A 49,518-nucleotide genomic window follows, 5' to 3' on the forward strand; every position below is an offset into this window, starting at 1 on the left:
GCAAGTCGCGTGTCCCAGACCCTTTAGTAGCGTCTTCGGCGCGTGGGCCGTCCACGTCTTCGTCCTCTGCATGTACTCCATGTTCCAGCACCACTGTGCGCACGTAACGTCCTCGACCGCCGCTCCTGGACCACCCGCGAGCAGCTACGCATCGCGATCGTGACCTGGATCGAGAGGACCTACCACCGTCGCCGTCGTCAGGCCCGCCTGGGCCGTTTGACGCCCATCGAGTTCGAGACCATCATGAACACGACCGCCGCACTGGCGGCGTGACTACAACCTGTCACCTAACCGTGCAGCAGTCCCAGTCGATATACTCGGGTCGTTATCGAAGACGGCGGTGTTGGCAGCAATAGAGTCCTTGCCATAGTCGGCGAGACGGAGGTAATGGAGGCGTCTTGGCATAGCGGAGGGCTCCTTTCCGGGAGGGCAGGGAGGAGGAACATACCGTCCTCCCCCGGCGAAGCCCAGTCCGGCAGTAGCGGCCCCAAAGCGTCCCTGGGAACCCCGACCACCCGCCTCAGCCGGAGTATCCCCGATGCGTGTTCTCCTTGATGAACGCCATCAGAGACTCGCGCGAGATGTACTTCCGGCTGCCGATCTTCGTGTGCTCAATATCCCCGCGGTTCGTCAGCTCGTAGACAGCCGAGTAGGGAATCCCCAACGCCTTGCCCGCGTCCTTGAGCGAAAGCAGCATCGGCCCGGACTCCGACAGCAGGTTCGGTCGGATCACCGTTGTCTGTTCGGCTTCGACCACTTCGACTTCCGATGCCACGTCCTTCCAGGAGCCGAAGTAGCCATACGGACGGCTGAACTCCTCCTGCACCTTCTTCGCCGCGTCCTCTTCGTCAGTCGCCCGCACCCACCGCTCGGCGACCTGCACGCGTGTCACCACGACCTTGTACCTCATGTACGTCTCCTGCTTCTGCACCTGCCGGGTGCGCGGCTTCTGCGATGATTTCCCAGACCCTGTGCGCTGAACGCGACGCATCGCACGCACTGTCGCCCCAACGTGCTCCTCGTCAGCAGCAACGACAGCAGGGGGCTTCGGTGCTCGAGCCGACCGCTCTAGAGCTTCGTCCTCTTCGGTCGGCTCCGGCCACACACGGCCTCGTTCCGTCGGCTCGGCCCGCCACGACGCTCCATGCCCGCTGATGCGCACCAGGCCCCGGCTGGCAAGCGCTCGCGCCGTGATCCGGTGCGTGTACGAGTCGTTCGGATAGACACCGTCAGGGCAGCCGCTCTGTATCCACTCGAGCACGGCGACCTGCGCTGGATTGAGCTTGATCGTGCTGCGAGCAGGGCGGTCAACATCGGGACTCATGGCGGCATCACCACTCCGGCAGTACGGCGTGCCAGGCGTGCCCCGGAGGCAGCCCGACGCGCTCCTCCTGCGCGAGTTCCCGGTAGCGCTCCGGGAGCAACACCGGCGCCTCCGACTCGTTGACCAGCAGCAGGTCCCAGCGATCTTCGTAGCGCTCGAACGTGGAGAGCAGCACCCGTGACCGTTCGACCGGCGCGTTCCGCTTGCCCGGTTCGATTCCGGGCTCGGTCAGCCAGTTCATGTGCTCGATCCACGCGGCGGCGGCGACGTGCGAGCGCGGCACGACGAAGTTCCGCGGCGTCAGGGTGAGATCGTGAGGAACAGCCACCATGACGTAGTACTCCCGCTCGTGCTGGCTCGGCCCTTGCGACTTCGATCCGAGCGGCCAGCTGATCGACCGCCAGGATGAGCCTCGCGCCGTCTTCACCTGGATCTCGACCATCCGGCGGTTATCCGGGTCGGCGAGCACGGCGAGGATGTCGGTGCGCTCCAGGCCGTCCCGCGTCAGCGCCGGCGCCCAGCCACGTCGGGCCAGCTCCGCCGCTACATGGTGCTCCCCGATGGTCTTCGTCTGCTTGGTATCCGCCACAGCTTTGAGGCTACCGAGCAGGACGGACAGCAGAATGGACGTATGGCGATGCCCGAGACCGACCTGCTGCGCATCGGCCGCTGGTGCCGTGAACGCGTGCCCGAGCACCTGTGGGATCAGGTAAGGGTAGAAGCCGAGATTGCCGACCGGCACGTCACGATCATTGAGGCGAGGCCGCCGTGGGACGGGCAGGGAGACTGGACGCGGTTCCCGGTCGCGCGCCTCCGCTACACCGTCAAGACCGGGCAGTGGAGCATCTACTGGCGCGATCGGTACATGAAGTTCCACGAGTACACCCGCAAGCGTCCGACGAAGAACGTCCAGTCACTGCTCGACTACATCGGCAGCCACCAGGATCCAATCTTCTGGGGGTGAGAGCCCAAGCGGGTCATGTCACCAAGCACCGGGACTCTTCCAACGCAACGTCAACGGCGGCATCTTGTGGGTAGGCGGCCTCTACCTGCGTGACCCACGGTAGCGACGACGAACGCAAGCTCCTCGAAGCCCAGAAAGACAAGCTCAAAGCAGAACGACTCAAGCTCGTCCAGGCCCACTACGCCGACGCGATCCCTCTGGACCTGCTCAAGAGCGAGCAGGAACGCATCCGCACCAGCCTCGACCAGATCACCAGACGCCTCGACACCATGACGGCCACCTATACCGGCGCCCGGGACGGTCTCGGCGAGCTCCTTGACCTGCTTACCGACCTCGGCGATCTCTACAACCGATGCGAACCCGCTGAACGCCGCATGCTAAACCGAGCCCTGTTCGACCGCATCATCATCGACGAGGACGAGAACATCAGCGTCGTCTCTGCCGAGCCCGCGGCCAGCGTCCTCGCCCACGTCAACACCGATGTCCCCGAGCCGGTGACCGCAAAAACAAACCTGCCCCGCACTCAGGCGGGGCAGGTTTCGATTTTCTCAACTTATGTGGAGCTAAGGGGACTCGAACCCCTGACCCCCACACTGCCAGTGTGGTGCGCTACCAGCTGCGCCATAGCCCCGTATTCAGTTCTGCAACTCTCAACGAGTGCGTTAGCTAACCTACCGTATGCCGATCAAGGCGGCCAAATCGGCTGGTCAGGCTACTTCCCGGTGGTCGGCTGCAGGACCGGCTCGAGCCAGTGCGAGCCGCTGATCTTCTCCACCAGTTCACCGTCGCGAAGCACGGTGGGCGTCTGCGCCCGGCCGCGGTGCACGTTGCTGAGCTGTTCCTGGCTCGCGTCGGCCCGCGCCCGCGCCTCGTCGACCTTCTCCCCGGCCGCGATGCACGCCCGGGCCGCCTCGCTCGCCCCGGCCTGCTCGGCGAGTCCGGCCAGCGCAGCATCGTCGGGATCCGCGTCGGACTGGGCGAAGATCGAACCGTGCAGCGTCGCCAGCACCCGGTCGTCCTCGCCGGCGGCGCAGAGCATCGCACCGGACCCGCGGGAGGAGAAGCTGCCCGACGACGACTCACCGTCCAGGAAGTGCAGCATGTGATAGCGCACCTGCGCCTGACCGGCCTGCGCCGCCGCCAGCAGCGCATCGTCGGACTCGGCGGCGAAGGTCTTGCAGTGCGGGCAGTGGAAGTCCTCGAAGACGTCGAGCACCACCGGCGCGTTCTCCGGCCCCAGGGTGAAGGTGGCGTTCTCGGCCAGCACCTGCTGATCGGCCGGCGGGTAGTCGCGGTTGTTCAGCCACACCACCACCCCGATCACCGCGGCGATCACCACCACTGCGATCCCGCCCAGGATGTACGTCGCCCGGCTCGAGGTGGCGCGGGGCGTGTAGTCGGGGTTCTCGCGGGGCGCAGCGGTGGATTTCTTACTCACCTGCACGACTCTAGCGATCGGCCCCGCGCGGCCGTGTGCGTCGAATGACTGACGAGCGCTCCCCTTTCCCGCCGCGCGGGCGTAGCTTGGCGCGAAGATCACCGAGCCGAGAGGACACCGCCGTGACCGTTCCCCGTTCGCTGCCCTGGTCGCCGTGGACGCTCGGCAGCGTCGAGACGGTGGCCCGGCGGATGGCCGCCTTCGGTTCCGCCGCCGCAGCCGCTGGCGTCGACGATCTGGTGTGCTGCACCTCCGGCGAGCTGCGGACCGACGACGGCGGCGGGAACTGGGTGCGGCTGGCCCGCGACGGCGACAGCGTGACCGTTCTGTCCTGGGATCGCGACGACGACGAGCTGCCCCCGGATCTGGTGCGCGCGGCCGTCTCGTCCTGGCGCCCACGGGTGCGTACCGACGAGCCGGTCACATTCGTCGGCGTCGCCACTCTGAGCGGCCCGCAGGCCTGGCATCTGGTCGATCACGGTCTCGGGGAGGCCATGTCGGCGTTCCTGTCCGACGACGCCTCCACCCTGGAGATGGACGACTTCCTGTCCCAGCGCAGCGACGACGAGGGTATCGACTTCTCCACCATGCGCCCGCTGGTGCGCGAGCTGATCCGCCGTCCCTTCGGCGACGGCTCACCGCTGGCCGGGATCGCCGGCCAGTTCGGCCCCGAAGGGGTGGCCGCCGCCCGGCGCAAGCTCGCCGAGCTGGCCCAGTGGTGGCCCAGCACCACAGGCTGAACCGCCCTCGTCGCCTCCCGGCCGGCTCAGCCGAGGACCCCGTCCACCAGCTCCTGCGCCGCGGACTGCACCTGTGCCAGATGCTCGGGTCCGCGGAACGATTCGGCGTAGATCTTGTACTTGTCCTCGGTGCCCGACGGGCGCGCCGCGAACCAGGCGTTCTCGGTGGTCACCTTGAGCCCGCCGATCGGCTGGCCGTCGCCGGGCGCGGCGGTGAGCACCGCGGTGATCGGCTCGCCGGCCAGCGCGTCGGCGGTCACCTGATCGGCGCTCAGCGCCGCCAGCCGGGCCTTCTGCTCCCGGTCGGCCGGCGCATCGATCCGGGCGTAGGCACTCGAGCCGTACGTCTGAGCGAGCTCGGCGTAGCGCTGCGACGGCGTCTTCCCGGTCACCGCGAGGATCTCCGCAGCGAGCAGATCCATGATCAGCCCGTCCTTGTCGGTCGACCAGGTGCCGCCGGCCCTGGTCAGGAACGACGCCCCCGCGCTCTCCTCGCCGCCGAAGCCGAGCGAGCCGTCGAGCAGGCCGTCGACGAAGTACTTGAAGCCCACCGGCACTTCGAACAGCCGCCGGCCGATCCCGGCCACCACCCGGTCGATGAGCGACGACGACACCAGGGTCTTGCCCACCGCGGTACCGGCCGCCCAGTCCGGCCGGTGCGTGAACAGATAGTCGATCGCCACCGCCAGATAGTGATTCGGGTTCATCAGGCCGGCGTCGGCGGTGACGATGCCGTGCCGGTCGGCGTCGGCATCGTTGCCGGTGCCGATGTCGTACTTCTCGCGCGCCGCGATCAGCGAGGCCATCGCATGCGGCGACGAGCAGTCCATCCGCACCGCACCGTCGGTGTCGAGGGTCATGAAGCCGAACTGCGGATCGACCACCGGATTGACCACGGTCAGCCCGTCGAGCCGGTAGTGCTCCTTGATCGCGCCCCAGTACGCCACCGACGCCCCGCCCATCGGGTCGGCGCCGATGCGCAGACCGGAAGCGGCGATCGCCGGCATGTCCACCACCTGGTCGAGCGCCGACACGTAGGCGTCGATGAACGAGTAGTCGTGCACACTCGGCCCCGTCCGGGCCCGCTCGAAACTCACCCGGTCGATGCGCTCGAGGCCGTCGGCGAGCAGTTCGTTGGCGCGCGCCGCGATCGCCGAGGTGATCGACGAGTCGGCCGGCCCGCCGCTGGGCGGGTTGTATTTGAAGCCGCCGTCGGCCGGCGGATTGTGCGACGGCGTCACCACGATGCCGTCGGCCTGCACGCCCGGGTTGGCGGCGTTGAACTCCAGGATCGCCCGGCTCACCGCCGGCGTGGGAGTGTACTGGTCGTCGGTGGCGGTGAAGGTGGGAACGTCGTGCGCGGCAAGCACTTCCAGCGCAGTCCGCCACGCCGGCACGGACAGCAGGTGGGTGTCGAAACCGATGAACAGCGGCCCGGCGATGCCCGCGGCCGCCCGGTGTTCGACGATCGCCTGGGTCATCGCCGCGACATGGGTCTGCGTGAACGCGCCCGTCAAACTGCTGCCCCGATGCCCCGACGTGCCGAAGACCACCCGCTGATCGGGGTCGGCCGGATCGGGCACCAGCCGGTAGTACGCGCGCTCGACCGCGTCGACGTCGATCAGGTCCTGCTGCTGCGCCGGCGTACCGGCCCGGGGGTGCACCATGACAACGATTCTGCCACCGCTCGCTACCCTGGCGGTCATGTCGCTGCCCACGCTGTCGCTGCCGAAGCCGCCGCTGCTCACCCCGTCGTCGCCCGCAGTGGCGGTCCTGGTGCTGCCCGGCGGCACCGACTTCAGCTATCAGCCGTTCTCCCGGTGGCAGCCGTCGGCGCTGCGCATGTATCCGTTCACCGCCTCCATCCAGGCGCGTTTCGGGGCGTCGGTGCGCGTGCACCAGGCCGGCTACCGGGTCCGCGGCTGGAACGGCGGTCAGGCCAGCCCGCTCCCGTACGCCCGCCACGCACTCGACCGGCTCACCCGGCGCTACCCGGACACCCCGGTGGTCCTCGTCGGCCATTCCATGGGCGGCCGGCTGGTCGCCCAGCTCGGCGACGACGAGCGGGTCACCGACATCCTCGCGCTGGCCCCCTGGTGGCAGTTCGCGGACTGGCGCCGAATCCACGACGGCGCCCGGGTGCTCGCGATCCACGGTGAGGGCGACACCGTCACCCGGCCGGCCCGCACCGCCAAGGGCATCGCCGAACTGGCCGCCCGCGGACTGCAGGCCGAGTACGTCGCCGTCCCGGGCGGCGGGCACGCCATGCTCGATCACGTCGGCCTGTGGCAGGGCGCCGCCCTGCGCTTCGTCGGGCAGGCCCTCGACCGGCGCCGCTGACCCGTCCGGACCGGGCCGGCACCGCTGCGGCTCAGCTGACGAGCATGCCGCCGTCCACCGGCAGCGTCACCCCGGTCACGTAGCTGCTCGCCTCACTGGCCAGGAACAGCAGCGCCGGATTGAGTTCCCCCTGCTCGCCCAGCCGGCCGAAGAGGGTGCGCGGCACCACATACCGCGACATCGCGTCGTCGCCCATCTCGTCGGTCATCTCCGAGACGAAGTAGCCGGGCGCGATCGCGTTGACGCGGATCCCCTTGCGCGGCGTCCACTGCTGCGCCAGATCCTTGGTCAGCGCGATCACCGCGGCCTTGGAGGCGCTGTAGGCGGCCTGCGGCATCAGGACGCTGGTGAGGCCGAGCACGCTGGCGATGTTGACGATGGTGCTGCCCGGCGTCATCACGCGGGCGCAGGCCTGCGCCATCCACATGGTGCCGTTGAGGTTCACGTCCACCACCCGGCGAAACTCGTCGGGCTCCTCGCGCAGCGCGGGCACCGCCGAACCGATGCCGGCGTTGTTGACCAGCACGTCCACCCGGCCGAACTCCTCCATCGCCCGGGCCACCGCATCGGTGCACGCCTGCGGGTCGACGACGTCGCCGCTGACCGCCAGTGCCCGGCGCCCGAGCGCCTCGACGGCGGCGGCGGTCTCGGCGAGCCGGTCGGCGCGCCGGGCGACGAGGACCACGTCGGCGCCGGCTTCGGCGAGCGCCGTGGCGAATCCGACACCGAGCCCGCTCGAGGCGCCGGTCACCACGGCCACCTTCCCGTCGAGGCGGAAACTGTCCAGAATCGTCATCGTCGCTCTTTCTTCAGCAGCCGGATGGCGCGCACTGCGCCCCGCCGAGCACGATAGTTGAGATAATGGCCTCAGTTGAGATAATGGCCTCGCTCACATCGACCCCGGTGTGAGCTGCGTACCACCGCGCCGAAGGAGCCAAGAAGCAATGATCCAATCCACCATGCAGACCGGGCCGCTCACCATCTCGAGTCTCGTCGAACACAGCCGACGGGTGTTCCCGGAGGCACGGGTACGGACCTGGACCGGCTCCGGGCTTCGGGACCAGAGCTTCAGCGAGATCGGCGACACCGGCGCCCGTATCGCCCACGCACTGGCCAAACTCGGCATCGGGATCGGCGACCGCGTCGCGACCTTCATGTGGAACAACAACGAACACCAGGCGATCTACGCCGGCGTCCCGGCGATGGGAGCGGTGCTGCACACCCTGAACCTGCGCCTGTCCCCCGAGCAGGCCACGTTCATCATCAACCACGCCGACGACCAGGTGATCTTCGTCGACGCCACCGTGGCCCCGATGCTCAGCCAGTACCTGCAGGGCACCCCCGGCGTGAAGCACGTGGTGGTGGTCAACGGCCCCGTCGACTCGCTGACCGCCCCCGAAGGCATCACGGTGCACGCCTTCGACGAGCTGATCGCCGGCGAGCCCACCGAGTACGACTGGCCCGAACTGGACGAGACCGCCGCCGCGGTGATGTGCTACACCTCCGGCACCACCGGAGACCCCAAGGGCGTGGTGTATTCGCACCGCAGCATCTACCTGCACTCGCTGCTGGGCACCTCCACCATGGGCCTGGCCCTGTCCAACCAGGACAGTGTGCTGGCCATCGTGCCGATGTTCCACGTCATGAGCTGGGGCCTGCCGTACGCCGCGATGATGGCCGGGGCCACCATCATCAACCCGGACCGCTTCCTGCAGCCCGAGCCGCTGCTGGCCATGCTCGCCGAGGCCCGCTGCACCCTCGCCGCCGCCGTGCCCACCATCTGGGCCGGGGTGGCCGCGCAGCTCGACGCCGCCCCGCAGGACATCAGTCATCTGCGCGAGGTGATCGTCGGCGGCGCCGCGGTGCCGCCGGCCATGATCGAGAAGTTCGACGACTTCGGCGCTCCCATCACCCACGCCTGGGGCATGACCGAGACCTCGCCGCTGGGCAGCATCGCCCGCGTCCCCGCCGGCGTCACCGATCCGGAGGAGGCCTTCGGCTACCGGGTCACCCAGGGACGATTCCCCGCCCCGGTGCACGCCCGCATCATCGGCGACGACGACAAGCCGCTGCCCTGGGACAACGAGGCGGTCGGCGAGCTCGAGGTGTCGGGGCCGTGGATCACCGGCGCCTACTACGACCCTGCCGGCAACGTCTCCGATCCGGCCAAGTTCCACGACGGCTGGCTGCGCACCGGTGACGTCGCCAAGATCAGCCCCGACGGCTACATGACGATCGTCGACCGGGCCAAGGACCTGATCAAGACCGGCGGCGAGTGGATCTCGTCGGTGGAACTGGAGAACGTCATCGCCGCCCACCCGAACGTGGTGGAGGCCACCGTGGTGGGCGTCCCCGACGCCAAGTGGGATGAGCGTCCGTTCGTGCTGGTGGTGCTCGACGACGAGGGTGCCGCCGACGTCGAGACGATGCGCTCCTTCCTGGCCGAACGGCTGCCCAAGTGGCAGATCCCGGAGCGCTGGTCGTTCGTCACCGAGGTGCCGAAGACCTCGGTGGGCAAGTTCGACAAGAAGCGCGTGCGTCAGGCCTACGCCGACGGGGTCTACGAGGTGCTCAGCGCTCTCGACAACGTGTGATCGGCGAAGACCGGGTACAGTAGTGGTCGACCGAACGTACTACCCACGATGGAGGCCTGCGTGTTCGATCAGATTCTCTGGACCGCGATCCAGGACAACGACGCCGTACTCAATGCTCTGCTGCACGTCTTCTCGGGCGTGAAGTAGCACATCTCCACTCGGCCCCCGCACCGGTCAGGTGCGGGGGCCGAGTGCATCCCGGTACCGAGTTGACGATTCCGCTTGGTGCGACGCGCCCCGAGGGGCAAGATTCTTAACCATGCCGGACAACAACGCATCCGCCATCATCGAGAGCGTGGGCGGCGCCGGGAACGTCGCCAGCCTCACCCACTGCGCCACCCGTCTGCGATTCGAGTTACGCGACGGATCGCTGGCCAGCAAGGAGGCCGCCGAGGCGGTGCCCGGGGTGCTCGGTGCGGTCGCTCAGGGCGACAACCACTTTCAGGTGGTGATCGGCGGTGCGGTCCAGGACGTGTACTCGAAGATCATGGCGCTGCCCGAGATGGCCGCGCAGGGCGGTGACGCCGACGCGGTGAAGGCGGCGGCCCGGGCCAAGGGCCCGCGCGGCAAGAGCGCCTGGCTCGACTCGCTGTTCGAGTTCCTGTCCGACTCGTTCCGGCCGATCCTCGGCGCCCTGCTCGGCGCCTCCCTGTTCATCACCTTCATGTCGCTGATGGCGACGCTGGACGTGATTCCGCAGTGGAACAACCCGGACCCCAACGCCCCGCAGCTGAGCCCGTCCTGGCAGTTCATCAACCTGGCCTGGCAGTGCATCTTCGTCTTCCTGCCGCTGATGATCGCCTACAACGCGTCGAAGAAGGTCGGCGCCGATCCGTGGGTGGGCTTCGGCATCATGGCGGTGCTGATGCTGCCCGGCTACATGGACCTCAGTGAGGCCGACGGCGTGACGAGTCACTCGATCGCCGGTTTCGACGTCAAGACCATCGACATCTTCGGCATCCCGTTGACCCTCAACGACTACAGTTCGCAGGTCTTCCCGCCGCTGCTGATGGCCGCGCTGCTCGGCCCGCTGTACAAGGGCCTGAAGAAGATCATCCCGCCGTCGGTGCACCTGGTCTTCGTGCCCTTCTTCGCCATGCTGGTCATGATCCCGGTGACCGCCTTCCTGATCGGTCCGATCGGTGTGTACGCCGGCGCCGGTCTGGGCGATCTACTCAAGTCGATCAACGACTTCTCGCCGTTCATCTTCGCCATCGTCATCCCGCTGGCCTACCCGTTCATGGTGCCGCTGGGCCTGCACTGGCCGATCAACGCGATCATGCTGCTCAACATCCAGACCCTCGGCTACGACTTCATCCAGGGGCCGATGGGCGCCTGGAACTTCGCCTGCTTCGGTGCGACGGCGGGTGTGCTGCTGCTGGCCTGGCGGCAACGCGACTCCCAGATGCGGCAGACGGCCACCGGCGCTCTGGCCGCAGGCCTGTTCGGCGGCATCTCCGAACCCTCGCTCTACGGCATCCATCTGCGTTTCCGGCGGATCTATCCGCGGATGCTGGTGGGCTGCTTCGTCGGCGGCCTGATCATCGGTATCGGCGGCGGCGTGAAGACCAACGCCTTCGTCTTCACCTCGCTGCTGACCATCCCGGCGTTCGACAGCGTGGTGCTGTACGCGATCGCCGTGGCGGCCGCCTTCTTCACCGCGATGTTCCTGGTGGCCATCAGCGGCTTCCGCACCCCCGAGCAGCAGGCCGAGTTCGAGGCCGCCCGCGACGCCGCGGAAGCCGCTGCGGCCGCGGAGGCGGCGGACGAGCCGGCCGGCGCCGACGACGCCGGTTCCGGCGCGGCGCTCTCCGGCGGGGCCGGCGACGGCGACGGCGCGACGAGTGCCGCCGCCCCGGCCGCGGCCACCGCCGTCCTCGACAAGCCCGCCGAGGCCATCGCGATCGGTGCGCCGCTGGCCGGCGAGGTGATCGCCCTGGCCGACATCCCCGATCCGGTGTTCGCCAAGGGCACCATGGGCGACGGCGTGGGGATCCTGCCCAGCGGTGACACGGTGGTGGCCCCGGGCGACGGCATGGTGGTGGCCGCGCAGGCCACCGGCCACGCCTTCGGCATGGTCCTCGACGGCGGCGTCGAACTGCTCATCCACGTCGGGATCGACACCGTCCAGATGCAGGGCGACGGCTTCGACGTGCACGTCAAGGCCGGGCAGAAGGTGACCTCCGGGATCCCGCTGGTGACCTTCGACCGGGGCAAGATCGAGGCCGCCGGCTATTCGATGGCTACCCCGGTGATCGTCATGAACACCAAGAAGTTCGCCTCCGTCGAGCAGGTCGCCGACGGCGACGTGGCGATCGGCGATCCGGTGATCGAGGTGCATCCGACATAGCCGCGAACCCGACCTCCCCCACCGCCCCGGCCGGCCCGCGGCCGCTGTGGCAGCGGTCCATGATCGTGATGGCCGCCATCGCGGTGCTGCTGATCGTGATCGAGGCGATCGACGCGGCCGGCGACTACCGTCTCGACCGGTACGGCATCGTCGCCCGCCGCGTCGACGGCCTCGACGGCATCGTGTGGGCGCCGTTCCTGCACGCCGGCTGGGAGCATCTGTTCGCCAATCTGGTGCCCGGCCTGGTGCTCGGCTTCCTGGTGCTGATGACCCGGCAGTTCCTGGTGGTGACCGCCGTGGTCTGGGTCTGTTCCGGGCTGGGCGTGTGGCTGATCGGTCCGAGCAGTGCGGTGACCGTCGGCGCCTCCGGCATCGTCTTCGGCTGGCTCACCTTCCTGCTCGTGCGCGGGGTGTTCAACCGGGCGTTCGGGCAGATCCTGCTGGGCCTGCTGGTGCTGGCCGTCTACGGTTCGGTGCTCTGGGGCGTGCTCCCGCGTGACGGCTCGGTGTCCTGGCAGGGCCACCTGTGCGGGGCGCTCGGCGGCCTGCTGGCCGCGTGGCTGCTGCGCCCGCGGCCGAAGGAGGATGCGGCCGGGCCGGCGACGCCGTCGCTGCCCTGACGGCGCGGACCGCGCTTTCGCGCCAGCCGTCCATCAGATCATGCCCGCTCCCGGGCGAGCGGCCCCGGCGCGGCGGCCTCCGCAGTAACGTCCACTCGACGGAACTATCGAAAGGCCTGCCCTGATGCGAGCGCTCCTCGCCGCCTTCCTCTCGGCGGCGGCGGTTCTGCTGGTCTGTGCGCCCGCGGCGGCCCCCGCCCGGCCGGTGACCGGCCCGACGCTCACAGCGACGCCCGCCACCGGTCTGACCACCGGCGACGAGGTGACGATCCGCGGCAGCGGATACCGCGCCCACCAGCAGCTGTACGTCTTCGAGGGCATCAAGCTCCCGGCCGTGGGCGTGCCGGTGGGGCATGTGGGCAAGAAGCGCGTGCAGACCGACGGCACCGGCGCCTTCCGCACCAGCATCACCGTGCGCCGGACGCTGCCAGGAGTCGACTGCGTCCGCACCCGCTGCTACATCAGCACCCTCGCCGCCCTGCCGAACGGGGCCGTCGACCGCAGCCAGGATGCGTCCGCGCGGCTCACCTTCACCGGCGGGTCCGGCGCGACCGATGCGGCCGCCCCGAAGCTGTCGGTGAAGCCGGCAACGCAACTGCGCCAGGGCACCGTGATGAAGGTGGCCGGCAGCGGCTTCGTCCCGCGCAGCCGGCTGCACGTGGTGCAGACCGTCGCCGAGCCGCAGAACTCGCGGCCCACCGAGCACACCGCGCCCGTGACGGTGACCGCCGACGAGCAGGGCCGGTTCGCGGCCGAACTCAAGGCCCAGCCGATCTTCCGGGACACCAACTGCCTGCAGACCCGGTGCTTCGTCGCCGCGTACAGCGAACGCCCCGAGACCGGCGGCACGGTCAATCACGCGTGGACGCCGATCGCCTTCGACCCGAGCGACCAGACCACGCTCGCCCTCGACGAGGAGAACATCGAACAGGCCGGGACCGCGGTGATCACCGTCGACGGCGCCCAGCCGCACGATCTGTACCGGGTCGCGGTGGAGGGCCCGGACTACCTGAGCGCCCAGCCCTGGGTGCGGGCCGACGCAGACGGTCACGCCCGCGTGCTGGTGATGACCGACTTCGACCAGGGGCTCGGCACCTACCGGGCACGGCTGACCACCGAACGGACCGGCGCGGTGACCGAGGTGGACTTCAACGTCGGCACCAATGCGCTGTTCAATCCGGCGCAGAACTCCGGCGAGGAGATCGCCGATCCGACCGAGATGCCGTCGCCGCCGGCCGTCGAGATCGCCGAGCCCGCTCCGCCCGCCGACGACAAGTCGTTCAACACCCTGTGGCTGCTCCCGCTGGCCGTCCTGATGATCGCCGTGATCGCCTGGTACTCCCGCGACGAGCCGGACCCGGCCCAGGCCCACCGTCCCGACGCTCACTGACCCTCCGCCGACGAGAAAGGCCCCCGACCTGACGGTCGGGGGCCTTCGCCTTGTGGAGCTGCCGGGAATTGAACCCGGGTCCTCCGTCACGGCGGCAGGGCTTCTCCGTGTGCAGTCCGCTCTGTCTCTACTCGGATCTCCCGGTCACGCGAACAAGCCGAGATGACGATCCCAGTCGCTGTTGGGTGTCCCGCCCGTCCCCGCGACCGGGGCGAACGGTAAGTCCCTTAGCTGATGCCGGCATCCGGGTTCAGGGACGAAAACCCGGGCCGACAGACTAGCCTCGCTGATCAGGCAGCGAGAGCGTAGTCGCGCTGATTGGAATCGGCGCTTAATTGGTTGCTGCGACGCTCATACGGTGGTCTCCAGCCTGCACCGACACGCTTCCCCTGCGTTGGTGGACGTAGTCGAAACCGATCAGCCCCTTGCAGGTGCCCGCTGTTTCCAGTGGACACTTAAGTTTAACCGACGACGGCGCCGGAATCATCCCGGTTTCTCCGCAGCCGCGCCAGCCGGCCCCACAGCAGATGCCACGGCGCATAGACGACGGCCATTGCCACCGCCAGCACGACCATGATCGCGACGACGTCGAGCAGATAGTGATTGGCCGTGGCCATCACCACGAAGACCGTGGTCATCGGATAGAGGATGCCGAGCACCCGCAACCAGCGGCGGCGGGCGTACAGGGCGATCATCATCCCCGCCCAGATGGCCCAGCCGCAGTGCAGCGACGGCATCGCGGCCACCTCGTTGGTGATCGACTCGGGCCCCGGAGAACCGGAGATGCCCCACCAGCCCCAGGACGAGGTGTAGCTCATGGTGTCGAGGTAGCCGTCGAACATCCGCGGCGGCGCCGTCGGGATCAGGTAGAAGCCGACCAGCGCGATGATCGTGGTCAATGCCAGCACCAGCGAGGCGCGCCGGTAGCCGGGCCGGTTGGTGCAGTACAGCCACACCGCGACGCCGATCGTCACCCACCAGTGCAGCGTGTGATAGTGCAGCGCGGCCAGATTCTCCAGCCACGGATTGTCGTGCAGCCACCGGTTCAGCGTCAGTTCGACGTCGATGTGCAGCGCCTTCTCGATGTCGAGGATGTGCTCGCCGTTGAGCATCGCCGGCGCGGTCTCCTTGCCGCCGAGGTTCCGCACATACGAGTACGCCTGGTAGATCGACCAGACCAGCAGGATCTCGATCCACCAGTGCGGCCGGGACAGGTAGCGGACGAGCCGGGCGGCGAGCGCAGAGGTGCGTTCCCGGGGACCGGCGGCCACCGCGCCGCCCGCGTCGCGCGCAGCCGTGGCCGCCGGCGGTGTCGTCGTGATCGCCGTCGCAGAACCCTCACCTGTGGTTGCGGCCATACTCACCCTTAGGGTTACATCAAAGGAACGTAGATATGTAGAATACACATCTTGGAGATGTCTCGACGAATCACGGGGGTGAGCGGTGTGGCACGACTCCCACGGGTGATGTCGACGGCGCACGGCGAGACCGCCGCCTACCTGATCTTCGGCGCCGGGGCCTTCGCACTCGCGGCCACGTCGGCGCTCGACGCGCACATCATCTGGGCCCGCTCGGCCGCTGTCGGCTATGCGGTGGCCGCCTACATCATGCTCTGCCCGCTGCCGCCCGGCAGGTTCGCGCTGCGCCGCTTCGGGCCGGCCGCACCGGCCGGACTGCCCACCGCGCTCGGCTGGTTCAGCACCGGTCTCTGCGCTCACCGCCGCACCCTGGCGGCCCGGATGGCGGCGCTGACCGGCGCCGTCGTCATCCCGTTCTTCGACCTGCTCACGGACGGATCTCAGCTGCAGAACGAGATCAACGTGGTCGCCGACTCGGGCCGTCAGTTGCTGACCACCGGAGTCCCTTACCGGCCCGGCGCCACCGACATCAACGACATCGACCCGTATCTGCCGCTCATGTCGGTGTTCGGTTTTCCCCGGGCCATCCTCGAACGGATCGGCCTGGACTCGTCGACCTTCTGGCATGTGGTCGGCGATCCGCGGATCTGGTGTGCCCTGGCCGCGGTGGTCGCCGTGGTGATCTCGCTGCGCGTGCTGGGCGCGCACACCTCCCGGGCGCAGGGCATCGTCCTGCTGCTGATCGCCTCCCCGACGGTGGCCCTGGAACTGTGCGCCAGCGGCGTCGACCTGCCGTTCGCCGGCTTCCTGCTGCTGACCCTGGTGTGCGTCTCGGTGCGCCGCATCGCGACCGGCGCCGTCTTCCTCGCGGCCGCGTTCGCCATCAAGTGGATCTCCCTGCTGGTGCTGCCGGTGGTGCTGGCCTACCTGATCGCCGTCTACGGACTCCGCTCCATCACCCGGTTCCTGATCGCGTTCACCGTCGCGGCCGCGGTCTTCACGCTGCCGGCCATGCTGGCGCTGTCCGATGCGATCTCGCAGGTCTTCCTGTTCCCCACCGGCAACGGCGACGTGCCCACCCCCGCCCGCAGCCCGATGCCCGGTGTCCTGCTGGTCGAGTCCGGCCGGGCAGGCACGCTGGTCGCCTACGGTCTGCTGGCCCTGTGCGCGCTGGTGATCGCGGCCCTGCTGGTCCGCCGGCCGCCACGCACCTTCAGCGCGCTGGCCTGCTACACCGCCGGCGGGCTGACCGTGTTCTTCCTGCTCGCCCCGGTCGGCCGGTTCGGTTACCTGCTGATCCCGATACTGCTCTTCGGCTTCGCCTACATCGCCGCCCGCGCGGTGCCGGCCGCTCAGCCGATCCGCAGCAGCGCCGAATCCGACGCGGCCAGCCGCACCGTCAGCAGGCCGTCGGCCGAGACCAGCCGGGTCCCGGTCCACACGTCGTGGGCGGGCACCGAGTCGGCCCCGGCCAGGTTGAGGGCGGCGATCGGCACACTGCGCTCGGCCTCCCCCGTGCCGCCGTTAGTGAGGGACACCAGCAGCCCCTGATCGCCGATCGCGCGGCTCCACAGATCCGGGTCGCCGTTGATGGCTGCGCCGGGCGCACGGCGGTCGTCCAGGCTCAGTTCGATGATCTCCCGATTGGCGACGTCCGCCAGGACCTCGTCGGTCATCTCGGCCACCGGACCGCTGTAGAGCAGCGGACCGGCGGCCATCAGCCGCCGGGTCACCGCCGTCCGGAAGGCTGCGGCCCGCGGCATCCGGGTCGAGACCACCTCGGTCAGCGGCCACTGCCCCTGCGCGAGGACTTCCAGGTGCAGGCCCTCGGCCGCCAGGTCCCGGCGCAGCCCGGCGTCACCGCGCAGCGCCGTCCCCGGACAGCCCAGGTACAGCGTCGTGAAGCCCAGCTCGGTCAGTCCCCGATCGACCAGCGCCGCGGCCTGCTCGCGGACCTCCTGCGCCGTGGCGCCGCACGCCTGACCGTCCCGGACCAGCCAGCCCATCACCGCCCGGTGCGCCGGGGTGGTGGGCGACGGCGGATCCGCGCAGCCGGCCAGAATCGTCAGCCCCGTCGCCGCCGTCACCGCGACGGCGAGGAGGCGGCGCCGCAGGGCTCGGCTCACATTCCCTTGACCCGCCGGCCCAGCTCCCGCTCGACCTCGCGCTTGGCGGTCCGCTCGGCGATGTCGCGGCGCTTGTCGTGCGCCTGCTTGCCGCGGGCCAGCGCCAGCTCCACCTTGACCCGGCCGTCGCTGAAGTACATCTTCAGCGGCACCAGGGTCAGGTTCCCGTCGCGCAGTTTGCCGATCAGGTTGTCGATCTCCCGGCGGTGCAGCAGCAGCTTGCGCTTGCGGCGCACCGCGTGATTGGTCCAGCTGCCGTTGCCGTATTCGGCGATGTGCACCGCGTGCAGCCACACCTCGCCGTCGTCGACGGTGGCGAAGGCGTCGACCAGCGACGCCTTGCCCTCGCGCAGCGCCTTGACCTCGGTGCCCTGCAACACGACCCCGCACTCGTAGGTGTCGAGGATCGTGTAGTCGTGCCGGGCCTTGCGGTTGGTGGCGATCACCGACTGGCCCTTCTCCTTGGGCACCTGACTACTCCTTCACTCTCGGACGTAGACGCGCAGGGTGCCGTAGGCGGTGACCCCGGCCAGCACGATGCCGGTCACCAGCAGCCACGGCGCGACGAACCACACATCGGTCGTCGTGATGCGCGCCAGAATGTTCACACCGTAGAGGTCGCCGAGCGCTTTGTCGAAGAAGAATATCTTCGACAGGAACAGGCCGCCGATAGCCAGCAGCGCACCGATCACCGCGGCGACCACCGCCTCGAGCAGGAAGGGCAGCTGCGTGTACCACCGGGTGGCGCCCACCAGCCGCATGATCGAGACCTCCGTGCGGCGGGTGTAGGCGGCCACCTGCACGGTGTTGACGATCAGCAGGATCGCGGCGATCGCCAGGACCGCGGCCACCGCGAAGGCGGCGTTACGGGCGCCGTCGAGCACGCTGAAGATCCGTTTGACCAGTTCACGCTGATCGAGCGCGCCGTCGATCCCCTCGGCGGTCCGGAACTTGTCCAGCACCGCACCGAACCGGCTCGGCTCGTCCATCCGCACGCGCAACGCCGCCTGATAGGAGTCCTCGCGGATGTACTCGGCGATCTCCGGCGAGTCCTCCGCCCAGGCCGCCTTGCCGTCCTTGTAGGCCTGGTCGCGGCTGATGAAGGTCACCGAGCCGACCCCCGGCTCGGCCTCCATCTCCTTCTTGACCGCGGCGCACGGATCCTGGGTGCAGTTGGCGTCCCGGGCCGACACGTCGTCGTTGATGAAGAACTGCATCTCCACGCGGTCCATGAAGATGTCCTGGCTCTTATCGGCCATCTGGATCACCAGCAGCCCGCCGCCGAGCATGCCCAGAGTGACGGCGGTGGTCAGGATCATCGCGACGGTCATCGTGATGTTCCGGCGGAATCCGTTGAGGACCTCGCTCAGGATGAAACTCGCTCGCACAGTACTCGCTTCCTTGTCCCGGCCGGCGTCAGCCGATGCCGTACACCCCGGTCTCGTCGTTGCGTACCAGTTTCCCGTTGTCGAATTCGAGTACCCGCCGGCGCATGGCGTCGACGATGTGCCGGTCGTGCGTGGCCATCACCACGGTGGTGCCGCGCCGGTTCACCCGGTCGAGGACCTCGACGATCTCCTCGCTGGTCTCCGGGTCCAGGTTGCCGGTCGGCTCGTCGGCGAGCAGCACCGCCGGCCGGTTGACGATGGCGCGGGCGATGGCCACACGCTGCATCTCGCCGCCGGAGAGCTCGGTGGGCATCCGGTCGGCCTTCCCGCTCAGGCCCACGTAGTCGAGCACCTCGGGCACCGTCTCGCGGATCGTCGAGATCGGTTTCCCGATCACCTCCAGCGCGAAGGCCACGTTGTCGGCCACCGACTTCTGCTGGAGCAGCCGGAAGTCCTGGAAGACACAGCCGATCGACTGCCGCAGCTTGGGCACCTCGCGCGCCTTCAGGGTGTTGACGTGGAAGTCGCCGACGAAGACGTCACCGCTGGTGGGCTTGTCCTCCTTGAGCAGCAGCCGGAAGAAGGTCGACTTGCCGGATCCGGACGGGCCGATGAGGAAGGCGAACTCGCCCCGGTCGATCTCCAGGCTCAGGTCGTTGAGCGCCGGACGGCTCGACTTGGGGTACTGCATCGTCACATCGGTCAGCGTGATCACAAGCAGTCAGTGTATCGACGGGACCTGAGAGCCTTCTGATCCGTCCTGTGGCGCGCGTGTTCCGGGCTCGTCGGTGGTGGACGTCTGATCCGGGGCGGTCCGCGGCAGATACCAGGGCGGCGTCGACGTGCTGCTCTCCGATGCATCGGGGCCGTCGCTGCCGGTCGTCGACGTCTCGCTCGGCGATTCCTCGCTGGTGCTGCTCTCCGGCGTCGAGGTCTCCTCGGTGGGCGTGGACCGGACGGTCTGCTGCTGCACCGGTGCCACGTCGGGTGCCGGATCGGAATAGCGCTGCGAGGTGTAGGAGTACAGCGGGATGCCCACGAGGAACAGGATCACCAGGATCACCGTGGTGGTGCGCACCCGGGTCTTGTAGACGTGGCTGACCCGATGCCACAGCCGCTCGATCCGCGGCTCCTGCTCCGGCGGCGCCGATTCGTGTGCCGTCTCGGTGCCGGCGTCCTCGGGTTCGGTGTCTGGGTGCTCAGCCATCGGCGTGCTCCGCTCCGGCCGGCTTCGCCGTCGCGACGGCGGCCGGCACGCTGACGAAGATCCCGCTCGAGGCCAGCCCGCGCACCACCGCCGCACGCAGCGCCCGGCTCACCTCGAACTGTTTGCCCGGCAGGGTGCGCGCCACCATCCGCATGGTCACCGCATCCAGGTTCAGTTCGGTCACCCCGAGGGAGGCCGGCCGGTCGAACAGCAGCCGGTTCCAGCGCGGGGTGTCGTAGAACTTCTCGCCCACCCGGTCGAGGACATCGGAGACCACCGACAGGTCGGTGTCCGGCGGCAGCGGCACGTCGACGACGGCCCGGGCCCACTCGCGGGACATGTTGGAGGCCTTGACCACCTGGCCGTTCGGCACGATGATCGCCTCGCCGTCGCTGGTGCGCAGCCGGGTGACCCGCAGCGTCACATCCTCGACCGTGCCCTCGGCGGTGGATCCGCCGGTGAGCGAGAGCAGCACCAGATCGCCGTAGCCGTACTGCCGTTCGGCGACGATGAAGAAACCGGCGAGCACGTCCTGAACCACCCGCTGCGCACCGAAGCCCAGCGCGGCGCCCACCACGGCGCCGGGTCCCACCAGCGAGGCGAACGGGATGTTGAAGACGGTGAGCACGTGCACCGCGACGATGATCACCACGATCGCGATGAGCGTCCAGGTGACCACGTCCACCAGTGCCCGCTTGTGTTTGGCGTCCTCGGACTGGACGATCGCGTCGGAGTCGGAGAAGCGCCGGTCCTCGCGCAGGTCGTAGCGTCCCGACAGCCAGCGGATGAAGCGGATCACCAGGAAGGCGCCGATCACCCAGAGGGCGATCTCCAGACCTTCGACGGCCAGCCACTTCTCGATGGGCCAGGTCCAGTCGGGCCAGCCCAGCCGCTCGGTCAGGTAGCGGTCGTCACTGGTCATCGTCATTCATGCGCCAGCGGATGCCGGCCTCGATGAACTGGTCCAGGTCGCCGTCGAGCACATTGCCGGGGTTGTTGTTCTCCACCCCGGTGCGCAGGTCCTTGACCATCTGGTACGGGTGCAGCACGTACGAACGCATCTGATTGCCCCAGCTGGCGCCGGTGTCGGACTTGAGCGCATCCATCTGTGCTCGCTCCTCCTGCCGCTTACGTTCGAGCAGCTTGGCCTGCAGCACGCGCATGGCGGAGGCCTTGTTCTGCAGCTGACTCTTCTCGTTCTGACAGGTGACGACGATGCCGGTGGGGATGTGCGTCAGCCGCACCGCCGAGTCGGTGGTGTTCACCGACTGCCCGCCCGGACCCGAGGACCGGTAGACGTCCACCTTGACGTCGTTCTCGTCGATGTCGATGTGGTCGGTCTGCTCCACCACGGGCAGCACCTCCACCTCGGCGAAGGAGGTCTGGCGGCGGCCCTGATTGTCGAACGGGCTGATGCGCACCAGCCGGTGCGTACCCTGCTCCACCGACAGGGTGCCGTACATGTAGGGGTCCTTCACCGCGAAGGTGGCCGACTTGAGCCCCGCCTCCTCGGCATAGGAGGTGTCGTAGACCTCCACCTTGTGGCCGTGCTGCTCGGCCCAGCGGATGTACATGCGCATCAGCATCTGCGCCCAGTCGGCCGCGTCCACGCCGCCGGCACCGGCCCGGATGTTGACCACGGCCTCGCGGGAGTCGTACTCCCCGGCCAGCATGGTCTTGACCTCCATCGCCTCGATGTCGCTGCGCAGCTGCTCGCGTTCGGTGTCGGCATCGGCGAGGGCCTCGGTGCGGGCGGCGCCCTCCTCGGCCTCGGCCAGCTCGTAGAGCACCGGCATGTCCTCGAGGCGTCCGCGCAGTTCGGTCACCTTGCGCAGCTCGGACTGGGCGTGCGAGAGCGCGCTGGTCACCTGCTGCGCGTGGTCCTGGTCGTTCCACAGATCGGGGTCGGAGGCCTGCATCTCCAGTTCGCTGATGGTCCGGCGCAACTCGTCGAGATCCATCACCTTCTCGACGGTGGTGAGGGTGGTGTTCAGCGATTCCAGATCAGCGGAGACATCGGGGTGCACAGTTGTCGAGGGTACCTGTTGGCGGAGGCGCCAAGAGCGCCGGAGGGCACGCGAAGACCGCCGGAGGGCATCAGTGCGCTGCGCCGAAACGCCAACTGGTGGCGGTCTTGCCCGGCTTGTAGCTGACCGGGATGTCGTCGCCGATCACCGGCTCGCGTTCGCCGGCGGCGAGCATGAGTGTGCCGTAGACCTCGGTGGGGGCCGTCTGGTCTCCGGTGATGGTTCCCGAGACGGTGAAGTAGGCGTTGCCGTTCTTGTCGGCGGCACCGCGACCGCTCACCCCGGTGACGGTGAGGATGCCGGGCGCGAAACCGGCACCGGACGGCCCGCCGCCCAGACCCCCGCCGCCCAGGCCTCCGCCGCGGCGCTGCATGACCATCATGATCACGGACGCCACGATCAGCACGGCGAACAGAGCGAGGATCCAGGACGGCATAGCAGTACCCTAAGCGATCATGGCCTCCCCGCACGACAGCGCAACCGTTTCCGACGACCTGGCCCTGGCCCTCGACCTGGCCGGCGCCGCGGACACGCTCACCACCTCCCGGTTCGGGGCACTGGATCTGCGGGTCGATGCCAAACCCGACCTGACGCCGGTGAGCGATGCCGACCTGGCCTGCGAAAGACTGCTGCGCGAGAAGCTCGCCGCAGCGCGTCCCGGCGATGCCGTCTTCGGCGAGGAGTTCGGCGGCGAGGCGGTGCCGGGCGGACGGCAGTGGGTGATCGACCCGATCGACGGCACCAAGAACTTCGTCCGCGGGGTACCGGTGTGGGCCACCCTGATCGCCCTGCTGGTCGACGGCGTGCCGGTGGTCGGCGTGGTCAGCGCCCCCGCACTGCATCGGCGGTGGTGGGCCGCGCAGGGCGCGGGCGCGCATATGACGGTCGACGGCGCCGAGCCCCGCACGCTGTCGGTGTCGGCGGTCGGTGAGCTGGCGTCGTCGTCGCTCGCGTTCTCCAGCCTGTCCGGGTGGGCCGACCGCGGTATCCGCGAGAAGTTCATCGACCTCACCGACGCCGTCTGGCGGGTGCGCGGCTACGGCGACTTCTTCAACTACTGCCTCGTCGCCGAGGGCGCGGTGGACGTCACCGCCGAACCCGAGGTGTCGCTGTGGGACCTGGCCCCGCTCGACATCCTGGTCCGCGAGGCCGGCGGCACGTTCACCGATCTCGACGGCGTCCCCGGCCCGGCCGGCGGCAGCGCCGTGGCCAGCAACGGTCTGCTGCACGAGGCCGTGCTCAGCGCCCTGCGCTGAGCGCCGCCGCTCAACGGCTCTAAGTTCGACGGGGCCTCAAAGTTCGACAGGGCCTCAGAGTTCGACGGGGATCCCGGCCTCCAGCAGCAGGAACTCGGTGCCCTCCGGCTTCATCTCGTCGATGCGCGCGTTGTGGATGGCCCGGCCGGCGTCGGACTGCACGCCCTGGTGGATCGGGAAGGCCACCCGGGGCGCCACCGCGCGCAGATAGTCGACGGGTTCGCTGATCTTGAGCCACGGGGCCGCGGCCGGCAGCGCCAGCACGTCGACGTTCTCGAAGGGGATGTACAGACTGTCGCCCGGGTGCATGAACGCCGCACGCCGGTCCGGGGTGTCGATGAGGTAGACGGTGTTGTCCACCACCGGCAGTTCCGGATGGATCACCGCATGCCGGCCGCCGCTGCCGCGCACGGTGAGCCCGCCCAGCGCGATGCCCTCGCCGGGAGCGAGCACCGACCACTGCCCCGCGGCGCCGCTCGCATTCCAGATCGCCGCGGTCTGCGGGTCGGCGTAGCGCACCGCATCCGGGTTGGCCGCGACCAGGGCGGGCAGACGGTCCGGGTCGGCGTGATCCGGATGCTGATGGGTCACCAGGATGGCGTCCAGGCCGGTCAGACCGGTGAAGTCGCCGGCCAGGTTGCCGGGGTCGAACAGGATCGCGATGCCGCTGTCCTCGACCAGTACGCAGGAGTGTCCGAAAGATGTGATCCGCATGGATTCAGGATGCCACGTGACAACCTTCTTACCGCGGAGTAAGGTTTCTTCTTACTGCGGAGTAAGAATCCGCTCTCAGACAGTCCATCCCGTCGAGAGATCGAGGCCATGACCGAAAAGACCGCACCCCGCGACACCTCCTCCGTCGGCGCCCAGCCGCATAAGCGCAGCCCCATCGGCGCCGCCATGCGCGCGCTGTCGACGCTGACCGGTTCGGAGTTCGCCGACAAGTACGGACTGCGCGAGCCCATCAACCGGGTGGCCTACGAGGCCACCAAGACCGGCTTCAAGAGCCTCGGTGCCGCCAACCGCGCCTTCAAGCAGGTGTCGAGCAGCGGCGCACCGCAGCGCCCGGCCGCCTCGGACAAGGGCTACTTCAACCTGAACCCGGACGACGAGCAGGCGATGATCGCCGAGACCGTCAAGGACTTCGCCACCGAGATCCTGCGGCCGGCCGCCTACGACGCCGACAAGAACGCGACCGCGCCGGAGGACATCGTCGCCCGCTCGGCCGAGCTCGGCATCACCATGATCAACGTTCCAGAGGCCTTCGACGGCGCCGCCGCCGATCGCGCGGTGGTGACCAACGCCCTGGTCGCCGAGGCGATGGCCTACGGCGACATGGGCCTGGCCCTGCCGCTGCTGGCCCCGTCGGGTGTGGCCACCACGCTCACCAACTTCGGCAGCGACGGCCAGCAGCGCACCTACCTGCCGGACTTCGCCGGCGAGAACGTGCCGGCCGCGGCCGTCGTGATCGCCGAGCCGCGCCCGCTGTTCGACGCCTTCGACCTGCGGACCAAGGCCAGCCGGGTGCCCAGCGGCTACCGGCTCAGCGGCATCAAGTCGTTCGTGCCGTGCGCGGGCAGCGCCGAGCTGTTCCTCGTCGGCGCCTCCCTCGACGGCCGTCCGGCCCTGTTCATCGTCGAATCCGACACCGCCGGCCTGTCCGTCGAGGCCGACCCGAGCATGGGCCTGCGCGCCGCCGGCATGGGCCGGCTGGTCCTCGACGACGTCTCGGTTCCGCCCACCGCCCTGCTCGGCGAGGTGGAGGGCGAGCAGGCCGCCGCCGACTACGCGAACGTCGTCCGGCTCTCGCGGCTGGGCTGGGCGGCGCTGGCCGCCGGCACCGGCAGGGCCATGCTCGACTACGTGGTCCCCTACGTGAACGAGCGCGAGGCCTTCGGCGAGCCGATCTCCAACCGTCAGGCGGTGGCCTTCATGGTCGCCACCATGGCCACCGAGGTGGATTCGATCCGTCTGGTGACCCTGCGCGGCGCCTCCCGCGCCGAACAGGGCCTCTCCTTTGCCCGCGAGGCCGCCCTGGCCCGCAAGCTGACCATCGACAAGGGCCTGCAGATCGGCCTGGACGGCGTGCAGCTGCTCGGCGGCCACGGCTTCACCAAGGAGCACCCGGTGGAGCGCTGGTACCGCGACCTGCGCGGCGCCGGCATCGGCGAGGGCATCGTCGTCCTCTGACGGACCGCGAAGAACGCAGGAGAGAACACTCATGGCAATCAATCTGGAACTGCCCAAGAAGTTCGACGCGAACATCGACCAGGCCAAGCAGGCGGCCCTGCAGGTCTTCCGGCCGATCTCGCGCAAGTACGACCTCGCCGAGCACGAGTACCCGGTGGAGCTCGACACCCTCGCCGCGCTCTACGACGGTCTGGCCGACGCCGGTGCGGCCGGTGCCGGCGCCACCGGCGGCCGCGGCGACGAGAAGAAGGAGCGGCCGGAGGGCGTGGTCGCCAACGGCGGCAACATGTCCGCCATCCTCAACGCGCTCTGGGCGTCGTTCGGCGACGTGGGCCTGATGCTCTCGATCCCCTACCAGGGTCTGGGCAACTCGGCGATCGCCGCCGTCGCCACCGACGAGCAGCTCGCCTCCTTCGGCAAGGTGTGGGCCGCGATGGCGATCACCGAGCCCAGCTTCGGCTCGGACTCGGCCGCGGTGACCACCACCGCCACCCTCGACGGCGACGAGTACATCCTCAACGGCGAGAAGATCTTCGTCACCGCCGGCTCGCGGGCCAGCCACATCGTGGTGTGGGCATCGGTCGACCGCAGCCTGGGCCGGGCCGCGATCAAGAGTTTCGTGGTGCCGCGCACGCACCCGGGTGTGACGATCGTGCGCCTCGAGGAGAAGCTCGGTATCCGGGCCAGCGACACCGCGGTGATCCGCTTCGAGGACTGCCGGATCTCCAAGGACAATCTGCTCGGCTCGCCCGAGGTGGACGTCCAGAAGGGCTTCGGCGGGGTCATGCAGACCTTCGACAACACCCGTCCGCTGGTGGCCGCGATGGCCGTCGGCGTGGGCCGGGCCGCCCTCGAGGAACTGCGCACACAGCTCGAGGAGGCGGGGCTGGAGATCGACTACGACCGGCCCGCCGCCGATCAGCCGGCCGCCGTCGCCGAGTTCATCCGGCTCGAATCCGACTGGGAGGCCGCCTATCTGCACACCCTGCGGGCGGGCTGGATGGCCGACAACAAACAGCCGAACTCGCTCGAGGCGTCGATGAGCAAGGCCAAGGCCGGCCGCACCGTCACCGATGTGACCAACAAGGCCGTGGAGCTGACCGGCACGTACGGCTACTCCGAGCGCTCCCTGCTCGAGAAGTGGGCGCGCGATTCGAAGATCCTCGACATCTTCGAGGGCACCCAGCAGATCCAGCAGCTGATCATCGCCCGCCGGGTGCTGGGCAAGTCCAGCGCCGAGCTGAAGTGATCCCCCGGCGCTGAGCGTCGGCCGGCCGACGGGCTCGACGGCACAGCCGCCGGCATGCCCTAGCCTGACAGGGTGAACTCTGCACGCGTCTACGCCGGTCAGGATCTGACCGATCGCCGCCGCCAGCGCCGGGAACGGTTTCTGGCGGCGGCGATCGCGTTGTTCGGGACGCAGGGCTACGCGGCCACCTCGGTGCCGGCCGTCTGCCGCGAGGCCGGGCTCTCCTCACGGCAGTTCTACGAGGAGTTCTCCAGCCGTGAAGACCTCCTCCGCGAGCTCTACGATCAGGTGACCGAGCAGGCCATGGCCGCCGTGGTGGCCGCCACCACCCCGGCGATCGAGGCGGGGAAGGACTTCGACGACACCGTCGAGGCCGCGGTGCGCGCCTTCGTCTCGGTCTACTTCCCCGACGACCGGCTCACCCGGATCAGCTTCGTCGAGGTGGTCGGCGTGAGTCCGGCGCTCGAGGAACACCGGCACCGGACACGGCAACGCTGGGCGGAGCTGCTCGACGGCGCGGTGGCGAGCGTGGCCGCCCACGGCCTGCCGGTCGGGGCGACCAGCCCGTTGCAGTGGGCCGCCTACATCGGCGCGGTGAACGCGGCGATCGTCGCGCGCACGCACGACGCCACCATCACCGAGGAGGACGTGGTGCACACCATGCTCTCACTCCTCCGCCCCGGCATCCTCCCGCGCGCTGGCGAGTAGACCGCCCCGGTCAGGGATCGCCCCGGTCAGGGATCGCCCCGGTCAGGGATCGCTCCTGTCAGGGATCGCCCCGCTCAGGGATCGTTCCCGTCAGCCGCCCAACTGCTCGATGAGGGCGTCGAGGACCGTCGGATCCTCGATCGTCGACGGCACCGAGTAGTCGTCCCCGTCGACGATCTGCCGCATGGTCTTGCGCAGGATCTTGCCCGAACGGGTCTTGGGCAGACCGGCAACGACGGTGACGTCCCGGAAGGTGGCCACCGCGCCGATCTCGTCGCGCACCATCGCCACCAGTTCCCGGCGCAGCGTGTCCTCGTCGACGTCGGCACCCGATTTCAGCACGATGTAGCCGCTGGGCCGCTGCCCCTTGAGCTCGTCGTGAATACCCACCACGGCGCATTCGGCGACGGCCGGGTGCGCGGCGACGACCGCCTCGATGCTGCCGGTGGACAGCCTGTGCCCGGCCACGTTGATCACGTCGTCGGAGCGGCCCAGGACGTAGAGGTAGCCGTCCTCGTCGAGATAGCCCGAGTCACCGGTCAGGTAGTAGCCGGGGAAGGCGTTCAGGTACGACGAACGGAAGCGCTCCTCGTCCTCCCACAGCCCGGCCAGCGTGCCCGGCGGCAACGGCAGCCGGACGACGATGGTGCCCTCGGTGCCGGCCGGCACTGGTGCACCGTCGGCCGAGATCACCTCCACCCGGTAGCCGGGCACCGGCACGGTCGGGGAGCCGGCCTTGAGCTCCATCGGCTCGAGGCCGCGCAGGTTGGCGGCGATGGCCCAGCCGGTCTCGGTCTGCCACCAGTGATCCACCACCGGCACCCCGAGGGTCTCGGCGGCCCAGAAGAAGGTGTCCGGATCCAGGCGCTCGCCGGCGGCGAAAAGCGTTCGCAGACTGGAGATGTCGTACTTGGCGAGTTCGGCGGCTTCGGGGTCGGCCTTGCGGATGGCGCGGATGGCCGTCGGTGCGGTGAACAGCGCGGCCACCGAGTACTCCTCGATGATCCGCCAGAAGGCGCCCGCGTCCGGGGTGCCCACCGGTTTGCCCTCGTACATGACGGTGGTCGCCCCCACCAGCAGCGGCCCGTAGACGATGTACGAGTGGCCCACCACCCAGCCGACGTCGGAGGCGGTCCACCAGACGTCGCCGGCGCCGATGTCGTAGACATTGCGCATCGACCAGGACAGCGCCACCGCGTGGCCGCCGTTGTCGCGCAGCACGCCCTTCGGTTTTCCGGTGGTGCCCGAGGTGTAGAGGATGTAGAGCGGATCGGTCGCGGCCACCTCCACCGGCCCGGCCGGATCCGCCGCGGCCACCTGCTCGTCCCAGTCCAGCCAGCCGGCGTGGTCGGCGGCGCTGCCGGGCACCTGCGGCCGGTCCTTGACGATCACCGTCGCCGGGGTGGCCTGTGCCTGCGCGATCGCCGCGGCCACCAGCGGCAGGTATTCGACGGTCCGGCCGGGCTCCTTGCCGCCCGACGCGGTGACCACGGCCACCGGGCGGGCGTCGTCGATCCGGGTGGCGAGCTCCGGGGCGGCGAATCCGCCGAAGACCACCGAGTGCACGGCGCCGATCCGCGCGCAGGCGAGCATGGCGATCGCCGCCTCGGGGATCATCGGCATGTAGATCACCACCCGGTCGCCCTTGCGCACCCCCTGAGCGGCCAGCACGCCGGCGAAAGCGGCCACCTCGTCGAGCAGCTGGGAGTAGGTGTAGCTGCGCTTCTCGCCGACAATCGCCGAATCCCAGAGCAGCGCCGGCTGATCGCCCCGGCCGGCCGCCACATGCCGGTCGAGCGCATTGACCGAGGTGTTGAGGGTGGCACCGGGGAACCATCGGTAGATCGGGGCCTGCGAGTCGTCGAGCGCCCGCTGCGGAGGAGTCAGCCACTGCACCGCGTCGGCGGCGTCGAGCCAGAAGCCCTCGGGGTCGGTCGTACTGCGTTCGAACTGCTCGATGTATGCGCCCACGGCGTCACCGTAGCCGCCGCCAGACGTGGCCCGAGTCACTTTTGGGCTGTGCACCGCCTCACATTCGACCGATTTTCGATAACGGAATGATCACGGCCCGATGGTCGCCGCGAGCAGCGAAAACGGCCTGAATCACGTGCTTGCAATTGCGAGCGCACTGTGGCACAGGCCACAAATCGCGGCGTGACCTTTGGGTTTTCCAACCCGTATGGTCGCTCCCGACCCGAAATCACCCGATCCGAAAGTCCCGGGTGAGCAAAGGAGAAGTACCCGAATGAGCATGAAGAAGATCGTCATCCGCGGTGCCATCGCCGGCGCCCTGACCGTCGCGCCGCTGAGCGCCGTCGCCGCCACCGCACACGCCGACTACCACAACTGGGATGCCGTCGCGCAGTGCGAGAGCGGTGGCAACTGGTCCACCAACACCGGCAACGGCTACTACGGCGGCCTGCAGTTCAGCCCGAGCACCTGGGCCGCCAACGGCGGCTCCGGCATGCCGCACCAGGCCAGCCGCGAGGAGCAGATCCGGGTGGCCGAGAACGTGCTCGCCAGCCAGGGCGTCGGCGCGTGGCCGAGCTGCGGCGGTCTGCTCTACAGCTGACCCGCACCGTCAGGCACCTCCGGCGCCGTGCGCGCGGGGATAGTGTGAGGCCATGTCCGGACTCACGCTCACCTCGCTCGGCGGCGCCGGAACCGTGACCGGCTCCAAACACCTGCTGCAGTCCGCCGGCACCTCGGTGCTGGTGGACTGCGGCATGTTTCAGGGGCAGAAGCATCTGCGCGAGGAGAACTGGCGCCCGCTGCCCATCGACGCCGCCTCCGTCGACGCGGTGGTTCTCACTCACGCCCACCTCGATCACACCGGCTATCTGCCCCGGCTGGTGCGCGACGGCTTCCGCGGACCCGTCTTCTGCACCGAGGGCACCCGCGACGTCGCCGAGATCATCCTCCGCGACAGCGCGCACCTGCAGGAGCGCGATGCCGAGCACGCCAACCGGGTGGGCTCGTCCCGGCACCGGCCGGCACTGCCCCTCTACGACGCCGACGACGTGGAGGCCGCCCTGGCACTCTTCCGGCCGCGGCCCCTGCACTCGCGCATCGAACTGGTCGACGGCGCCGCCGCGACCTTCCACGACGCCGGGCACATTCTGGGTGCCGCCACCGTGACCGTCGACTGGCGCGAGCGCGCCGTGGCCTTCACCGGGGATCTGGGCCGGTACGACGATCCGCTCATGTACGATCCGGAACCGATCCCCGGCGCCGACTTCCTGGTCACCGAGTCCACCTACGGCGACCGGCTGCGCCCGGACACCGATCCGGCGGCCGAACTCGAACGGATCGTCACCACCACCGTCGCCCGAGGCGGGACGGTGGTCATTCCGGCCTTCGCCGTGGGCCGCAGTCAGCTGATCCTCTACCACCTGTGGCAGTTGCGCCGCACCGGCCGGCTGCCCGACGTCCCGGTCTACCTCGACTCCCCGATGTCCATCGCCGCCGGCGAGCTGCTCACCCGGCACCCCGACGCTCACCGGCTCACACCCGCCCAGACCGCGGAGCTGCTCGCCGTGGCCACCTGCACCCCGGACGCCGAGCAGTCGAAGCTGATCTCGGCCGATCGCAGCCCGAAGATCGTGCTGTCGGCCAGCGGGATGGCCAGCGGCGGCCGGATCCTGCACCACCTGGCGGCCTTCGCCCCGGATCCGCGCAATACGGTGGTGTTGGCGGGCTACCAGTCCGTCGGCACCCGCGGGCGATCCCTGGCCGACGGCGCCGAATACCTGAAGATCTTCGGCGAATGGGTGCCGGTGCGGGCGCAGGTGGAGGACCTGCACATGTTCTCCGCGCATGCCGACGCCGGCGAGCTGATCCGCTGGATGCGCGGAATGGGACGGGCCCCGAAGCAGTCCTTCGTGGTGCACGGCGAACCCCAGTCCGCCGAATCCCTGCGCGCGCACATGCGTCGCGAGCTGGGCTGGACCACGACGGTCTCGGTGCGCAACCGGGTCTACGCGCTCTGACCGCGGCGCCGCCGGTCTCCGGATCCGGAGGCCGGCGGCGCCGCGGGAGCCGCTACTTCTGCTGGGCGGCGGTGAGGGCCTTCTCCAGCTGATCGAGCATGTAGTTGGCCTGCGCGTACGACGAGATGGTCGCCAGCCCGATCGGCTGCTTGATCTTGTCGCTGCGCGCCAGCAGCGGATTGTCCAGCAGTGCCTGCTGAAGCTCGTTGAAGCCGCCGTCGAAGTTCGAACCGACCAGGATGATGTCCGCATCGAGGAAGTCGCCGAGCTTCTCGGCGGAGGCGGTGAACTCGCCCGGGTTGTCCGAGCCCCCTCCCCGACCGCTGACCGACGGCGCGAACCGCACCCCTGCCGGAGTGAACAGGTCGCCGACCATCGACTCGGTGCCGGCCGCGAAGACATTGCCGCGCTCGTAGGAGTCCAGGAAGACCACCGTGTTGGCGGCGAGCACATCGGCGTACTTCTCGCTGATGTCCTTCTGACGCTTGGTCAGCGCCTCCTTGAGTTCCTTCGCCTCATCCGGGACGTCGAGGATCTCGCCGATCGTATCGGTGCGATCCTGCCAGTCCGCACGCTTGTCGCCGTGGGTCTGCATGACGGCCACCGGGGCGATCTTCCCGAGCTCCTCGTTCACACCCTTCTCGGCGCCGTTGAAGGAGAAGATCAGGTCCGGGTCGAAGGGCACCAGCTTCTCGGCGGGCGTGTTGTACGCCACTTTGTTCGGCACCGCCTCGTAGGCGGCGCGATTGGCCGGCGGAACGTTGGCCGCCGGCAGCGTCTGCACCGCCACCAGCCGGTCCGCGGCGCCGAGCTCGATGATGGGCTGGGTGGACGCGTTGAAGATCGACGCGATCCGGTCCGGATGGTCGGGGATCACCAGTTCGTGCCCCTGGACGTCCACGGTGCGGTCGCCGGCTGCCGCGTCGTCGCCCGAGCTGCAGGCCACAAGGCTCACGGTGAGCGCACCGGCGGCGACCAGTGCACCCCAGCGACGCCGGCTGCGCCCCGTCCTGTTTCCGGTGCTTCGCGACGGGTGGATCATGGTGTGGCGCATGTTGTGCTCGCTCCTCACTGGCCGACGTCAGGTCGTTTGTAAGGTTAGGCTAATGTTTCATTGATGCCTACTCACTCCGGGTCGCGACGCGCTCGCCACGGCACGGGGGTCATCGTGCTCGTCGTCGTGGTCGCGGTCCTGGCGGCCGTGAGCCTGTGTGGGAGCGGTGAGCACCGGCCCCGTCCAGACCTGGGAGATCCTGCGGCACGGACTGTCCGCCCAGCCCACCTCCCCTGAGGTCGCCGTCCTGCACTACCGGGTACCGCGCACCATCGTCATCGCCCTGGTGGGGCTGGCCCTGGGACTGGCCGGCGCGCTGATCCAGGGGCACACCCGCAATCCGCTCGCCGACCCCGGGCTGCTGGGCATCTCGGCCGGCGCGGCCACGGCCGTGGTCTCCGGTCTGTACTTCCTGAATGTCACCTCCACCCTGGGCATGCTGTTTCTGGCCTTCGGCGGTTCGGCGATCGCCGCGGTGGGCGTCTTCCTGCTCGGCGGGGTGGGCCGGCGCGCCGCCGATCCGATCGCCCTGGTGGTCGCCGGCGCCGCGGTCAGCGCGCTGCTGACCGCGATGACCACCACCATCGTGCTGCGCAGCGCCAGCACCGCGGTGATCGACAAGTACCGGTTCTGGACGGCCGGCGCCGTCTCGGTCACCGAATCGTCGGCGTACGTCCCGGCCGTCCCCTTCCTGGCGGTGGGCGCCCTGCTGGCCCTGGCCTCGGCGTCGGGGCTGAATCTGCTGGCCATGGGCGACCGGTCCGCGCAGTCGCTCGGCCTCAACGTGGCCCGCACCCGGCTGGTGGGGATGGTGGCCGTCACCCTGCTCGCCGGCGCCGCCACCGCGATCGCCGGCCCGATCGCCTTCCTGGGCCTGATCGCCCCGCACCTGGCCCGGGCCCTGGTGGGCACCGACTATCGCTGGGTGCTGCCCACCGCGGCGCTGGCCGGCGTCGCCATCCTGTATCTGGCCGATGCGCTTGGCCGGGTGGTGGCCACCCGGGAGGTTCCGGCCGGAGTGATGCTGGTCCTGGTCGGCGTGCCCTTCTTCCTGTTCGTCGTCTGCCGTTCGAGGTTCGTCACGCTATGACCGTCCACGAATCCGGCCACCGCCCGCCGCTGCCCCCGTCGATCCGCCTCGGCGGCCTCTCTTTTCAGTACCGCCCGCGGGCGCTGATCGTCGGCGTCGTGCTGGTGGTCGCGCTGGTGGCCGCGATCTTCGCCGCACTGATGCTCGGCGACGGGGTGGTCTCGCCCGGCCAGCTCGTCGAGGTGCTCTCCGGCGGCGGCCGCCGGGCCGACCGCCGGCTGATCCTGGATCTGCGGGCCAACCGGGTGCTGGTGGCCGCGCTGGCCGGCGCCGCCCTCGGCGTGGCCGGCGCGATCATGCAGACCGTCACCCGCAATCCGCTGGCCAGCCCCGACATCCTCGGTATCACCGGCGGCGCCTCGGTGGGCGCGGTCGCGGTGATCGCCATCGCCGGCGGCGACCTGTCCGACAAGCCCTGGGCCACCCCGCTCGGCGCCCTGATCGGCGGTATCGCCATCGCCGTGGCGATCGCCGTGTTCGCCGCCTCGATGGATCCGATGCGCATGGTGCTCTCCGGTATCGCCCTCGGCGCACTGTGCGGTGCGGTGATCACCTACATCCTGGCCACCGTGAACAGCGATGTGGCGAGCACGGCGTTCGCCTGGATGGCCGGTTCCCTGGAGGGCCGCGGACCCGAACACATCGTGCCGGTCGCGATCACTCTGGCGGTCGGGGTGATCGTGGTGGTGGCGCTGCAGCGGGCGTCCGCGCTGCTCGCCCTGGGCACACCGCGGGCCCGGACCCTCGGCGTTCCGGTGGCCGGGGTGGAGCGCACCCTGCTGCTGACCTCGGTGCTACTCGCCTCGATGGCCACCGCCGCGACCGGACCGATCGGCTTCATCGCCTTCGTCGCCCCGCAGATCACCGTCCGGCTGGCCCGCACGCCGTCGCCGCCGCTGATCACCTCCGGCCTGACCGGCGCCGTGCTGGTACTGCTGGCCGACCTGTTGACCCGTTCGGTGATTCCATGGACCGCCCCGATCGGTGCGGTCACCTCGGTGATCGGCGCCCCCGTCCTCATCTATTTCCTGTGGAAGGCGAGTCGTGTCTGACCAGTCCCCCTCACCCGCATCCGTCCGGCTGCGCGCCGACGCGATCACCGTCGGTTACGGCGACCGGGTGATCCTCGACGGCCTCGACGTGGCCGTGCCCGACGGTTCGCTGACGATGATCATCGGGCCCAACGGCTGCGGCAAGTCCACGCTGCTCGGTGCACTGGCCCGGCTGCTCAAGCCGTCGTCGGGGACGGTGCTGCTCGACGGCGTCGACGTGCATCGCCGGCCGGCCAAGGAGATGGCCCGCGAACTCGCACTGCTGCCCCAGGGCGCGGTCACCCCGTCGGGCATCGACGTGGCCACCCTGGTCTCTCGCGGGCGCTATCCGTATCAGCGTCTACTGCACCAGTGGGGGCCCGAGGACGAGGAGGCGGTGCTCTCGGCGATGGCCGCGACCAACACCGTCGAGCTCGCGGACCGCTTCGTCGACGAGCTGTCCGGCGGCCAGCGGCAGCGGGTGTGGCTGGCCATGCTGCTGGCCCAGCAGACCGACATCATGCTGCTCGACGAGCCCACCTCGTTCCTGGACATCGCACACCAGTACGAGCTGCTCGAACTGATGCGGACGCTGCGCGAGCAGGGCAAGACCCAGGTGGCGGTGCTGCACGATCTCAACCAGGCTGCCCGGTACGCGAGTCATCTGATCGTGATGGCCGACGGAAAGATCGTCACCACCGGCGACCCGGAGACGGTGGTCACCGCGGAGCTGGTGCGTGAGGTGTTCGCCCTGGAGTCGATCGTGGTTCCCGACCCGGTCACCGGGACGCCGACGGTGGTTCCCCTGGACCCCCGCAGCTTGTCTTAGCCTATCCTCCGACTAATTAGCGGAGGCTATCGTTGCTGGTCAGAGCCCTTTCGTAGGCGTACTGTCGACAGCATGAAGATGACAGAACAGCTCGAAACCGCATTCATCAACCAGATCAATCTCGAGATCGAATCCTCGCTGCTGTACCGGCAGCTGGGCATCGAGATGGAGCTCATGGACCTGCCGGGCATCTCCGCATGGTTCATCAGCCACGCCGCCGAGGAGCGCGGCCACGCCGACAAGCTCATCGCCCACCTGACCGACCGGGACAACCACCCGGTGCTCGGTGAGATCAAGGTGCCCGAGGTCAAGGTCACCAGCATCACCGAGGCCTTCGACATCGCCCTCGAGGCCGAGCGCGGCGTCTCGGAGTCGATCCGCAACCTGTACCGGCTCGCCGAAGAGGTCGGCGACCTGGATTCGCGGCCGCTGATCGACTGGTTCCTCACCGAGCAGATCGAGGAGGAGGAGACCGTCAGCCAGATCCTCGGCCGCGCCCGCCTGGTGGGCCAGGACGGCTCCGGCATCCTGCGCATCGACGACGAGCTCGGCGGCTCGGCCGGCGCCTGACGCCACGCGAACACGGTCTCTGCAGCCCCGGAGTCCCTATCGCCCTGAGGCACGGCGTCCGACGGCCCACGTCGTCGGTATGCGCCGTCTCGCATAGGAATCTGTCATAACGCGAAACACCGCCCGCGGTACCTCCCGGTACCGCGGGCGGTGTGCATCGGGCCTGTCGATCACCGGGCCTGTCGATCATCGGGCATGTCGATCACCGGGTCCGTCGATCACCGGGCCCGATCACCAGGTTCTGGCCTGCTCGACGATGAAGCCGGCCAGGATCAGCGCGCTGCCGCCCACCTCGGCGATGATCAGCGCGACCATGAAACCCGTGGTCGACGGGTGCAGCGGCTGCAACTGGTTGGTGGTGTCCTGCAGCGCCCCGTGCCAGCAGTAGGAGGCGATGGCGGCGACGAAGAAGAAGACCACCACCGCCAGGGCGGTGATGTTCAGCCACGTCGGCCACGCACTGAACTGCACGAAGACCGCGAGCAGAGCGGTCGCGAAGGAGTACATGAGCGCCGCCCGATGGGCGATGTCGACGTAGACGTGGGCGTGCCCCTCCGGACTCGCGGCGATCTGCGCGAACTTCCACACCCCGAGCAGCAGTGCCCAGAGGAAGATCAGGCCGGCCAGGATCAGAGCCACCTGGGTCGCGAGGTTCAGTTCCACCGACTCACCGTATCCCCGCTGCGATTCCCGATTCCGGACATCCCCGTCAGCGGCGACTCAGCCGCCGGGCGAGGCACCGCCCCAGCGGCGGCGCCCGCCCCGTCGTCGACGCCGGCCGCGCGCCCCGACCCGATCCGCGGACGGCTCAGCCGCGGCGCAGGCCGGGCTTGCCGTACCGGGTGTGCCAGGCGAAGCCCAGACGCACCGCGCTGCTGCGGCGCAGCACGTCGTCGACGAAGTAGTAGCGCATGCCCGCGGTATCGCGGGTCACCTCCAGCACGCCGTAGCCGTGCCGGGTCAGCTCCACCTGCTTGATCCACGGATCGGCCACCGGCAGCGCCTGTTCGGCGGCGGTGGTCGCGGCGGCGGCCGCCGGCGCCAGCGCCCGGCTGGTGGCGATGGTGTCGTAGACGCTGGCCGAGGTGATGCTCGGGGCGACGAACTCGCACGCCGCCACCCGGCCCCGCGCATCCCGTCCGTAGTGACCGGCACTCAGCGGCAGCTCCGACGCCCACGAGCTGTGGATGTCGCCGGTCACGAAGACCACGCCCTTGCGGCCGGCCTTGTCGATGGCCTTCAGCAGCGACCGACGTTCGGCCGGGTAGCCGTCCCACTGATCCAGGTTGAGCGCCACCCCGTCCTCGCTGATGCCGATCTGGTCGCGCAGCAGCGCCGAGACCTGCGGGTCGACGGTGGTGGGGATGACCAGCGGAGCGATCATCACGCTGGTGCCCACCACCTGCCAGCGGGCGCCGGAGGTGGTGACCGAATCCTCGAGCCACCGATACTGCTGTTTGCCGGTCATGGTGCGGTTCGGGTCCTGCTGCTCACGGAAATCCGTCATGCTGAGCTGCTCGTCCCGGTACGAGCGCAGGTCCGGGACGATGATCTCGGCGAGCGAGCCGAAGCGCAGCCGGCGGTACAGATGCTGGCCGCCGCGTATCGCGTTCGGCCGCACCGGCATCCATTCGAAATAGGCCTGGGTGCTGGCCGCCTTGCGGGCCCGCCAGCTGCCCTGCTTGGCCGGGTCGTGGTTCTCGGCACCGTTGCGCCAGGAATCGTTCGCCGACTCGTGGTCGTCCCACATGCACAGGAAGGGCACCCGGGCGTGCAGCAGCGCCAGGTCCGGATCGCTCCGGTACCGGCCGAAGCGGATGCGGTAGTCGGCCGGAGTCACGGTGTCGTGATCGGGCGCGGTGCGGCGGACCGTGGTCCCGTAGACGCCCGGATACTCCCCGGTGCCGTACTCGTAGGTGTAGTCGCCCAGGTGCAGCACCAGATCGAGGTCGTCGCGCTGGGCCATGGCCCGGTAGCCCTGGAAGTAGCCGGCCTCGTAGTTGGCGCACGAACACACCCCGATGCGCAGCCGGTCGACGGCGGCCGCGGTGGCCGGCGCGGTCCAGGTGCGGCCGGTACGCGAGCGCTGTCCGGCACGCGGACCGTCGACCAGGGTGAATCGGTAGTAGTAGCGGGTGCCGGGCGTCAGGCCGGTGACGTCCACCTTGACGGTGTGGTCGCGGTCGGCGGTGGTGACCACCGTGGCGCTGCGGACGATGCGGCTGAAGCCGGAGTCCCGGGCGATCTCCCAGCGGACCGTCGCCGACGGTCCACGCCCGGACCCGGGGTCGGCGCCGGCGACCGGGGTGACCCGGGTCCACAGAATCACCGCCTCGGGCAGCGGATCGCCGGAGGCCACCCCGTGGACAAAGGCCTGGTCGTCCCGGGCGGCGGCGGGGGCGGCGAAACGGGTGGCGGCGGCACCGGCCAGGCCGGCGGCGGACACATGAAGCAGTCGACGTCGATCAATCACCCGAGGGAACTTATGGGCCGCAGGTGAGCATTCGCTGATGCGCATGCTGCGCGGAGGTGAACAGCGAGTACGGGGAATCCGCCGTTCACCCACGCGTCACCACGGCGTCGCCCGGGCGTTCGGGAATGCTCATCCGGATCGGGTGAACTGATCGCCTGTGACCGGATTGCGTACCCTCGTCCCCCTGCTTCGTTCAGTGCTGTCGCTGACCGTCATCGCCGCCGTCACGGCCGGCTTGCTGCTGGTGCCCGCACCCGCGGGCGCCGCCCCGCGCAAGCCGACGCCGGCGCCGTTCCCGGCCGGTGCCATCGCCACCGTGTACTCCTCGGACGTCAGCTCACACGGGCTCGTCTACACCGACGTGGTGGACGGCTTCACCGAACTGCAGAAGAACCATCCCGCGGTGATGCGGCAGAACCTGGACACCGTGATCGCGGTGAACAACGCTGCGGCCGGCGACCGGGCGCTGGTGAACCGGGCGCTGGCCGATGAGCACGACGATCTGCTGGTGACCATGTCCGATGCGCTCGGCGAGGAACTCGGTGAACTGTTCCGCAAGGCGCTGGCCGACGGCCGGCTGCCCAAGACCGAGCAGCTGCTGTCCGGTTCGCTGGCGCGCGGCGGCGGCCTGGCATCGTCGACCTTCGCCGAGAAGCTGATCTTCAACTACGACCGGCCGTTCGTCGTCGCCCCGAAGAAGATCAACGAGTACCACCGCGCCAGCGAGGAGGGCCCGTACGATGACGATCCGCTGAGCAAGGCCTTCCCGTCCGGGCACACCAATCAAGCCACCTGGAAGGCGATGCTGTGGGCCCTGGCGGTGCCCGAGTTCGCCGCCCCGCTACTGGTCCGCGCACAGGAGGTGGGCTACAACCGGCTGGTGATGGGTGTGCACTACCCGCTCGACGTGATCGGCGGCCGCATGACCGGCCTGGCCGCAGCCGCCGACCGGTGGAACGATCCGCGTTTCCGTCCGCTGATCCTGGCCGTCGGCGACGAGATCCGGGCCGAACTGCAGTGGCGCTGCGGCGCGAAGCTGGCGGTCTGCATCGCCGACGACACTCCGTACCTGGGTTCGGCGCAGCGGCAGGCGGCGGTCTCGGCGCAGCGGATGAACTACGACTTCACCCGCATCCATCGGCCCGCCCCGATGGTCGTGCCCGAGGCGGCGGTGTCGTTGCTCGAACGCAGCCGGCCCGAGCTGAGCGCCTCCGCGCGCCGGACTCTGCTGCGTGAGAGCGCACTGCCCGGCGGCTACCCGCTCGACGATCGTTCGGCGCGCGGCAGCTGGCAGCGTCTGGATCTGGTGCGCGCGCTGCTCGGTTCCTGAACCGGACGGTGAGGATTCGCCGGCCCGGGGTTCGCAGAACGGGATTCGCCGAACTGGGTTCGTCCGGCCCCGGCGACCTCTGGTGGCCTCACCGATCCCGATGCCGGCACCGGTAACGACGACGAGACCGTCAGGGATACTGAACATGGCGGTGGTCACTCCCCGCCGTGTACACCAGTGATCGGGGACGGGCGATGGGATTCTGCAGGCACGGCGCGATGGGATGCCGTCATGTCTGAGAACACCGTGGTCACCGGGATCGGCGAGCGGGTCTGGAGTGCCGCATTCGAGGCGAGTCCGGATTGCGTCAAACTGATCGACCCGGACGGGCGGCTGCTGCGGATCAACCGCACCGGCTGTGAGACCTTCGGTCTGCACGATGTGCACGCGGAGGACCTCAGCGCAGCGGAGCTGTACTGGCTCGACCTGCTGCCGCGCGAGGTCCGCGAGGCGGGGCGTGAGGCGCTGAGCCAGGCCGCGAACGGCCGGACCGTCCGGTTCCCGGGCACGAGCATCGACCCGGCGAACGGTGTGCGCCACTGGGACAACATGCTCCTGCCGGGCACCGGCCCAGACCACGGGCTGATCGTGGTGATCAGTCGCGACGTCACCGACCACCATCGGGCGGCCGAGCACCTGCGCGCGGCCTCGGAGGTGGACGACCTGACCGGGCTGCTGAACCGCCGGGCCCTGCTGGCCGCCGTCGACGAGCAGGTGCAGCGCTCCCGGACCTCGGGCGACGGCCTCGGTGTGCTCTTCTTCGATCTCGACCACCTCAAGGCCATCAACGACCGGTTCGGCCAGGCCGCCGGCGACGCGGCGCTGCAGTCGCTGGCCCGCGCGATCCGTTCGGCGCTGCCGGCCGGTGGCGCGGTGGCCGGCCGCTGGGGCGGCGGCGAGTTCGTGGTGTCCGTCGCCGGCGTCGGCACGGCGGCCGGACTCGATGCCCTGGCCGGCCGCGTGCAGGCCACGCTCGCCGGACCGGTGCGGTTCGCCCACCACGAGCTGGACCTGGCGGCGTCGGTCACCGCCGGCGGGGCGCTGCTCGAGGACGACGTCGACGATGCGCACGCCCTGATCAGTCTGGCCGACTGGGAGATGGCGGCGGAGAAGCGTCAGCGCAAGGGCGGGATCCGGGTCCGCGCCGCACAGGCCGGCTGACAGCACTTTCCCGCCCCGGCTCCGGCCTTCGACCCCCTCTCGGATCCCGCTGGCGATGAAGACGCGGGGAGCCTGATGCGCTACCGTCTCCACCAGACATATATTTGATACGAGAGAGATGAGCGCCCTCATGGACATGAGCTGGTCCGACGCCGACATCGCCTTCCGCGACGAGGTGCGAGCCTTCCTCGAGGAGAACCTGACTCCGGAACTGCGTGAGGCCGGACGGCTCGCCACCAGCGTCTATCCCGATCATTCGGCGTCGATGGCCTGGCAGGCGATCCTGCACGAGCGCGGCTGGGCCGCCCCGGCGTGGGCGGTGGAGCACGGCGGCTGCGACTGGACGCTCACCCAGCACTACATCTTCGCCCGCGAGTCGGTGCTGGCCGGTGCTCCCCCTCTCTCGCCGATGGGGATCCGGATGGTCGCGCACGCCATCGCCGCCTTCGGGACCGACGAGCAGAAGAACTTCTTCCTGCCCGGAATCCTGGACGGCAGTATCTTCTTCTGCCAGGGGTATTCGGAGCCGGAGTCCGGCTCGGACCTGGCGTCGCTGTCGATGGCGGCGGTACCGGACGGCGACGATCTGGTGGTGACCGGTTCCAAAATCTGGACCACGCATGCGAGCGAGGCGAACTGGATCTTCGCACTGGTGCGCACCTCGCGGACCGAGCGTAAGCAGCAGGGCATCACCTTTGTGCTGATCGACATGACCAGCCCGGGCATCGAGGTGCAGCCGCTGGTGATGGCGTCCGGCGAGGAGGTGCAGAATCAGGTCTTCTTCGATCAGGTGCGGGTACCCAAGAAGAACGTCCTCGGCGCGATCGACGAGGGATGGACCGTCGCCAAGTATCTGCTGATCTTCGAGCGTGGAGGCGGGGCGATGGCGCCGGCGCTGCAGGTGGAGACGGAGACCCTTGAGGCCGATGCGTCCACCGTGACCGGACCGTCGGGCGGACCGCTGATCGAGGAGCCGACCTTCGCCGCCCGGCTGGCCGAGCTCAAGATCCGCACCAAGGTTCTGGAGGTTCTCGAGTACCGGGCGCTGTCGGAACTGAGCGGCGCCAAGGCGGCCTCGCTGGCGTCGATGCTCAAGATTCTGGGTACCGAGCTGAGTCAGAAGATCACCGAACTCGGAGTGGAGGCGGCCGGGCTGCACGGCCGCGTGTATCAGCCTCATGCCACCCGTCCGGGCGGCCCGGTGGAGCAGTACATCCCGCCGGCCGACGGCTACATCAGTGGTGAGCCCTGGCAGGCCGTCGCGCCGCTCTGGTACCTGAACAACCGGGCCGGCTCGATCTACGCCGGCTCCAACGAGATCCAGCGCAACATCCTGGCCAAGGCCGCACTCGGTCTGTCCTGACCGTCCCGAACCGCCACAGCTTCAGCAGAATTCGAGAGAGTTTCCCGATGGACTTCACACGCACTGACGAACAGCAGATGCTCGCCGAGGGGCTCGGCAAGTACCTGTCCGACCGCTACGATCTGACGGCCAGCCGGACGGCGGCCAAGGTCGGTGCCGGCTGGCAGCCGGAGATCTGGCGGGATTTCGCCGGGGAGCTCGGGATTCTCGGCGCCACCCTGCCCGCCTCGGTGGGAGGCGACGACGGCGGACCGGAAGAGCTGATGGTGATCAGCGAGGCGCTCGGGCATGCGCTGGTCATCGAGCCCTTCGTCGACTCGGTGGTGCTCGGCGCCCGGTTGCTGGCCCGGATCGGCGGCGAGCAGGCCGACGAGCTGGCAGCCCGGATCGGCCGCGGTGAAGCGCTGACCGCGTTCGCCGCACTGGAGGACGGCTCCGGCGGTAACCCCGTCCATCAGGCGACCACCGCGCGCCGCGAGGGCGACGAGTGGGTGCTCGACGGCGCCAAGGCGGTGGTCACCACCGCCCCGCTGGCCGATCAGCTGATCGTCGTCGCCCGGGTCTCCGGTGAGGTTCGCGACGCCGACGGGGTCGCACTCTTCCTGGTCCCGCTCGGTGTGGATGCCCCGGAGGGCCTGACGCTGAAGGAGGTGCGCACCGTGGACGATCGACGGGCTGCCGACATCACGTTGGCCTCGGTGCGGCTTCCGGCAAGTGCGCTGCTCACCGAGGACGCCGGTGAGCTGATCGCGTACGCCTGGGACGAGGCGACGGCCGTGGTGGTCTCCGAAGCGGTGGGCGCGATGCGCAAGGTCTTCGACGACACGGTCGAGTACTCCAAGCAGCGCGAGCAGTTCGGCCAGCCGATCGGCTCGTTCCAGGCGCTGCAGCATCGGATGGTGGACATGCTGCTCGAGCTCGAGCAGGCGGTCGCCGCCCAATACCTGGCCACGCTGTCGTTGTCTGCGCCGGCGGCCGAACGCGCCGCGGCGGTGTCCGCGGCCAAGGTGACCATCGGCCGCGCGGCCCGGTTCATCGGACAGAACTCGGTGCAGTTGCACGGGGCGATGGGCATGACGGAGGAGCTGGCGATCGGCCACTACTTCCGACGGCTCACGGTGATCGAGAACGAGTTCGGTTCGGCCGACGCCCACATCGCGCGCTACCGCCAGGCCACCACGGTCTGAGCAACCCTCCGGTTCAGTCGGGGCCGGGTGGCCGGCCCGCGGGGCGGGTTACGCCCCCTCTGGTGGTGAGTGGGGGTTGTGTGGTGTGCGGTGTCCGATGTGGTGCATGGGGTTGACGGTGTAGTCGTGTCTGGTGCCGGTGATGCGCCAGCCGACCCGGCCGGTGTGGGGGCCTTCGGTGATGATGGTGGTTTCCCAGTGGCCGGGGGTTTTGCTGACGTGGCGGTTGTCGCCGCCGCAGGCGCCGCCGATGGTGTTGATGTCGGTGGTGCCGCCGTCGGCGTAGTCGAGGTCGGCGTGGTGGGCTTCGCATTGAGCGAACGGGCGGGTGCAGCCGGGCCTGGTGCAGCCGCGATCCCTTGCGAACATTGCGAGGCGTTGGGCTTTGTTGGCGAACCGTGACCGGCCGAGGTAGAGCACTTCGGCCGAGTGGTGGGCGAAGACGGCCAGGTGCCAGGTGGCGTCGGCGGCCATGTCGATCAGGTCGGGGACGGGGATGTGGGTGCCGGTGGCGGTGTACCCGGTCCCGGCCAACTCCGCCAGATCCTGGTGGTCGATGGTGACGACGAATTCGGCCGGCAACCGCGTGGGGTCACCGAGCGCCCCATGCCCCAATGCGAAGCGGCACAGCGCGACCAGGGCGTCGTGCTGACGTTGCCCGGGCGAGCGCAGGTCGCGTTTGCGGGCGGCGTCGAGGAGTTCGGGGTCGAGGCCGTCGGTGTCGACCGGACCGGTGGGGCTGTCGGGGTCGTCGGGGTTGTTCATCCCGGGTGCGGCCCATTTGGTCAGGACTACTTCGAGGAGGCCGCGCAGGGCTGGGGTGATCGAGCCGCGGAGCTTGGTCATCAACTGCTGATCCTGCGGCGACAACGTGACGGACCGTCGGCGTTGGCGGTCGGTGTCGTCGGCGAGTTCCCCGTCGGGGTCGAGGAGGGAGAGCAGTCGGTGTCCGACCATCCGCGTCTGCTCCGGCGTCAACGTGACCGCAGACGCGGTCAGATCTGCTTCGGCGCGTGCGCGTTGGTCGACATCGACCGCGTGCGGGATCTTCTGCATGGTCTTGAAGATTTCGGTGACATGGTCGGCGCCGATCGTCCCGGCACTCAACGCTTCGGCGGCGGTCGGGCAGCGCGGTGGGAGTGGTTCGCCGGTCATCGACGTGAACTGTCCGACCGCTTCGGCCAGGAGACGACGGCGGCGGGCTTCGGCGGCGGACAGGTGCAGGATGCCGACGAGGTAGCCGCCCAGGCTCGCTCCACCGGCCTGCTGGTAGGAGCCGCGGTCACTGATTTCGACGAGGAGTTGTGCCTCGGCGGCATCGATCAGGCGGCGGGCGCGTTCACATCCCTCGGTGAGGTCGGTGAGCTGGCGGTCGGTGCAGCCGGTGTAGTCGGCGCGGGTCAACTTGGCTTGCTTGGCGGCGGCGGCGGTGATCAGGGCTTGGAGTTCGATCGGATCGTCGGGCAGCACCATTGTGCTGGTGTCGTCGATGCTGGTCGTCATCGCGTGGTCACCTCCCCCGAAGTGCTGTGCCGACTATCTCGTTGTGCGTTGGTCGTGCTGGTCGGGCTGCGCTGTGCCCTGTCTTACTAGTTCAACGATGATGTGATGTGTTCTGTTCCCATATCGACTAAATGTTCGAACTATTTTTCTTGAGTTCAGAGTATGACTGACCTCTGACATCCTTACGGCGGTCGTGGTTCTTTGCGGCGGATGGTCGGAACTCCGCGCACCGACCGGCCGAGAAGCACCGGAGTTGCAGGTGCAGGATGCTGGGGAGATGGTCGTCGGGCTCAGTCTGCCGGCCGGGAGTGCGTCGGTGGCGGCGATCAGGCGCCGCTCCCGTTCGAGGACGGGAATGGGCTGGGCGAGTTGCTCGTCGGTGCAGTCGGCGCGAGTGAACCGGACCAGTGTCGCGGCTGCGGCCCCGAGCAGGGCTTGGAATGCGATCGGATCATGGGGCAGCACCGCTATGGTGCCGTCGTCGCTTGTCGTCATATGTGCTCACACCCCCCCGCAGTGCCCGCGCCGACTATCTCGTTGTGCGTTTCCGGACCGAGTCTTCGCCGGTGCAGATTCCCCTTCTCACCTGGCGAAACAGCTCGATCCGATGTCTTGAGTTCAGAGTACGACGCGCCTACGACATTCAGGGCGGCGCCGAGAACGACACAGTGGGGACGAGCAGACTCGCGATGACCGAGTTCCCGATACTGCTCCGCAGGGCACCCCGACACTGCTCCGCAGGGCACCCCGTCACTGCTCCGCAGGGCACCCCGTCACTGCTCCGCAGAGCACCCCGTCACTGCTCCGCAGGGCACCCCGACACGCTCCGCAGGGCACCCCTGTCTACTGCTCCCGGACGGCCAGAATCTGCGCGATCGCCCCGATGGGGCCGTTCTCGTCATGCAGGGTGGTCTGCGTCAGCCCGGTGCCGGCCGGCCCGAACGAGACCGCTGTGTCGTAACCCAGCCAGCCCGGCTCCGGATCGCGGAACAGGTGCACGGTCAGATCGACGTTCGGGAAGGCCACCTCGGTGGGGTCACGGCGCACGGCCATGCCGTTGGCGATGTCGAAGAGCGCGGCGGTCTGCGCCAGCGCGGAGACCGGCTCGTCGAGCAGCGGGACGTCGCTGCGGATCCAGAACTGCGCGTCGCCCGGGCCCGCCGACCGGCGCCGCACCTCGATCGAGGCGATCATCCCGCCCGGCCATACGGTGGTCGGGTCGTAGTCCTCGAAGGTCTCCGGTGCTCCCAGCCGCGGCAGCGGGCTTCCCGCGAGCGCCGCAGTGTCCGTCGCGGTCAGCAGCCAGGCGCGGGCCCGCACCCCCGGCCGGCCACCGTGACTGAGCACCGCCTCCACCAGTTCCACCGACTTCCCGGGGCGCAGCACCGTCACCTCGGTCTGGTACTCCTCGAGCGGCAGCGGACCGAGGATGTCGAACGACAGCCGACCCAGACGCATGCCGTCACGGCCACGGGCCGTGCGATCCTGCTCGATCAGATGGGTGAGCAGACCGAACACCGGCGCGATGTGAATCTCCCGAGTGTTCCATGCACCACCGGTGTGCTCGGTGGGCATGAAGGCGTGCTCGCCGGTGCGCAGAAAGTAGGGCACGTGAACCTCCCGGAGTGTGGCCGCATGGGCTGTCGGCAAAGATCGTCCGCTCACAGCCGGTCCGAAAGCGATCTGCCCTCGGAGGCCGTGTCTGCGGACGATCTTTGCAGAACCTAGAACGGGTCGACTCGTCGGCCCAGGACCGGCAGCGAGATCCTCGCCCCGGTGTCCCGGCGCTTGTGCTCCAGGAAGCGCATCGTGGTGTCGAAGTCGTCGAAGAAGGGCAACGTCGCGGAGCCCCGGGACGCGAGCGACGAGGTACAGCGCGAGATCGACTTCGCGGTCCGCTCAGCGGTCGCACTCCTGGAGCAGGCAGTGCTCTCCGCACGATCAACCGCCGACGCTTCGCATTCGACGACGACGAGCTCACCCGCCGCATCGTCGACTCCCTCGTCGAGACCGCCGAGCGCGCCTCAGCCGCGCACTCGACCGCTGCCGAGGGTTAAAGGCCAAAATGTGTGTACAGAACCGCCGATTTCTAGTGCCTGACCTGCTCTGATAGTGGCACGTACATGCTCTGAGAGCATGTACGGTGTCAGATGCTTGGAACTCTCCGATCTGTGGTGTATGCGGCCGGAAACTCGTAAAAAACGGCACTACCAGCGCGGGAAGGACCCGGTGGCGTTGCCGCACCTGCGGCGCCTCAAGTACGCAGTCCCGGCCCGACATCACCCGCAAAGCCGAACTCGATGCGTTCCTCGGGTGGCTCCGCGACGGACGCCGGCCCACCGAAGTCGCCTCAAGTGCCCGGACCTTCCGGCGGCAGAGCGCATGGTGCTGGAACATCGAGGTCCCGCCACCGAAACCCGCCACCACCAGTGCGCAGGTGCTGCTGCTCGACGGCACCTACTTCCAATCGTGGTGCCTGCTGATCGCGTTCGACGGCCAGCACGTCATCGACTGGCAATGGTGTGACCGTGAGAAGAAGATCGCCTGGCAACAGATCACCGGCCGCCAACCCGCCCCGGCCGTCGCGGTCATCGACGGCGGCAACGGCCTGGCCGCCGCCATCGCCGCAGACTGGCCCACCACCCGGATCCAGCGCTGCTACTTCCACATCTTCCAGACCGTCCGCCGCCACCACACCTTCAAACCCCGCCTCGAACCCGGACGCGAAATCCTCACTCTCACCAAAGCATTGATGAACGTCTGAATCCCCCCGGCGTGTCCGGAGACTCCGATTGTTGGGAGAGTGGGAGTCATGCCAGGGAACACAACAAGGCGCTACCCGGCGGAGTTGAAGGCGCGGGCGGTGCGCATGGTCGCCGAGCGGCCAGATGGAGAGACGGAGTGGTCAGCGATCAAGCGCATCGCTCCGCTGCTGGGCATCGGTACCGCGGAGACGTTGCGCAAGTGGGTCCGCCGCGTTGAGATCGATGCCGGATCCCGCGAGGGAGTCACCACGGCCGAGGCCGAGCAGATCCGTCAGCTCAAGCGGGAGGTCGCCGAGCTCAGGCGTGCGAACTCGATCTTGAAGGCCGCCTCGGCTTTCTTCGCGGCCGAGCTCGACCGGCCCGGCGCATGATCATCGAATTCATCCGAGCCCACGCCGACCGGCGTGAACCCGATGGCCTCCGGTGGGGAGTCGAGCCGATCACCGCTGTGCTCGCTGAGCACGGCCTGGTGATCGCCCCATCGACGTATTACGAGCACGTCAACCGCGGCCCCACGGACGCCGAATGGCGAGATGCGCATCTGATCTGCGAAATCCGCCGGGTGCACCGCGAGAACTACGGTGTGTACGGGGCCAGGAAGGTCTGGCTCCAACTGGGCCGTGAGGGCTTCGAAGTCGCCCGGTGCACGGTCGAACGCCTCATGCGCGATGAGGGGATCACCGGAGCGGTGCGCGGGAAGACCAAGCGCACTACCATCGCCGATCACGGTGCTGAGCATGCCGGTGACCTGGTCAACCGGGACTTCGCGCCGCTGGCGCCGGACCGGTTATGGGTTGCCGATTTCACCTACGTATCGACCTGGTCGGGGTGGGTGTATGTCGCGTTCGTCATCGATGCCTACGCCCGCCGGATCCTCGGCTGGGCGACCGCGACGACGATGACCACCGACTTCGTGCTCCACGCCCTCGAGCAGGCGGTATGGACGCGGCACAGAGACGGCCACGGTGATTTCTCCGGGCTGGTCAATCACCACGACAAGGGAGCCCAGTACACCTCGATCCGTCACGGTCAGGCGCTCGCCGAGGCCGGTATCGCCGACTCGGTCGGCAGCACCGGCGACTCATACGACAACGCGCTGGCCGAAACGATCAATGGGCTTTACAAGACCGAATTGATCAAGCCGCGCAAGCCGTGGAAGACCGTCGACGAAGTCGAGATCGCCACCGCCGAGTGGGTCGATTGGTTCAACCATCGACGGCTCTACCAGTACTGCGGCGACATCCCGCCGGCCGAACTGGAAGCCGCGCACTACGCTCGGATCACGACACTTCAACTCGAGGTGTCGACCGTTTGAGACAGTCTCCGGACACGCCGGGGGGATTCACGTCCGCAACGCCGACCAGGCCGTGCTGTGGCTCCAGGCCTACAACGACTGGGAACAGAAATGGGACCAGTACCTACGCCACCGCACCTACCCGAAACTGCACACCAGCCGCCCCAAGGGCGTCTCCGAGAAAGCCACTTGGTGGTACACCCACCGCGACCTGCGTAAGACCCGCGGCCTGTTCCGCCGCCTGATCGCCGACGAGCACCTGTTCACCTGGATCGACCCGCGCCTGACCGATCAGACCACCCCGCTCCAGCGCACCACCTCACCCCTCGAAGGCGGCCCGAACAAAGCCCTCAAAGACCTCTTCCGCCTCCACCGAGGATTCCTCACCGAACACGCCCGCAGAGCCGCGGAATGGAAACTCAATAGCCTCACCGCCAACCCCCACGACCCCTGGAGCCTGGTCCGACCCGAGCACCACAACCCGCCACCAGCCCGCCCGAACCAGACCCCGGTTGAGGATGAACCCACCGGCCCCGCCTTCGGCACCGCCTTCAGCTGGGAAGACGGCAACGGAATCCAACACGGATGGGGCGGCCGCTCCCACTAAACA

At 69.0% G+C, this 49,518-nt stretch carries 43 protein-coding genes, 1 tRNA gene, 1 other RNA gene and 3 pseudogenes; 25 read left to right on the top strand and 23 right to left on the bottom strand.

What is annotated here, in order from left to right:
* Positions 1–67: 67 nt before the first annotated feature.
* Positions 68–273, top strand: a pseudogene (locus ACJMNC_RS06935) (IS3 family transposase); the annotation flags it as partial.
* A gap of 247 nt (positions 274–520) precedes the next feature.
* Here the strand turns inward: ACJMNC_RS06935 and ACJMNC_RS06940 are convergent.
* Complete coding sequence (locus tag ACJMNC_RS06940; RefSeq protein WP_408947218.1) at positions 521–1,324, bottom strand: helix-turn-helix domain-containing protein; 804 nt, start codon at positions 1,322–1,324, stop codon at positions 521–523.
* Between the two features lie 7 nt (positions 1,325–1,331).
* Positions 1,332–1,913, bottom strand: a complete 582-nt coding sequence (locus tag ACJMNC_RS06945) for a hypothetical protein (protein WP_408947219.1) — start codon at positions 1,911–1,913, stop codon at positions 1,332–1,334.
* Positions 1,914–1,955: 42 nt separating this feature from the next.
* On the opposite strand from ACJMNC_RS06945, the gene ACJMNC_RS06950 reads away from it, so the two are divergent.
* Positions 1,956–2,288: a DUF3024 domain-containing protein gene (locus ACJMNC_RS06950; RefSeq protein ID WP_408947220.1), complete on the top strand. Its 333-nt coding sequence runs from the start codon at positions 1,956–1,958 to the stop codon at positions 2,286–2,288.
* Between the two features lie 558 nt (positions 2,289–2,846).
* Here the strand turns inward: ACJMNC_RS06950 and ACJMNC_RS06955 are convergent.
* Positions 2,847–2,919: transfer RNA gene (locus ACJMNC_RS06955), tRNA-Ala, on the bottom strand.
* A gap of 81 nt (positions 2,920–3,000) precedes the next feature.
* Positions 3,001–3,726 carry a DsbA family protein gene (locus ACJMNC_RS06960; protein ID WP_408947221.1) on the bottom strand — a complete coding sequence of 242 codons (726 nt, stop codon included), beginning with the start codon at positions 3,724–3,726 and terminating at the stop codon, positions 3,001–3,003.
* A gap of 122 nt (positions 3,727–3,848) precedes the next feature.
* Between ACJMNC_RS06960 and ACJMNC_RS06965 the strand changes: the two genes are divergently transcribed.
* Complete coding sequence (locus ACJMNC_RS06965; protein WP_408947222.1) at positions 3,849–4,466, top strand: hypothetical protein; 618 nt, start codon at positions 3,849–3,851, stop codon at positions 4,464–4,466.
* Positions 4,467–4,492: 26 nt separating this feature from the next.
* Here ACJMNC_RS06965 and pgm read toward each other — a convergent pair whose 3' ends face one another.
* Positions 4,493–6,133, bottom strand: a complete 1,641-nt coding sequence (gene pgm, locus ACJMNC_RS06970; protein ID WP_408947223.1) for a phosphoglucomutase (alpha-D-glucose-1,6-bisphosphate-dependent) — start codon at positions 6,131–6,133, stop codon at positions 4,493–4,495.
* Positions 6,134–6,170: 37 nt separating this feature from the next.
* Here pgm and ACJMNC_RS06975 point away from each other — a divergent pair, with 37 nt between their 5' ends.
* Positions 6,171–6,806, top strand: a complete 636-nt coding sequence (locus ACJMNC_RS06975; protein WP_408947224.1) for an alpha/beta hydrolase — start codon at positions 6,171–6,173, stop codon at positions 6,804–6,806.
* A gap of 31 nt (positions 6,807–6,837) precedes the next feature.
* Here the strand turns inward: ACJMNC_RS06975 and ACJMNC_RS06980 are convergent, their stop codons facing one another.
* Positions 6,838–7,602, bottom strand: a complete 765-nt coding sequence (locus ACJMNC_RS06980) for an SDR family NAD(P)-dependent oxidoreductase (RefSeq protein ID WP_408947225.1) — start codon at positions 7,600–7,602, stop codon at positions 6,838–6,840.
* A 148-nt stretch (positions 7,603–7,750) separates the two neighbouring features.
* Between ACJMNC_RS06980 and ACJMNC_RS06985 the strand changes: the two genes are divergently transcribed.
* The 4 genes from ACJMNC_RS06985 to ACJMNC_RS07000 all read left to right on the top strand — a co-directional run bounded on the left by ACJMNC_RS06985 (position 7,751) and on the right by ACJMNC_RS07000 (position 13,760).
* Positions 7,751–9,400 (top strand): long-chain fatty acid--CoA ligase, encoded by a 1,650-nt coding sequence (locus ACJMNC_RS06985; protein WP_408947226.1) that lies wholly within the window; start codon positions 7,751–7,753, stop codon positions 9,398–9,400.
* Positions 9,401–9,659: 259 nt separating this feature from the next.
* Positions 9,660–11,750 carry a glucose PTS transporter subunit IIA gene (locus tag ACJMNC_RS06990; RefSeq protein WP_408947227.1) on the top strand — a complete coding sequence of 697 codons (2,091 nt, stop codon included), beginning with the start codon at positions 9,660–9,662 and terminating at the stop codon, positions 11,748–11,750.
* A 59-nt stretch (positions 11,751–11,809) separates the two neighbouring features.
* Complete coding sequence (locus ACJMNC_RS06995; protein ID WP_408947228.1) at positions 11,810–12,370, top strand: rhomboid family intramembrane serine protease; 561 nt, start codon at positions 11,810–11,812, stop codon at positions 12,368–12,370.
* Between the two features lie 124 nt (positions 12,371–12,494).
* Complete coding sequence (locus ACJMNC_RS07000) at positions 12,495–13,760, top strand: neocarzinostatin apoprotein domain-containing protein (RefSeq protein WP_408947229.1); 1,266 nt, start codon at positions 12,495–12,497, stop codon at positions 13,758–13,760.
* 50 nt (positions 13,761–13,810) lie between these two features.
* Here the strand turns inward: ACJMNC_RS07000 and ssrA are convergent.
* The 10 genes from ssrA to ACJMNC_RS07050 form a co-directional block, all read right to left on the bottom strand.
* Positions 13,811–14,185: a transfer-messenger RNA gene (ssrA, locus tag ACJMNC_RS07005) on the bottom strand.
* A 36-nt stretch (positions 14,186–14,221) separates the two neighbouring features.
* Positions 14,222–15,118 (bottom strand): phosphatase PAP2 family protein, encoded by an 897-nt coding sequence (locus ACJMNC_RS07010; protein WP_408947230.1) that lies wholly within the window; start codon positions 15,116–15,118, stop codon positions 14,222–14,224.
* Between the two features lie 1,352 nt (positions 15,119–16,470).
* Positions 16,471–17,244, bottom strand: a complete 774-nt coding sequence (locus tag ACJMNC_RS07015; protein WP_408947231.1) for an alpha-galactosidase — start codon at positions 17,242–17,244, stop codon at positions 16,471–16,473.
* Positions 17,241–17,714 carry an SsrA-binding protein SmpB gene (gene smpB / locus ACJMNC_RS07020; RefSeq protein ID WP_408947232.1) on the bottom strand — a complete coding sequence of 158 codons (474 nt, stop codon included), beginning with the start codon at positions 17,712–17,714 and terminating at the stop codon, positions 17,241–17,243. The genes ACJMNC_RS07015 and smpB overlap by 4 nt, the downstream gene beginning before the upstream one ends.
* A gap of 12 nt (positions 17,715–17,726) precedes the next feature.
* Entirely contained in the window at positions 17,727–18,632 is a 906-nt protein-coding gene (ftsX, locus tag ACJMNC_RS07025; RefSeq protein ID WP_408947233.1) for a permease-like cell division protein FtsX, read from the bottom strand.
* A 28-nt stretch (positions 18,633–18,660) separates the two neighbouring features.
* Positions 18,661–19,347: a cell division ATP-binding protein FtsE gene (gene ftsE / locus ACJMNC_RS07030; protein ID WP_408947234.1), complete on the bottom strand. Its 687-nt coding sequence runs from the start codon at positions 19,345–19,347 to the stop codon at positions 18,661–18,663.
* Between the two features lie 6 nt (positions 19,348–19,353).
* Complete coding sequence (locus ACJMNC_RS07035) at positions 19,354–19,839, bottom strand: hypothetical protein (RefSeq protein ID WP_408947235.1); 486 nt, start codon at positions 19,837–19,839, stop codon at positions 19,354–19,356.
* The gene (locus ACJMNC_RS07040) at positions 19,832–20,761 is read right to left on the bottom strand and encodes a mechanosensitive ion channel family protein (RefSeq protein WP_408947236.1); all 930 of its coding nucleotides are present in this window, start codon (positions 20,759–20,761) and stop codon (positions 19,832–19,834) included. Before ACJMNC_RS07040 ends, ACJMNC_RS07035 begins: the two co-directional genes overlap by 8 nt.
* Positions 20,751–21,866, bottom strand: a complete 1,116-nt coding sequence (gene prfB, locus ACJMNC_RS07045; RefSeq protein ID WP_408947237.1) for a peptide chain release factor 2 — start codon at positions 21,864–21,866, stop codon at positions 20,751–20,753. The genes ACJMNC_RS07040 and prfB overlap by 11 nt, the downstream gene beginning before the upstream one ends.
* Before the next feature lie 70 nt (positions 21,867–21,936).
* The gene (locus ACJMNC_RS07050) at positions 21,937–22,302 is read right to left on the bottom strand and encodes a hypothetical protein (RefSeq protein WP_408947238.1); all 366 of its coding nucleotides are present in this window, start codon (positions 22,300–22,302) and stop codon (positions 21,937–21,939) included.
* A gap of 19 nt (positions 22,303–22,321) precedes the next feature.
* Between ACJMNC_RS07050 and hisN the strand changes: the two genes are divergently transcribed.
* Positions 22,322–23,122 carry a histidinol-phosphatase gene (hisN, locus tag ACJMNC_RS07055; RefSeq protein WP_408947239.1) on the top strand — a complete coding sequence of 267 codons (801 nt, stop codon included), beginning with the start codon at positions 22,322–22,324 and terminating at the stop codon, positions 23,120–23,122.
* Positions 23,123–23,176: 54 nt separating this feature from the next.
* Here the strand turns inward: hisN and ACJMNC_RS07060 are convergent, their stop codons facing one another.
* Positions 23,177–23,836, bottom strand: a complete 660-nt coding sequence (locus ACJMNC_RS07060) for an MBL fold metallo-hydrolase (RefSeq protein WP_408947240.1) — start codon at positions 23,834–23,836, stop codon at positions 23,177–23,179.
* A 108-nt stretch (positions 23,837–23,944) separates the two neighbouring features.
* Between ACJMNC_RS07060 and ACJMNC_RS07065 the strand changes: the two genes are divergently transcribed.
* The 3 genes from ACJMNC_RS07065 to ACJMNC_RS07075 all read left to right on the top strand — a co-directional run bounded on the left by ACJMNC_RS07065 (position 23,945) and on the right by ACJMNC_RS07075 (position 27,269).
* Positions 23,945–25,312, top strand: a complete 1,368-nt coding sequence (locus tag ACJMNC_RS07065) for an acyl-CoA dehydrogenase family protein (protein ID WP_408947241.1) — start codon at positions 23,945–23,947, stop codon at positions 25,310–25,312.
* A 31-nt stretch (positions 25,313–25,343) separates the two neighbouring features.
* Positions 25,344–26,561, top strand: a complete 1,218-nt coding sequence (locus ACJMNC_RS07070; RefSeq protein ID WP_408947242.1) for an acyl-CoA dehydrogenase family protein — start codon at positions 25,344–25,346, stop codon at positions 26,559–26,561.
* 72 nt (positions 26,562–26,633) lie between these two features.
* Entirely contained in the window at positions 26,634–27,269 is a 636-nt protein-coding gene (locus ACJMNC_RS07075; RefSeq protein WP_408947243.1) for a TetR/AcrR family transcriptional regulator, read from the top strand.
* A 90-nt stretch (positions 27,270–27,359) separates the two neighbouring features.
* On the opposite strand, the gene ACJMNC_RS07080 is transcribed toward ACJMNC_RS07075, so the two are convergent.
* Complete coding sequence (locus ACJMNC_RS07080; protein ID WP_408947244.1) at positions 27,360–29,240, bottom strand: propionyl-CoA synthetase; 1,881 nt, start codon at positions 29,238–29,240, stop codon at positions 27,360–27,362.
* Positions 29,241–29,514: 274 nt separating this feature from the next.
* Between ACJMNC_RS07080 and ACJMNC_RS07085 the strand changes: the two genes are divergently transcribed.
* Both ACJMNC_RS07085 and ACJMNC_RS07090 read left to right on the top strand, forming a co-directional pair.
* The gene (locus tag ACJMNC_RS07085) at positions 29,515–29,841 is read left to right on the top strand and encodes a transglycosylase family protein (protein ID WP_408947245.1); all 327 of its coding nucleotides are present in this window, start codon (positions 29,515–29,517) and stop codon (positions 29,839–29,841) included.
* A gap of 52 nt (positions 29,842–29,893) precedes the next feature.
* Positions 29,894–31,258 carry an MBL fold metallo-hydrolase RNA specificity domain-containing protein gene (locus ACJMNC_RS07090; protein ID WP_408947246.1) on the top strand — a complete coding sequence of 455 codons (1,365 nt, stop codon included), beginning with the start codon at positions 29,894–29,896 and terminating at the stop codon, positions 31,256–31,258.
* 52 nt (positions 31,259–31,310) lie between these two features.
* Here the strand turns inward: ACJMNC_RS07090 and ACJMNC_RS07095 are convergent, their stop codons facing one another.
* Positions 31,311–32,312 (bottom strand): ABC transporter substrate-binding protein, encoded by a 1,002-nt coding sequence (locus tag ACJMNC_RS07095; protein WP_408947247.1) that lies wholly within the window; start codon positions 32,310–32,312, stop codon positions 31,311–31,313.
* Positions 32,313–32,478: 166 nt separating this feature from the next.
* On the opposite strand from ACJMNC_RS07095, the gene ACJMNC_RS07100 reads away from it, so the two are divergent.
* From ACJMNC_RS07100 to ACJMNC_RS07115, 4 genes are all read left to right on the top strand, one after another.
* Positions 32,479–33,402 carry a FecCD family ABC transporter permease gene (locus tag ACJMNC_RS07100; protein ID WP_408947248.1) on the top strand — a complete coding sequence of 308 codons (924 nt, stop codon included), beginning with the start codon at positions 32,479–32,481 and terminating at the stop codon, positions 33,400–33,402.
* Positions 33,399–34,454: a FecCD family ABC transporter permease gene (locus ACJMNC_RS07105; RefSeq protein WP_408947249.1), complete on the top strand. Its 1,056-nt coding sequence runs from the start codon at positions 33,399–33,401 to the stop codon at positions 34,452–34,454. Before ACJMNC_RS07100 ends, ACJMNC_RS07105 begins: the two co-directional genes overlap by 4 nt.
* A complete protein-coding gene (locus ACJMNC_RS07110; protein ID WP_408947250.1) occupies positions 34,447–35,262 on the top strand; it encodes an ABC transporter ATP-binding protein in 816 nt (271 codons plus the stop codon). Before ACJMNC_RS07105 ends, ACJMNC_RS07110 begins: the two co-directional genes overlap by 8 nt.
* Before the next feature lie 72 nt (positions 35,263–35,334).
* Positions 35,335–35,832: a ferritin gene (locus tag ACJMNC_RS07115; protein ID WP_408947251.1), complete on the top strand. Its 498-nt coding sequence runs from the start codon at positions 35,335–35,337 to the stop codon at positions 35,830–35,832.
* A gap of 231 nt (positions 35,833–36,063) precedes the next feature.
* Here the strand turns inward: ACJMNC_RS07115 and ACJMNC_RS07120 are convergent, their stop codons facing one another.
* Both ACJMNC_RS07120 and ACJMNC_RS07125 read right to left on the bottom strand, forming a co-directional pair.
* On the bottom strand, positions 36,064–36,495 hold the full coding sequence (locus ACJMNC_RS07120; RefSeq protein WP_408947252.1) for a hypothetical protein: 432 nt from the start codon (positions 36,493–36,495) through the stop codon (positions 36,064–36,066).
* 145 nt (positions 36,496–36,640) lie between these two features.
* Positions 36,641–38,278 (bottom strand): alkaline phosphatase D family protein, encoded by a 1,638-nt coding sequence (locus tag ACJMNC_RS07125; protein ID WP_408947253.1) that lies wholly within the window; start codon positions 38,276–38,278, stop codon positions 36,641–36,643.
* A 184-nt stretch (positions 38,279–38,462) separates the two neighbouring features.
* On the opposite strand from ACJMNC_RS07125, the gene ACJMNC_RS07130 reads away from it, so the two are divergent.
* From ACJMNC_RS07130 to ACJMNC_RS07145, 4 genes are all read left to right on the top strand, one after another.
* Positions 38,463–39,635 carry a phosphatase PAP2 family protein gene (locus ACJMNC_RS07130; protein ID WP_408947254.1) on the top strand — a complete coding sequence of 391 codons (1,173 nt, stop codon included), beginning with the start codon at positions 38,463–38,465 and terminating at the stop codon, positions 39,633–39,635.
* A 231-nt stretch (positions 39,636–39,866) separates the two neighbouring features.
* On the top strand, positions 39,867–40,796 hold the full coding sequence (locus ACJMNC_RS07135) for a diguanylate cyclase domain-containing protein (RefSeq protein WP_408947255.1): 930 nt from the start codon (positions 39,867–39,869) through the stop codon (positions 40,794–40,796).
* Positions 40,797–40,926: 130 nt separating this feature from the next.
* The gene (locus ACJMNC_RS07140) at positions 40,927–42,159 is read left to right on the top strand and encodes an acyl-CoA dehydrogenase family protein (protein ID WP_408947391.1); all 1,233 of its coding nucleotides are present in this window, start codon (positions 40,927–40,929) and stop codon (positions 42,157–42,159) included.
* A 47-nt stretch (positions 42,160–42,206) separates the two neighbouring features.
* Entirely contained in the window at positions 42,207–43,346 is a 1,140-nt protein-coding gene (locus ACJMNC_RS07145; protein WP_408947256.1) for an acyl-CoA dehydrogenase family protein, read from the top strand.
* A 48-nt stretch (positions 43,347–43,394) separates the two neighbouring features.
* On the opposite strand, the gene ACJMNC_RS07150 is transcribed toward ACJMNC_RS07145, so the two are convergent.
* Positions 43,395–44,849, bottom strand: a complete 1,455-nt coding sequence (locus ACJMNC_RS07150) for a DUF222 domain-containing protein (protein ID WP_408947257.1) — start codon at positions 44,847–44,849, stop codon at positions 43,395–43,397.
* Positions 44,850–45,692: 843 nt separating this feature from the next.
* Positions 45,693–46,460, bottom strand: a complete 768-nt coding sequence (locus ACJMNC_RS07155) for a thioesterase family protein (protein ID WP_408947258.1) — start codon at positions 46,458–46,460, stop codon at positions 45,693–45,695.
* A gap of 532 nt (positions 46,461–46,992) precedes the next feature.
* On the opposite strand from ACJMNC_RS07155, the pseudogene ACJMNC_RS07160 reads away from it, so the two are divergent.
* The 3 genes and pseudogenes from ACJMNC_RS07160 to ACJMNC_RS07170 form a co-directional block, all read left to right on the top strand.
* Positions 46,993–47,610 (top strand): annotated as a pseudogene (locus ACJMNC_RS07160) (IS256 family transposase); the annotation flags it as partial.
* Between the two features lie 51 nt (positions 47,611–47,661).
* Positions 47,662–48,929, top strand: a protein-coding gene (locus ACJMNC_RS07165) for an IS3 family transposase (RefSeq protein ID WP_408947259.1) whose coding sequence is annotated in 2 segments (ribosomal slippage) — positions 47,662–47,947 and positions 47,947–48,929 — 1,269 coding nt in all. Because the reading frame shifts where the segments join, the coding sequence is not laid out codon by codon here.
* A gap of 25 nt (positions 48,930–48,954) precedes the next feature.
* Positions 48,955–49,515: pseudogene (locus ACJMNC_RS07170) on the top strand (IS256 family transposase); the annotation flags it as partial.
* Positions 49,516–49,518: the final 3 nt, after the last annotated feature.

Source organism: Gordonia sp. VNK21 (assembly GCF_046098115.1).
GTDB lineage: Bacteria > Actinomycetota > Actinomycetes > Mycobacteriales > Mycobacteriaceae > Gordonia.

What these genes read in the sequence shown, in the direction of transcription:
- ACJMNC_RS06950 (WP_408947220.1), top strand. Translation starts at nt 1,956, where the DNA reads ATGGCGATGCCCGAGACCGACCTGCTGCGCATCGGCCGCTGGTGCCGT.
- ACJMNC_RS07060 (WP_408947240.1), bottom strand. Translation starts at nt 23,836, where the DNA reads ATGCGGATCACATCTTTCGGACACTCCTGCGTACTGGTCGAGGACAGC.
- pgm (WP_408947223.1), bottom strand. Translation starts at nt 6,133, where the DNA reads ATGGTGCACCCCCGGGCCGGTACGCCGGCGCAGCAGCAGGACCTGATC.
- ACJMNC_RS07105 (WP_408947249.1), top strand. Translation starts at nt 33,399, where the DNA reads ATGACCGTCCACGAATCCGGCCACCGCCCGCCGCTGCCCCCGTCGATC.
- ACJMNC_RS06985 (WP_408947226.1), top strand. Translation starts at nt 7,751, where the DNA reads ATGATCCAATCCACCATGCAGACCGGGCCGCTCACCATCTCGAGTCTC.
- ACJMNC_RS06940 (WP_408947218.1), bottom strand. Translation starts at nt 1,324, where the DNA reads ATGAGTCCCGATGTTGACCGCCCTGCTCGCAGCACGATCAAGCTCAAT.
- ACJMNC_RS07090 (WP_408947246.1), top strand. Translation starts at nt 29,894, where the DNA reads ATGTCCGGACTCACGCTCACCTCGCTCGGCGGCGCCGGAACCGTGACC.
- ACJMNC_RS06975 (WP_408947224.1), top strand. Translation starts at nt 6,171, where the DNA reads ATGTCGCTGCCCACGCTGTCGCTGCCGAAGCCGCCGCTGCTCACCCCG.
- ACJMNC_RS06980 (WP_408947225.1), bottom strand. Translation starts at nt 7,602, where the DNA reads ATGACGATTCTGGACAGTTTCCGCCTCGACGGGAAGGTGGCCGTGGTG.
- ACJMNC_RS07040 (WP_408947236.1), bottom strand. Translation starts at nt 20,761, where the DNA reads ATGACCAGTGACGACCGCTACCTGACCGAGCGGCTGGGCTGGCCCGAC.
- ACJMNC_RS07065 (WP_408947241.1), top strand. Translation starts at nt 23,945, where the DNA reads ATGACCGAAAAGACCGCACCCCGCGACACCTCCTCCGTCGGCGCCCAG.
- ACJMNC_RS07070 (WP_408947242.1), top strand. Translation starts at nt 25,344, where the DNA reads ATGGCAATCAATCTGGAACTGCCCAAGAAGTTCGACGCGAACATCGAC.
- ACJMNC_RS07095 (WP_408947247.1), bottom strand. Translation starts at nt 32,312, where the DNA reads ATGCGCCACACCATGATCCACCCGTCGCGAAGCACCGGAAACAGGACG.
- ACJMNC_RS07000 (WP_408947229.1), top strand. Translation starts at nt 12,495, where the DNA reads ATGCGAGCGCTCCTCGCCGCCTTCCTCTCGGCGGCGGCGGTTCTGCTG.
- ACJMNC_RS07115 (WP_408947251.1), top strand. Translation starts at nt 35,335, where the DNA reads ATGAAGATGACAGAACAGCTCGAAACCGCATTCATCAACCAGATCAAT.
- ACJMNC_RS07150 (WP_408947257.1), bottom strand. Translation starts at nt 44,849, where the DNA reads ATGACGACCAGCATCGACGACACCAGCACAATGGTGCTGCCCGACGAT.
- ACJMNC_RS07035 (WP_408947235.1), bottom strand. Translation starts at nt 19,839, where the DNA reads ATGGCTGAGCACCCAGACACCGAACCCGAGGACGCCGGCACCGAGACG.
- ACJMNC_RS07010 (WP_408947230.1), bottom strand. Translation starts at nt 15,118, where the DNA reads ATGGCCGCAACCACAGGTGAGGGTTCTGCGACGGCGATCACGACGACA.
- ACJMNC_RS07135 (WP_408947255.1), top strand. Translation starts at nt 39,867, where the DNA reads ATGTCTGAGAACACCGTGGTCACCGGGATCGGCGAGCGGGTCTGGAGT.
- ACJMNC_RS06990 (WP_408947227.1), top strand. Translation starts at nt 9,660, where the DNA reads ATGCCGGACAACAACGCATCCGCCATCATCGAGAGCGTGGGCGGCGCC.
- ACJMNC_RS07140 (WP_408947391.1), top strand. Translation starts at nt 40,927, where the DNA reads ATGGACATGAGCTGGTCCGACGCCGACATCGCCTTCCGCGACGAGGTG.
- ACJMNC_RS06995 (WP_408947228.1), top strand. Translation starts at nt 11,810, where the DNA reads ATGATCGTGATGGCCGCCATCGCGGTGCTGCTGATCGTGATCGAGGCG.
- ACJMNC_RS07145 (WP_408947256.1), top strand. Translation starts at nt 42,207, where the DNA reads ATGGACTTCACACGCACTGACGAACAGCAGATGCTCGCCGAGGGGCTC.
- hisN (WP_408947239.1), top strand. Translation starts at nt 22,322, where the DNA reads ATGGCCTCCCCGCACGACAGCGCAACCGTTTCCGACGACCTGGCCCTG.
- ACJMNC_RS07050 (WP_408947238.1), bottom strand. Translation starts at nt 22,302, where the DNA reads ATGCCGTCCTGGATCCTCGCTCTGTTCGCCGTGCTGATCGTGGCGTCC.
- ACJMNC_RS07085 (WP_408947245.1), top strand. Translation starts at nt 29,515, where the DNA reads ATGAGCATGAAGAAGATCGTCATCCGCGGTGCCATCGCCGGCGCCCTG.